We start from the raw sequence: 53874 nt of genomic DNA, 5'->3' as shown, positions 1-53874 counted from the left end.
AGTACGTTATCAAATGTATCACGCAATTGTTTTGTTAGCTGTTGGAATGTATTTTCAATTTAATAACGGATTAGAACGTTCTGCAGCTTGGTGTTTAATTGCCGGAACATTTGTTTTTTCTGTAAGTATCTATTTGTTGTCATTCGCAGAACATTGGAATGCAAACCTTAAATTTTTAGGACCAATTACGCCACTTGGAGGATTATTCATGATTATCGGTTGGGGTTTATTGGCTTGGATTTTTATGAAAGGAAAATAATTTTCTTTAAATTTATATAATTGTTAACCAGTTATATGAATTTGTGGAATAAATTATTGCTTGGATTATTATTTTTACTTGCAATTAATACAAAAGCGCAAGATAAATTAGTATTGACGACTCCTTTAATCTTTAAACATAGCAACTTTGAATTGAAATTGTTTAATAATCAACAATTCAAATACAAGTCTGTTTTTCTTAGCTGTATTGTAGAGTTAGACAGAAACGGTAAAGAAATTAATAATGCTAATTATGGTTTTGCTGAAGGAACTTATCAAGTAAAGGATAATAAATTAATTTTAACTGTAAAATCGTCAAGCAACTATTATTCGTTGCAAAAAGAATATTATTTTTTGATTCTTGATAAAAAGACTTTTTTGATATCTAACAAGGATCGAAAAACTCTCAAAGAAGCAAGAATGAGAAGACCAAATAAATCTTTTCCGAATTATATTATAGATACAGATAATCGTAAAGAATATACATTTTATAGTACTGATCAAAAAGTAACTATCGAAGGTTACGAAAAAGATAAAATATATCAAATGTTTAAATAAAAAGGACACTTTATAAAGTGTCTTTTTTATTTTTAATCTTTACCATTTATCATTTTCGAAACAATTCCAGAATTTTTATTGACTTCATCGATAATAACTCCTATGAGATGAATGAGAAAGAAGATAGGAAACCAATATATTGCAGTTTTATGCAGTTCTTCCATAGGGTCTTTGTAAGTTCCATTTCCCCACATTAAATAAAATCCTGTCACAATATTAATTAGCATTAACAAATAGAAAATCATATAAATTATTCCCTGAAATTTTTCGGATGTTGAATGACTTTTCAAAGGATTAGGAAATCGGATTCCCTTTACCAGCATATAAACAATTCGGACAGCAAAAAGACCTAAAGCGATATAAGCAAATATTTCGTGCCATTGCCACATTGGTTCTAAAGAACTTCTTCCAATTGTTTTTAAAGTAGCGTCAGAAATGTTTAAACCTTCTTTTGAAACTTCATTAGTAATCAAAGCAGAAAGATTTTTTTTACTCATCCATTCCATTCTCAAAAAACCAGTTAAGAAAAGCATTATCATCGATATTCCGATTGTCCAATGTAATAATCGATGAGTTAAAGTAAACTTTTTCATAATTTATAGTGATTAAAAAAACCTCTCAAAATTGAGAGGTTTTTGTCGTATTTTTTTATTCAAAATCGTCTTCTGTGAATTCGAATTCTTCAAATGTACATTCTATTTCGAAAGGAATATCTTTTTCAGATTCTTCTACAAAATCTTGCACTTCACCTTTCCAGTTCAAGGTCAAAATTCCTTTATCGTTTACACTAAAAGTTAATTCGTTGTTTACTGTTTCGTAATCTTCTTCCGAAACATTCAACGTTGTGTAATATACTTCCACAGTTTCACCTTCTTCGTCTTCTTCCTCGGCAAAACCGTAAGGAATAGAAACTTTTTTACCGTTTAATTCTTCTACAGATTCTACGTCCAAAGGAAAATCATCAATAAATAAAGAAAGTTGAGGAAAATCGTTTTGTAACGAATCGCCTTCTACGTGTTCTAAGTCATCAGTCGAATGTATTTCGACCAACAAACATTTTTTATTTCCTTGAAAAACGACTTTGCATAACGATTTTTCAATATTATAATTAAATGTTTCATCCGGATGGAAGAACTTAATTGTTTTCATTGTTTTGTTAATGTATGTTATTAATTATGAGTACGAATATAATTAAGTTCAATTAATTATCACAAAAAAAATGAGAGAAATTATATTTTTTCGCCTCTAAAACAAAAAAGCCATCTATCTAAGATAAATGGCTTCTATTATTTTTTGAATATTCAATTCGATTATTTTGCAGCTTCTTCAGTTGCAGCAGCTGGTTTAGCTGATAAATCTACTTGTAATAAAACTTCGTCTTTTATGATAGAACCTCCAGCACCTACGAATGCAATTCCGAAATCTTTACGGTTTATTCCGAATTCTTCAGATTTGATTGTTACACCATTCGTATTAACAGTTACATTAGCTTTGAAAGTAACATTTTTAGGAACTCCACGGAAATCTAAGTTTCCAGAAATTTCTGAATTGTAATCTCCACCTTCTAAAGCTTTAACTCCTGTAATTTCGAAAGTTGCAGTTGGGAATTTTTCAACGTCTAAGAAATCAGCAGATTTTAAGTGTCCGTCTAATTTTCCTTTGCTTTCTGCATCAGCATCTAAATCTTTAGATTCGAAAGAAGCAAAATCAGCAACAAATTTTCCTGATTCTAAAACTCCGTCGTGTACTTTTACAGAACCTTCTTTTAATTTTACAACTCCGTAGTGACCTTCTTCTGGTTTGTTAATATCGTCAAAAGTTTTTCCACCTTTCCAATTTACAACAGATGCAGTTGTATCAACAGCATATTCTGCAGCTCCTTCAGTTGATGTTGCTCCTTCTTGAGCTTCAGTTGCAGCTTTAGTTTCAGTTTTTCCTCCACAAGAAGTTAATGCAACAGCAGAAACAACAGCCAATCCTAAGAATAATTTTTTCATATTGCTTTTTTTAATTTTTTCTTTTACAAAACTATAATATAAATTAATAGTTGATATTGATTTATATCAATAAATGAAATAATTAAACAATTATTTCATATTGAATAAATCTAATACCTTAGCCAAACATAAGAAAAATTATTCAATCGTGCTAAACGTAAAACAACTCAGTTATAATTATCCAGATTTCGAAGAAAAAGTACTCGATAACATCAATTTTGCAGTTAACAAAGGCGAAGTGGTAAGTATTATCGGAGAAAGTGGAAGTGGAAAATCAACTTTACTGAAATTGATTTATGGATTGTTGGATTTTAAAGAAGGAGAAATTTACTATCATACCAAAAAATTACGCGGACCTGCTTATAACTTGATTCCAGGTCATAAGATGATGAAATACGTAGCGCAAGATTATGATTTGTTAGATTTTGTAACGGTTGGTGAGAATGTCGGGAAATTTTTAAGTAATTTTGATTTAGAGCTTAAACAACAACAAATTGACGAAGCGTTAACGGTTGTTGAAATGTTAGAGTATAAACATATTTTTCCGAATAAGTTGAGTGGTGGTCAGCGACAGCGTGTGTCTATTGCACGAGCTTTGGCACAACAACCCGAAATTTTGTTGTTGGATGAACCTTTTTCTAATTTAGATCAAATATTAAAATTAACCATTCGAGAAAAAATTATGGATTGGTGTAAAGCGCATCAAATTACAGTGATTTTTACAACACATGATTTGAGTGATGCTTTTTATACTTCGGATAAAATTTTAGTTTTGCAAAACGGAAAAATGATTCAGTATGATGAGGTCGAGAATGTGCGAAATTCTCCTGCGACAACTTATGTGGCCAAACTTTTTGGTTATGTAAATGTGTTGGATGATTCACAAGATTTAGGAATTTATTCTTCTAAAATTGTCATTTATCCAGAAGAAATTGCAATTTCTAAAAATGGAAAATTTGAAGGAAAAGTAATTTTATCAAAATTTCAGGGAAGAGATTATTTGGTAAGATTTACATTCAAAAACATTGAATTGTTGACTTATTCTTCTCAAAAATTAATGAAAGATGAGTTGATACATTTTGAAGTTATAAAATTTCATCAATTATGCATTTAGAAAGTTTACAAGTAACGGAATTGTGTAGCGAACGATTAATTTTGATGCCATTCACGATTTCCATTTGCGAAAATATATTACAAAATAATTATACCGATTTAGAGCAATTAAATTTGATTAGAGGAAAAGGTTGGCCAGATGCAGATGTAATCGAAACATTGCCTCGAATTATTGTGAACTTGTCTAAAGTTGATGCACCAACAGGTTTCGAATCGTGGATGATTATCAAGAAATCAACACGAGAAATAATTGGTGACATTGGTTTTAAAGGTTATAATTTTGTTGGAAGAAGTTGTGATATTGGTTATGGAATTATCGAAGCAGAAAGAAAGCAAGGTTTTGCCGTTGAAGCAGCTGCGGAATTGATAAATTGGGCATTTACAAAAGAAACTTTAGAAGAAGTAACCGCTTGTTGTTTGATAGAAAATATAAGTTCAACCAAGTTGTTGAAAAAACTAAATTTCTCTGAATTGAGTCGAGATTCAACTATGATTTATTGGTCGTTGTTGAGAGAAAATAAATTGAGTTAAAGAAAAGAATAGATTTTTCGATAAACTTGGAATGATAATCAGATATAAAAAAAGCGAAATTCAAATTATGAATTTCGCTTTTTTGTTTTTATTTATTCAACAAGAAATCTAAAACTTCTGCTGTAAAATCTTTCGGATTTTCGGCATGTAACCAATGTCCTGCATTTGCAATTTTCTTGATTTCCGCATTTGGAAAACGCTCCTTGATAATCATTTCATCTTCTGGCATAATGTAATTTGAATTTGCGCCACCCAAAAATAAAGTTGGACCATCAAATTCGCCTTTCAACAATTCAGAACCAATCATCTCTTGATAAAATTTATCCAAAATATCTAAATTGAATCGAAAAGCATATTTACCATTCTCGGCGTGGTAAACGTTTTTCAATAAAAATTGTCGCACACCAATTTCAGGAATATATTGTTCCAAAGTCGTTTCTACATCTTTTCGAGTTTCAACTTGATCAAAATTAACAGATTTCAACGCTTTGAAAATCGCATTATGATGAGGTTGATAAGCTTTTGGTGCCATATCAGCTACAATCAAATGATCTAATCTATTTTGATGAATCATCGCAAAATCAATCACAATTCTTCCGCCAAGTGAATGTCCCAACAAATGTGCTTTTTCGATAGAATTTGCATCCATATAATTCACGATATCTTGCGTCATCGCTGCCAAAGAAGAATCTTCGCTATGAAAACTACGTCCATGATTGCGTAAATCAATCAAATGTGTTGTAAAATATTCGCCAAAATGTTTTCCTAATGTGCTCCAATTATCCAATTGTCCAAACAATCCATGAAAAACCAATAAATGTTTTTCACCAGAGCCGACAATTTTGCTATGTAATATTTCTGCCATTTTCTACAAATTTGCTAATTCAATTTTACGTAAATACGCTTGTATCGTATTTTCTAAACCTAAATATAGAGCTTCAGAAATTAACGCGTGACCAATAGAAACTTCGGCAATTGTTGGAATTTCGCGAATAAAATATTCAATATTATCTAAACTCAAATCGTGTCCAGCATTTACAGCCAATCCATTTTCGATTGCTAATTTTGCTGTTTCTTTGTAAGGAAGAATTGCGTCAAGATTTCCTAAACCGTATTGCGTCGCAAATTCTTCTGTGTACAACTCGATTCGATCAGCACCAGTTTTCGCAGCACTTTCAATTAAAGCAGGATTTGGATCTAAGAAAATAGAAGTTCTGATTCCAGCATCTTTAAACGTTTTAATCACATCTGTTAAATAATCAAAATGTTTGATTGTATCCCAACCAGCATTTGATGTAATCGCATCTTCTGCATCAGGAACCAAGGTAACTTGTTCTGGTTTTGAGTTTAAAACCAATTCCATAAAACTATCAATCGGTTTTCCTTCAATATTAAATTCAGTTGTTACAACAGGTTTCAAATCGTAGACATCTTGGTAACGAATATGACGTTCGTCTGGACGCGGATGAATCGTAATTCCTTGTCCTCCGAATTCCTGAATTTTGATTGCCGCTTCTACAAGATTTGGCGTATTTCCACCACGCGCATTACGAATTGTAGCAATTTTATTTATATTAACACTTAATTTAGTCATGATTTTATATTATAATTTTTTTATATCAGAAAGCGAAATGCTTTGCATAATTTCTAAGTCAAATTTACGACAAGCTGTTAACAAATGATCGAAAATATCAGACTGAATTCTTTCAAACTCCAAATTGCTTGCCGAAGTTGTAAAACATCCAATTTCTATGGGCATTCCAAGTGGAGAAACAGGTAATTGTTTTACGATAATTGAATCATTTTGCGAAACAGTTTTCAAACTTTTTAAATAATGTTCAACATAAATTCTAAAAACACCAATATTGGTTAAATTTTTACCATTAATATCTAAATCAGAATTTTCAATGTTTTGATTATAGATAGAGATTTCGTGACGTTTTTGTTGAATATAATGATGAATTAAAGTAATATTTTCGAAACGATTTAACATTTCTTCGTTACAAAACTGAAACGAATTTACATTAAACGAAACAGAACGTTTTATTTGACGTGTTCCAGTTGCCAACATCGCCATATGATTGGTTACCTGAGACGATACCAAATCTACAGTTGGAACCGTTGCAATAGATTTATCAAACTTCTCAATTTTTACTAAATTGATGTTAATTTCTTTTACTGTTCCTTCAATATCGCCTTTGGAAACGGTAATCCAATCGCCAACTTTTACAATTTTAGAATAGGAGATTTGCAAACCAGAAACAAATCCGAAAATTGCATCACGAAAAATCAATAAAACAGCTGCGGTTAAAGCTCCGAGAACGGTAATAATTGTGTTTTTATCAACCGTAAACAAAATCATTATTCCAGAAATAATCGCAAAAAATGTGATAATAAACTTCAACATTTGTCCAAAAGTTCGCACTCCAATTGTTGTATAACTATTTTCTTCGTTGTACACATCAATAATTGTATTGATAACTCGGAAAATAAGTTGCGTAAAAACGATTAATGAAATAAGTTGTGTAATGCGTTGAACAACATGAAAAATATTTCCTTCATTCTTGAACAAAATAACATTCATGCTTAATGCAAAACTGATTGGAATAAGATGAATAGCTGAAAGAAAGACTTTGTTTTTGTACAAAAATTTCAACCAATCGTTTTCGGTGAAATTCTTTAATTTTTTTAGAAGCGGAAGAATAATAGCTCTTAGCACAAAATCTAACACAAAAAGAATAGCTATCCAAGTGACAATTTCTAAGAAATTAAAAAGATTTTCAGACAAATCAATTTTGAAATATTGATTGAAAAAAAATTTTACACCATCAGAAAATTCTTCATAAAAAGATTTATCTTGCATAAGCTGTTAATTGAGTTTAAATAGATTTGTTTGTGCAAAGTTACAGTTTTAAAAATACTAAAATAATGGATAACGATAGTATACTAAATCTTATTAGTGGAATTTTATTGGTTGTTGGTTTGGTCGGAACTGTTTTGCCAGTTTTACCAGGAGCACCTTTGGCATTGGTCGGATTATTAGTTTTTAAATTTAGTGGTGATTGTAGTTACAATTGGGGAACGATAATTATTGCAGGACTTTTTGTGTTATTAGGTGCGCTTTTAGATTATTTACTGCCTGCATATATGACCAAAAAATTAGGCGGAACCAAATACGGAATTTGGGGATCTATTATCGGATTAATTATCGGATTATTTTTTCCACCAATTGGTTTTATCGTAGGTCCTTTTTTGGGAGCATTATTAGGCGAATTAATTTTTACTGCGGCTTCGCCTAAAGTTGCATTAAAATCTGCTTTCGGATCTTTTGTAGGATTTATTTTAACAACAGGTTACGACATTATTTTAACGTTAATATTTATCGGAATATTTGTATATCAATTGATGAATTAATCAGATTAAATGGTTGAAATTAGGTCAATAAAAAAAAATGACCTATATTTGCAAAGAATTTAAAGGAATAAATGGAGGAGGGCTGGTTATAGCTCTCTTTTTCGTTGTATATGGATTCAAGTAAAGTAAAACAGCTGATAGACGAAGCAATTGCGGAAAATCCGTCATTGTTTCTTATCGATTGGAAAATCACTCCAGATGATAAAATTGTAATTTTAGCAGATGGAGACGAAGGTCTTTCAGTCGAAGAAATTGTAAGAATAAGCCGACATGTAGAGCATAATCTTGATAGAGAAGAATGTGACTTTGCATTAGAGGTTTCCTCTCCTGGTGTAGGAAGTAACCTAACCATGCCACGTCAATTTGCTAAAAATGTAGGAAGAACTTTAGAAGCTACATTAAATGACAAAGTGATGGAAGGCGAAATTGTAGAAGCCGATGAAGAAGGTGTTACAATTTTTTGGGAAGCACGCGAACCAAAACCTGTAGGAAAAGGAAAAATTACAGTAGAACACGAAGAAAAAATAAATTACGCTGACATTAAGAAAGCGATTATAAAAGTCACCTTTTAAAAAAATTAAAGTTTAATGGACAATCTTGCATTAATTGAATCTTTTGGAGATTTTAAAGACGATAAGAACATCGACCGTATTACGCTGATGGCAATCTTAGAAGAAACCCTGAAAAGTGTTTTGAAAAAGAAATATGGTACAGATGATAACTTTGATATTATTGTAAATCCTGATAAAGGAGACTTAGAGATTTGGCACAACCGTATCGTTGTAGAAGACGGTTTTTCAGAAGACGACGCAACAGATATCGAATTATCTGAAGCACGTAAAATTGAGCCAGATTTTGAAGTAGGTGAAGAAGTATCGGAAAAAATTCCGATCGAAGCATTAGGTCGTCGTGCGATTTTAACATTACGTCAAACATTGGTTTCTAAAGTAATGGAGCATGATAACTCTAATTTATACGAAAAATTTAAAGGTTTAATAGGAGAAGTAGTTTCGGGAGAAATCCACTATGTACGTCACAAACAAGTGATTATTATGGATGACGAACAAAACGAAATGATTTTACCAAAAGAAAATCAAATACCATCAGATTTTTTCAGAAAAGGAGATACATTACGTGCAGTTGTAGATGACGTAAAATTAAGAGGAGCAAAACCTCAAATTATTTTATCTAGAACATCACCAAAATTCTTAGAGAAATTATTTGAACAAGAAATTCCAGAAATTTTAGACGGATTAATTACAATCAAAAATGTAGTTCGTATCCCTGGAGATAAAGCAAAAGTTGCAGTAGAATCTTACGACGATCGTATCGATCCAGTAGGAGCTTGTGTCGGAATGAAAGGATCTCGAATCCATTCAATTGTACGCGAATTACGTAACGAGAATATCGACGTAATTAACTACACAAATAACATGAGTTTGTTTATTCAACGTGCTTTAAGCCCAGCTAAAATTTCGAATATCGAAATTAATGAAGAAGAAAACAAAGCCTTAGTTTACGTAAATGCAGACGAAGTTTCGAAAGCAATTGGTAAAGGAGGTTACAATGTTCGTTTAGCTTCTAAATTAGTTGGAATGGAAATTGATATTTTCAGAGAAGGAGCCCAAGACGAAGACGTAGAATTATCAGAATTCTCAGACGAAATCGATGCGTGGGTAATCGATGCATTTAGTGCTATCGGGTTAGATACTGCCAAAAGTATTTTAGAACAAGATGTTGATGATTTAATTAAACGTACGGATCTAGAAGAAGAGACGATCTTAGACGTTATCCGTGTGTTAAAAGAAGAGTTTGAAGATTAATTCATTCTCAAGTCATAAACAATTCATACATTTGCAAACATTAAAATAAGAGATTAGCTTCATATGTCGGAAACAATAAGATTAAGTAAAGTATTAAAAGAATTAAATATATCAATAGATAGAGCTGTTGATTTTTTAGAAGGGAAGGGTACAACAGTAGAAAAAAATCCGAACTCTAAAATCGATGTGCCAACTTACGATATTTTAGTTAATGAGTTCCGATCTGATGCTAAACAAAAGCAAGCTTCCGGTGAAGTAGTCATTAACAAAATTTCAGATATCAAAGCCGCTGAGAAAAAAGAAGCAGAAGCAAAAGCTGCAACTGAAAAACCAGTAGAAAAGAAACCTGAAATCATTGAAACGACGAAAGTTGAATTGGAAGGACCAAAGACTGTTGGAAAAATAGACTTAGATGCTTTGAAACCTAAAGCCAAAGTAGAAAAAACTGCGGTAAAAGAAGAGGTGAAGAAAGAAGAAATCAAGAAAGAGGAAGCACCAAAAGCTGAACCTAAAACTGAATCAAAAGAGGAACCGAAAGGACCAAAAGTGATTAAAGTGATTGATCTTGATAAAATAAATAATACAGGTAAACCTAAAAAGCAAGATTCTCCAGCTCCTAAAAAAGAGCAAGCAGAACCTAAAAAGGCGGAAGCACCGAAGGCGGAAGTTAAAAAAGAGGTGAAGAAAGAAGAACCTAAAAAGGTGGAAGAGGTTAAAAAGCCTGAAATAAAAACGGAAGCGAAGCCTGAAGTGAAGAAAGAAGAAATTGAAGAAGTAGCAGCAGTTGAACCTCAAAAAATTGAAACTGTCTACACAAAATTAGATGGACCTAATTTTACAGGTGCAAAGATTGACTTATCTAAATTTGATAAGAAAAAAACTGACGATAAAAAAGGGAATCAAAAAGGTGCTAATAACGCTGCTGACAAGAAAAAGCGCAAACGTATCCAGAAAAACGTTAAACCAGAAGATGTAACAAAAGCTGGAGAAAACGGAGGAAACAATAATAATCGTCAAGGTGGTAACAACAACCACGGAGGAAATAATAATAACCGCCAAGGTGGTAATAACAACCATGGAGGAGGAAATAATAACAACCGTCAAGGAGGTCAAGGACAAGGAGGAAATCGCCCAGGAGGTCAAGGTGGAAATCGTCAAGGTGGTGGAAACTTTAGAGGTGGAAACAACCGTGGACCAAGAGTTCCTCAAGTAGAACTTTCTGACGAAGATGTTAAAAAACAAATTAAAGACACTTTAGATAAACTTACTAACAAAGGAAAAGGATCTAAAGGGGCTAAACACAGAAGAGACAAACGTAAAGAACGTCGTGAGTTTGCTGAGCAAGAGCAAGAAGCAATAGACATGGACAAAACTTTACATGTAACAGAATTTGTAACGGTTAACGAATTAGCTTCGTTAATGGATGTTTCTGTTACAGAAGTTATCTCTGCATGTATGTCATTGGGAATCATGGTTACCATGAACCAACGTCTTGAAGCGGATACAATTCAATTAGTTGCAGATGATTTCGGATTCGAAGCAGTATTTGCTAATGCTGAAGAAGAAATCTCAACTGAAGAAGAAGAAATCGATAACGAAGAAGATTTAGTAACTCGTGCGCCAATTGTAACTGTAATGGGACACGTTGACCATGGTAAAACATCTTTATTAGATTATATTCGTAAAGCAAACGTAATTGCTGGTGAGTCTGGAGGTATTACACAACACATTGGTGCGTATAACGTAACATTGCCAAGTGGTAAGCGTGTAGCGTTCTTAGATACACCAGGTCACGAGGCCTTTACAGCGATGCGTGCTCGTGGTGCTCAAGTAACGGATATTGCAATTATTGTAATTGCGGCCGATGACCAAATCATGCCACAAACACGTGAAGCAATTTCTCACGCTCAAGCAGCTGGAGTACCAATGGTATTCGCTATCAATAAGGTTGATAAACCAGCAGCTAACCCAGAAAAAGTAAAAGAGCAATTAGCTCAAATGAACTTATTAGTTGAAGACTGGGGTGGTACTTACCAATCTCAAGAAATCTCGGCTAAATCTGGTTTAGGAGTAGAAGATTTATTAGAAAAAGTATTATTAGAAGCTGAGGTATTAGACCTTAAAGCGAATCCAAAACGTAAAGCATCTGGTACAGTTGTAGAAGCTGCATTAGATAAAGGACGTGGATATGTTTCGACAATTATTGTACAAACAGGTACATTACACATCGGAGATTATGTATTAGCAGGATCTCACCATGGTAAAGTTCGTGCAATGTTAGATGAGCGTGGTAACAATATCAAAGTTGCTGGACCATCAACACCAGTTACGATATTAGGATTAGCAGGCGCGCCAACTGCAGGTGATAAGTTCAAAGTTTACGAAGACGAACGCGAAGCGAAACAAATTGCAACTCGTAGAGATCAATTACAACGTGAGCAAACTATTCGTACACAAAAACACATCACACTTGATGAGATTGGACGTCGTATCGCTTTAGGAGATTTCAAAGAGTTGAATATTATCTTGAAAGGGGACGTGGATGGTTCTGTAGAAGCATTAACAGACTCTTTACAAAAACTTTCGACAGAAGAAATTATTGTTAACATCTTACACAAAGGAGTTGGACAAATTACAGAATCTGACGTATTATTAGCTTCTGCTTCAGATGCGATTATTATCGGATTTAATGTTCGTCCTGGTGGATCTGCTCGTGATATTGCAGAAAAAGAAGAAGTTGAAATTAGAACATACTCAATTATCTATGCTGCGATCGAAGAGATCAAAGAAGCGATGGAAGGAATGTTATCTCCAGAGTTGAAAGAGCAAGTAACAGGTAATATTGAGGTTCGTGAAACATTCAAAGTAACGAAAGTTGGTACTATTGCCGGATGTATGGTCTTAGACGGTAAAGTTTATAGAAACTCTAGTATTCGTATCATTCGTGATGGAGTTGTGATTCACGATGGTGAATTAGCTTCATTGAAACGTTTCAAAGATGATGTGAAAGAAGTTAGTAAAGGTTACGAATGTGGTCTTAACATCAAAAACTTCAACGATATTCAAGTAGGTGACATTATCGAAGCTTACGAAACTGTAGAGGTTAAAAAGAAATTGAAATAATCAATTCTCAACAAATATTTTAGAAAGGAGCTCAATTTGAGCTCCTTTTTTTATGAAATTTTATTTAATAAAAATCAATACTCTACTTATTATATAGAATTATATTCTATTATTAGTTTTATTTTTAGAATAGAATTTTTGTTTAACATTAATTTAAAGTTTTCTTTTATTTTATTTAAAAACGACTTGTTTTATATTCTATAAAGTCTATAAATTTGCTAGACTTTAAAATTGTAAATATGAACAAGAAATTATACTCACTCAAAAAAATATTTTTTCTCACTGCTCTTTTTGGTGGAACATTTTTATTTGCTCAAACCAAAGTTACAGGTACGGTTGAAGATGTAAATGGACCAATCGATCAAGCAACGGTTAATGTAAAAGGAACGAATATAACGACGACAACAGATGCAGATGGTTTATATCAATTAACGTTAGAGCCTGGGAAGTATGAAATTATTGTTTCAAAAATAGGTGAGCCAACAACGACGCAAACGATTAATGTACTTGATGAAAATGAAATTTCTTTAGATTTCTTTTTGCAATCAATTCGGATACTGATCTTAGCGAAGTCGTTTTGATTGGTTCACGTGCAGTTGGACGTACACAATTAGATTCTTCAACACCAGTTGATGTGATAGATATTAAAGAGGTGACAAAAGATGTAGGACAAGTTTCGTTGAATCAAATCTTAAATTATGTTGCGCCATCTTTTAGCTCGAATACGCAAGTTATTTCTGACGGAACAGATCATATAGATCCTGCTTCTTTGCGTGGTTTAGGACCAGATCAAGTATTGGTTTTGATTAACGGAAAGCGTCGTCATACAACATCATTGGTTAATATTAATGGTTCGTTTGGTAAAGGTTCTGTTGGTACAGATTTGAATGCAATTCCAACTTCTGCAATTAAAAGAATTGAAATTCTTCGAGATGGAGCAGCTGCTCAATATGGTTCTGATGCGATTGCAGGTGTGATTAATATTGTCTTGGAAGATTCGACAGATAAACTACGTGCGTCAATTTCGTATGGAGGAAATCTTTCGAAAAATGCAGAAGATAATTTTGATGGTGAAACTTTTCAAGCGAATGTAAATTATGGTGTAAAAGTGGGTGAAAAAGGAGGATTTGTAAATGTTGCAGGTTCTTACGACAAGCGTCAACCATTCAATCGTCAAAAAGAATTTACAGGAACAATTTTCTCAGATTATAATCGACCAGATTTATACCCAAATCCAACTGGAAAAGATATTACAGAGGAAGAATTAGCGCGTCGTGGAGAAACGCGTGCTGATTATGTTTCGCGCATTGGACAATCAAAAAATGAAGGAGGATCAATTTTTATTAATTCACTTTTTCCAGTTTCAGATAAAACCGAAATTTATGCATTTGGAGGATTAAATTATCGTTTAGGAGAATCAGCAGCCTTTCGTCGTCAGCCTGCTCAGTTGCATCAAACTGTTGCGTCAATTTATCCAAATGGATTTCTACCATTGATTCAAACCAATAATTACGATCGCTCTTTAGCAGCGGGAATTCGTAGTGAAATTAACGGTTGGAAAGTTGATTTTTCGAACACATACGGAAATAATACCATCGATTTTGGAGTAAAAAATACAGTTAACGCATCGATGAAAGAATCTTCACCAACATCTTTTGAAGCTGGTGGATATCGTTTTACGCAGAATACAACCAACCTGGATTTTACGCGTTTTTTTGATGATGTTTTAGCTGGAATTAATGTCGCTTTTGGTGCAGAATTTCGTTATGAAAATTATCAAATTGTAGGAGGTGAAGAGTCATCTTATGCGAATTATGGTAAAGTTCGTCAAATTGGTGTAGACGGAAATGGAAAGCCAATTTATGTACAAGATTTTAATGGAAATATCAATACATTATTCGCTGTAAATGGTACTGCTTTAGCAGGTGGAGCGCAAGCTTTTCCAGGATTTTTACCAGCGAATGAAGTCAATGCAAATCGTCATTCTGTTGCGGCGTATTTAGATACTGAATTTAATTTTACGAAAGATTTCTTAGTGGCTGCTGCGTTACGTTATGAAGATTATTCAGATTTTGGTTCAACATTAAATGGAAAAATTTCGACTCGATACAAATTAGGAAACTATGTGTTGAGAGCCGCAGCAAGTACAGGATTTAGAGCGCCATCTTTACATCAATTATATTTTAGTGCAACATCAAGTTTATTCTTAGATGGAGCAATTTCTAATTCAGGAACTTTTACAAATGATAGTCGTGCTGCAAAATTATTAGGAATTCCACAATTGAACGAAGAAAAATCGAAATCAGTTTCGGCTGGAGCTACGGCAAATTGGGGAAAATTCAAATTGAGTGTTGACGGATATTTCATTAGAATTGATGACCGAATCATTTACACAGGATCTTTCACAGGAAGTAATGCAGCAAATGCATCAGCTCAAGACAAAGAGATTTACGAATTATTGCAACAAGCAAATGCAACTTCGGCTCGTTTCTTCGCAAATGCAATTGATACCGAAACGAAAGGAATAGATGTTGTTTTGACGTATCAAGATCGTTTGGGAGCAGGAAAATTACGTGGAGATTTATCGGCGACTTTTAGCAAGACAAATGTTGTGGGTGATGTACATGCTTCCGATTTATTGAAAGGAAAAGAGTCTACTTATTTTGATCGTTCAAGTCGTATTTATTTAGAATCGGCTATACCTCGTACAAAAATTAATTTATCCTTGAATTATTCATTGGATAAATGGAATGTTTACTTAAGAAACGTGTATTTTGGAGAAGTTGATGCAGCGACAAATACGGTGGCAGATTCGCAAACATTTAGCGGAAAAGTTGTAACAGATTTGAGTTTTGGTTATGCTTTCAACAAAAATATTTCGTTAACAATAGGAGCAAATAATTTGTTTGATATCTATCCTGATGAAACGAAAATTGGAGGAAATAGAGGAGCAGGATATTTTGTGTATTCACGTACTGGACAACAATTCGGAACAGGAGGACGCTTTGCTTTCGCTCGTTTATCATTAAGTTTATAATTTAAATAGTTTATATGTTTTACCAAATCTTTGTCGTAATTGATGAAGGTTTGGTATTTTTGTTTAAATCGATTTTATGAAAAAAATATCATTTATTATAGTTTCATTCTTCGCGATTATTCAGTTGAATGCGCAAGAATCTTACAAAAATGGAGCTGTTGTAACAGCTCATCCCGAAGCTTCAAAAGTTGGAGTTGAAATTCTAAAAAAAGGTGGAAATGCGATTGACGCTTCTATTGCAGTTCAGTTTGCGTTGGCGGTTGTTTATCCAAATGCAGGAAATATTGGTGGCGGTGGATTTTTGGTTTATCGTGATTCAAAAGGAAAGACCGATGCGTTAGATTATCGTGAAAAAGCACCTTTGAAAGCGAGTGAAGATATGTATTGGGACAAAAATGGAAATGCAATTACTGATCTTAGTTTGTATGGACAATTTGCTGCAGGAGTACCCGGAACAGTCGATGGAATGGTGAAAGCGCATGAAAAATATGGGAAATTAAATTGGAAAGAATTAGTTCAGCCAGCTATTAATTTAGCTCAAAAAGGATTTAAAATAACAAAACAACAAGCGAGCGAACTGACAAATAAGCATAATGATTTTGTAAAATATAATTCAAAAACGAATGCTTTAACGTCTAAATCATCTTGGAAAGAAGGAGATTTGTTGGTTCAAAAAGATTTAGCAAATACATTAAAATTAATTCAACAAAAAGGTCGTGCTGGTTTTTATGAAGGAAAAACGGCTGATTTAATAGTGAAAGAAATGAAACGCGGAAACGGAATTATTTCGCACGAAGATTTAAAACAATATCAATCGGTTTGGAGAACGCCAGTTTCGGGAAATTATAAAGGTCTTAAAGTAATTTCGATGCCGCCGCCTTCAAGTGGAGGAATTGCATTGGTTTCGTTATTTCAATCAATCGAAGATTATCCAATCAACAAATGGGGATTTCAAGCAGATTCTACAATTCAAGTGATGGTAGAAGCAGAGCGTCGCGTTTATGCTGATCGCGCAGAGCATTTAGGTGATCCAGATTTTATAAAAGTTCCGCAAAAACAATTGTTGGATAAAAGTTATAATGTAAATCGAATGAAAGATTTTTCGTTTGATAAAGCAACACCAAGTTCAGCAATTAAAGCGGGAGAAATAATTGGTAAAGAGTCAATGGAAACAACGCATTATGTAATTGTTGACAAAGATGGAAATGCGGCTTCTGTAACGACTACTTTGAATAATTCCTATGGATCTTTGGTTGTAGTAGAAGGTGCAGGATTTTTGTTGAATGATGAAATGGATGATTTTTCTGTAAAACCAGGTACACCAAATTTATATGGTTTAGTTGGAGGAAAAGCTAATGCGATTGAACCTTCGAAAAGAATGTTAAGTTCGATGACGCCTTCTATTTTAGAGAAAGATGGTAAATTGTTTATGGTTGTGGGAACGCCAGGTGGCTCTACAATTATAACGTCAGTTTTTCAAGCCATCTTGAATGTTGTTGATTTCGGAATGACGATGCAAGAAGCTGTTGCAGCACCAAGATTTCATCATCAATGGTTGCCAGACCAAATCGATTATGAGCCAAATGCAATTTCAGAAAACGTTCGTGAATCGTTAAAACAAAAAGGTTATACATTGAAAGAACGTAAACCTTACGGGCGTGTGGAAGGAATTTTGGTCAACACTAACGGAACATATCAAGCTGGTGCAGATCCAAGAGGAGATGACAAAGCAGTAGGGTATTAAAAAAGTTAGATAAACAAAAAGGCTATTCAATTGAATAGCCTTTTTAATATTATAAATAATTATTTTACCAACCTTTTATAGCTCCACCTTTGAATACTTCGTCTGCTTTTTTAACAACTTGTTCAGATTGGTATGCTTGTACAAATTTCTTCACTTTTTCATCGTTTTTGTTGTCTTCACGACTCACAATGATATTGACATAAGGCGATTCTTTATCCTCTGTAAAAATTCCTTGTTTTTTAGCATCTAAACCAGCTTGTCCTGCAAAATTATTATTAATAACAGAAATCGCTACTTTTTCATCATCTAAAACACGAGGTAATTGGGGAGCTTCTAATTCTAAAATCTCTAATTTTTTAGGATTAGAAACAATATCAGTTAATTTAGGAAATAAACCCACACCATCTTTCAATTTAATTAAACCTATTTTTTGTAACAACAATAAAGATCGACCTCCATTAGCTGGATCATTCGGAATAGCAATTGTATTACCTTCTTTTAATTCATTTATAGATTTTATTTTTTTAGAATATCCAACGATTGGGTATAAAAATGTATTTCCAATAGGTTCTAATTTGTAACCACGTTGTTTTTCTTGTTCTTCTAAAAATGGAACTGTTTGGTAAGCATTAACATCTAAATCACCTTGATTCAACGCTTCATTCGGAATAATATAATCATTGAAAGTAATCAATTCTACTTCCAAATTGTATTTTTCTTTTGCAACTTGTTTTGCAATTTGAGCAACCTCAAATTCAGGTCCAGTCATTACACCAACATTTATTGTATTTGCATCAGTTTTAGATTCTCCACATGATGTTAAAGCAAGTGCTGATAGTGTTGTAAGAAGTATATTTTTAATTAACTTTTTCATTGTTTAAATTATTTATGATTGAATTTTTTTGATAAGAAATCACCAGTAAATTGGATGATAAAAACGATAATTATTAATAGAATTAAAACGGTATTCATTATAAAAGTATCATATCCAACATACCCATATTGATAACCGATTTGTCCTAATCCGCCAGCTCCTACAGCGCCACCCATTGCCGAATAGCCGACTAAAGTAATTAACGTAATTGTTGCGGCATTTATTAACGATGGTAATGCTTCTGGTAACAAAACTTTGAAAATGATTTGCGAAGGTTTTGCACCCATAGAACGTGCTGCTTCTATCAAACCTTCAGGAATCTCTAATAAACTATTTTCTACTAAACGCGCTATAAATGGTGCGGCTCCAATACTAAGAGGTACCAAGGCAGCAGAAACGCCGATTGATGTTCCAACTAAACTTCGTGTAAAAGGAATCATCCAAACGATTAGAATAATGAATGGAATTGATCTGAAAATATTGACAAAAAAGGCTAAAATTTGATTAACCAATTTGTTTTCTAATAATTGTCCTTTTCTCGTTAAAAACAAGAATATTCCGATTGGAAGACCAAGTACAAAACCAAAAAATCCGGAAACAAATGTCATTAAAACTGTTTCCCAAGTTCCCTTAAGTAATAGATTAATAACTGCTTCTGACATAACCGATTTTTTCTAAATTAAATTTATTTTGCTGTAAATATGTTTCGATTGCTGAGTTTTCTTTTGAATTAATTTTCAAGAAAAATGTTCCGTAATTGATTTCTCCAGCATATTCGATTCTTGAATTTACGATTTCTGCTTCAATATTATGCAACGAATTTATTTCTGCAATAAGTTGATTGAATTTTGGTTGATTCGTGAAATTGATTTTATAAATTATTGAGTTATTTTCTGAATAAGTATCAACCAAATTTTTCTGAAAACTTAGAGGTAAAGCTATGTCCAATGAATTTTTGATAAATTCTTGCGTGATATTCTCTTTCGGATTTGTGAAAATTTCTTCTACTGTACCATGTTCTACTAATTTTCCACTTTCAATCACTCCAACTTCATCACAAATAGAATTGATTACTTCCATTTCATGGGTGATTAAGAGAATCGTTAGATTTAATCGTTGATTGATTTCTTTCAACAATTTCAAAATAGATTTTGTAGTCGCAGGATCTAACGCACTTGTCGCTTCGTCACATAACAAAACTGTTGGATTATTAGCCAAAGCACGCGCTATTGCAACACGTTGTTTTTGTCCGCCTGATAAATTTGTAGGATATTCTTTTGCTTTTTCGTGAATATCAACAAGGTGTAAAAGTTCGTCAACCTTTGTTTTTATTTGGCTTTTTGAGATACCTTCCAATTCCATCGGAAAAGCAATATTTTCTTCTACAGTTCGAGAAGAAAGTAAATTGAAATGTTGAAAAATCATACCGATTTTTCTTCTTTCTAAAGTTAATTTTGAATTATTTAAGTTCAATAAATTTGTTCCATTTATCAAAACTTCTCCTGTATCAGGTCGTTCTAATAAATTAACACAGCGAATCAAGGTGCTTTTTCCGGCACCAGATTTACCAATGATTCCAAAAATTTTTCCTTCTTCTATCTGCAAAGAAACATCGCGCAAAGCATGAATTTCTCTTTTAGAAGTTCTGAAAGTTTTGGATATATTTTTTAGTTCAATCATTCTAAAAATCTTAATAAAAAAACCTCTCAATTATTATAAATAAATGCAGAGAGGTTGTGTTTTTTTTTGCTTTTATAAAGTCTATTAAAATTATGGACTTATAAAAAGTTATGCAAAAATAATTAGTTTTTTTTGAATGATTTTTTATTAAAAATGAAATTTATTCTACAAAATAACCATCTTGCAGGATAAATTTTCTAATTAATATTTAAGATTACGATTTATTATTGTATAATCGAAATTCATAGTAATTATTTCTTAAGATAAGATATCTCTAATTTCTGGATTTTTTTCAAACTGCGCTTTAGCAAAAGGACACAAAGGAATTACTTTGATATTATCTTTTCTCACCCAATCTACTAAGGCTAATAAAGCTTTTTTACCAACACCTTGTCCACCATATGCTTCGTCAACCTCTGTATGATCGATAATAATTTTATCATTACCAGCCCAAACGTAATCCATTTCTCCAGCTTTTTTATCACCATCTAAAACGACAAAAGCACCATTTTTCTTATCATCAATTTGTTTAATTTCCATGAGTTTTATTTTTTAAGTTGTTTATTAATCTTCTAAAGTACCAAACTTTCCGTTATTAAAATCCTCAAAAGCTTCGCGAATTTGCTCTTGTGTATTCATCACAAAAGGACCATAGGAAGCGATTGGCTCATTCAAAGGTTCTCCACTCAAAATTAATACCACACTATTTTTTGTTGCTTCAATTGAGAAATCTTCGCCTTCGTTTGTAAACAATAATAAGTGATCCGTTGGAACAATTTCTTGGTTGTTCACTTTTACTTCTCCATCAATAACTAATAAAACGGTATTGTAATTTGCAGGAAAATTAAAATTAGCTTTTCCATCTTCATTCAGTTTTGCATTCAGCATATTAACAGGAGAAAATGTTGATGCAGCACCTTTTGTTTGGTTATATTCACCAGAAATAACTTCGATAAAACCATTTTCAACTTCTACAGTTGGAATATCTTTATGTTCAATCGCTTGATATTTTGGAGTGCTCATTTTATCCTTTGCAGGAAGATTTACCCACAATTGAACCATTTGAAAAATTCCACCTTGTTTATAAAATTCTTCGGCATGATATTCTTTGTGTAGAACACCCGAAGCTGCTGTCATCCATTGTACATCGCCTTGATGAATTGTTCCTCCTCCACCAGAACTATCGTGATGAGAAACGCTTCCTTCATAAGAAATAGTTACAGTTTCGAAACCACGATGTGGATGCACGCCAACACCTTTTGGTTTGTCTGTTGCTGGAAAATTGAATTTAGAATTGTAATCTAACATAATAAATGGATCCATTCTTTTCATATCTAAATGATAACCACTTGGAATAAAATTGTGAACTCTAAACCCATCTCCAACGAAGTGAGGTTCTCTTGGAGCGATAACTATTTCTATATTTTTTGTATTCATAATGATTTTTTTATATGTTTTTATTTTTGTTATACAAATTTACGAAGCTAAATAGTTGATTATATTGATGTAGGTTAAGAAGTTTTAATTGAATAAGTTAACATATATCAATGGTTTGTATGATCTGTTAAATTTAAATAGTTCTAAAATATAGATGAACGATGTTTGTCTAATTATTGTTTTTTTTATATTTGGTTGTATCTATCTAACAAAATAAATAAAAATGAAAAAAAATTCAATAGTTTTAGGTGTATTTGCATTAGTTACATTAGGATCTTGTAAAAATGAAACACCTCAAGAAAAAGCGCAAAAAGAGTCACAGAAAGCTTTAGACAAAGCGTATGATGCAAACGAAGCAAATCAAGTTGCGACAAAGCTGTAGTAAAATCAGATATTGCAACAGTTATTTATACAGATATTGCTGCCGCAAATGCTGCTGTTGCTAAAATTCCGATGCCTGCATTGTTAAATGATAAAGCTAAAAAATTAGCAAGTGATTTGGGTAAAGCGTTGATTGATAGTATTAATGTAAAAGACGCAAAAGAAATAGAGAAATCTGAAAAGAAAATTACTGATTTGAAAAATGATGTTGAAAAAGCTTATCAAGACAGTAAAATAAATGTTGAGGATCGTGATGCAATCAAAACATATATCGAAGATTGTGTAAGAGCTGCAGTAGCTACTGTTGTAGCTATACATTCTTAATATTCTTTTTATAGAAGTATAAAGCCCACCTCAATTGAGGTGGGTTTAGTTATATATAATAAATTCTCATCAACCATATTAGGAAGTGTAACCTTTAGCAAAGGCTCTTCTTCCATGGCACGTTTTGTCGAAAAGATAGCTTCATCGTTTCATTCACATCCCAATGTATATTGATTTTAAACTGTTTTCAGCATCAGAATTTTATTCAACTGTTTATTTCAGGTCTATGAGATCACAATTAAACAAATAAATTAGTCAAGTAGTTTTTCTATAAATTCATTATTCTGAATTCTAATTTTTATAAAATTATCGCTATTAATTAAAAAATCTAAATATTTTTTAATAAGTATATCGCCGTATGATTTTTTAATTTTATTGATTAAATCAAGTTCCATATCTTTTTGAGAAGAATAACTGTAGAGATAAGCTAAACGTTTAAGTAAATTTATTAAGAAGGTATTTTTGTTAAATAAAAAGAGTTGATCAAAATAACATAAAATTATTTCAGCTGGAACATAATTACTTATTACATCGATCATTTTTTTATACTCCTTTTCAGCATCTAATATCTTAAAATATAAATCAATACAATCATCTGATTCGTAAAAATTTATTTTAAGATTAGTAAGTGTTTTCGTTCTGAATTTTTTAAACTTTTCTTCTTCATTTAAATGATTTTTTATAAAAAGAAAATCTTCTAATGATGGATTGTAAGGGAATTTTAAAAGTTTTATTTCTGTATATTTAGGCAAATCATTTGTCTGTTTATAAAGTTTTTCTAGAATATTGTAATAAGGGTAGTTGTATTTTTCTTTAGAATTGTTTGAAATAATATCTTTACAATAAGCTTCTACAGCAATATGGTCAGTTTTCATTAGTTCTTCTAAAATCATTAAATTATAGTCATTTTGATAAATTGATGGTTTGAAATAATCTTTTATTTCTGTAAACAACTCTGTCTCTATCATGATTTGTAGAAAGAATGTCTGAATCTCTATGTTATAATTTATATTTTCTTTATGCCATTTTTTTAGGTAATTTAGAAGGTGTTGTCCGATAATTTTTTTTCTCTCTGTAGTCGCTTGATAATATATTTCTTTATTTATTTCAAAATCATTTACAGTTATATTATCCATATTAAGGAAGTTGCTCCAATGATCAAGTACAACGTTTTTCCATTGTTCTTCTACTGCTATTTTATTGATCCTAAAAGCATATTTTTCTATAATAGCGTAAACATATTTTTCTAATCTTTTACTTGTTGTACCCGAGTTAAAATGAAAAGAAAGTAATAAATCACATATTCTTATAATTAGTGGTTTTACGATTTCTGTCGTCTTAATAATGCAATCTATATAAGCAAATACAGGTTCAAGAGCAATTTGTAGTAAATCGATTATCTTTTTTACTTCGGATATTTCTACTTTCCTTTTTTTACCTATTATTGAGGTTATTGTATCTTTTATTAATTGTTCTACTTCATCAAGAGAATACTCTTTTTGTTTTTGAGAAAATGATAACATGAAATATTGTTCAGCTTCTCTATTTGTATTAAAAAAATCAAGTAACCATTTTCTTAAATCTTCTTCTTCAATTAGTTTAAGTAAAGTTTCGCTCTCTTTTTCTTTTTTTATGCGAGTTTTTTTAACAGGTTTTAAAGAGGTAAGTTTTACGATTTCTTCTAGCATTTTTTTTTGATGAATACACCAAGATTCGTTACTTCCACAATCACAAGAATGGGAAGTAACTTCTTTATTTTTGATTACTATATTTACATCGTAACTATTCGACTGGTCATCTACAAAAGCAATAAAGTTCCCTTTTTTTTCTTCTTCTAATTCTCTAATTTCGAGTTTTTTAATATCTCTTTTGTTTTGAGAAGAAATTAATTTGAGTAAATTTTCAATAGTATTCATAAGCTTTTATAATAATTCTTCATCAACCATATTTGGTAAAGTAACTTTTAATAATGGCTCTTCTTCCATCGCACGTTTGATCGCAAAAATAGCTTCTTCGTTTCTTGCCCAAGAACGTCGAGCAATTCCATTATTTACATCCCAATGTAACATCGATTTTAGGCGTTGTTCTGCATCCGAAGATCCGTCTAATAACATTCCGAAACCTCCATTGATTACTTCTCCCCAACCAACGCCACCACCGTTGTGAATAGAAACCCAAGTTGCTCCACGGAAACTGTCACCAATCACATTGTGGATTGCCATATCAGCCGTGAATTTTGAACCATCATAAATATTAGATGTTTCACGGAAAGGAGAATCTGTTCCAGAAACATCATGATGATCACGACCTAAAACAACTGCTCCGATTTCTCCTTTCGCAATTGCATCGTTAAATGCTTTCGCAATTTTAATTCGTCCTTCTGCATCTGCATATAGAATACGTGCTTGCGATCCAACAACCAATTTGTTTTCTTGTGCTCCTTTTATCCACGTGATATTATCTTGCATTTGTTGCTGAATTTCTCTCGGAGAATGTTGCATGATTTCTTCTAAAACTTGGCAAGCAATTTCATCCGTTTTTTGTAAATCCTCAGGTTTTCCCGAAGTACAAACCCAACGGAAAGGTCCAAATCCAAAATCGAAACACATTGGTCCCATAATGTCTTGAACATAACTTGGATATTTAAAATCGATATTATTTTCTGCCATTACATCAGCACCAGCACGAGAAGCTTCTAACAAAAAGGCATTTCCATAATCGAAGAAATACGTTCCTTTTGCGGTATGTTTATTCACCGAATCTGCATGACGACGCAACGATTCTTGTACTTTCTCTTTGAATAATTCAGGATTATTTGCCATCATTTCATTGGCTTCATCAAAAGATAATCCAACAGGATAATAACCGCCAGCCCAAGGATTATGCAAAGATGTTTGATCTGAACCTAAATCGATGTATAGATCTTCTTGGTCAAATTTTTCCCATACATCCACTACATTTCCGTCATAAGCAATCGAAACAACTTCGTTATTTTCTTTGGCTTCGCGCACACGAGCAACCAATTCATCCAAATCAGTAATTACCTCGTCCACCCAACCTTGTTCGTGACGTTTGTATGTCGCAGCAGGGTTTACTTCGGCAGTTACAGAAACAACACCTGCGATATTTCCTGCTTTCGGTTGCGCACCAGACATTCCACCAAGTCCTGCCGTTACAAATAATTTACCAGCCGTACCTTCATTATCGATTTTGCGACAACCATTCAAAACGGTAATCGTTGTTCCATGAACAATTCCTTGCGGACCAATGTACATATAACTCCCTGCGGTCATTTGCCCGTATTGAGAAACGCCTAATGCATTCATCTTTTCCCAATCATCCGGTTTCGAATAATTAGGAATCACCATTCCATTCGTAACAACAACGCGCGGTGCATTTTTGTGTGAAGGAAATAATCCCATCGGATGTCCAGAATACATCACCAATGTTTGCTCTTCTGTCATTTCAGACAAATATTTCATTGTTAATAGATATTGCGCCCAGTTCTGGAAAACAGCACCATTTCCACCATAGGTAATCAATTCTTCTGGATGTTGCGCAACAGCGTGATCCAAATTATTTTGAATCATTAACTGAATTGCTTTTGCTTGTTCCGAATTTCCTGGATAATCTGTAATTGGACGTGCAAAAATTTTGTAATCAGGCATCAAACGATACATATAAATACGCCCGAAATCTTCTAATTCTTGCTTAAATTCAGGAATTAATTCAGCATGATCTTTTGGTTCGAAATAACGTAACGCATTTTTTAATGCTAATTTTTTTTCGTCTTCCGATAATATTTCTTTACGCTTTGGTGCGTGACTTACGTTAGGATTTCTGTCTTTTTTTTGAGGTAAAACAGAAGGAATACCTTGTTTTATTTGTTCTTGAAAAGTCATTTTTTTTGTGTTTTTATGTTTTATGCTGAACGTTTTTTAATGTCATTCTGAGCCTGTCGAAGAATTTACAGGATTATAGTTTATTTTTCTTCAAATCTTTATCTATCAAAAATAATAGTATAAATCCGATGAAATAACAAAGTAAATCGATCCACGAAAAAGATGTTCCGATGATAATTCTTGCTGCTTTGTTATGTCCTAAGCCAATCATTTCTACAAAATTGAAATATTGTAAAATCTCTACAATAAAAGAAAAAAACAATGTAAAAATTGCAATGTTAATCGCTTTTGTGTTGATAAATGCTTTGATAAAATAGTAAATGAAAATCACGACTAAAATATCGCCAACAAAAGGACGAATGATTTTGTCTTTGATGTATAACGCAATAATTACTTCAATCAAAAAGATAATAATTGCTATGGTGAATGATTTTTTATCGAATTTTAGCATATTACATTTTAATTTGATGCGAAGTTGAAATGAATTCAACTTGACTAATCGTTAAGTCATCCTGAACTTGTTTCAGGAACACATTATATTTTTTTTAATTGGAATGACATTTACTTGATTGTCGTTGTTGTAATTGTCACTCTGAGCTTGTCGAAGAGTCTTCTATATATAGTAGTTTTCTATATTATTAATAGTTTATCCTTCGACAAATTCTGGATGAAAAGGATAACTTAAAAACTTAATATTAATTTTTTGAAATCATCTGTTTGCAACAAATCAATAATATTGTTGATGTCATCTCCAATCAAACGATCGTCTTCTAATTTAGGACATACCGAACGAACTTTTACAAAAACTTCTTCTAAGAATGCACTTGTTTTACGTGGTCTTCTAAATTCTAAACCTTGACAAGCGTACATTAATTCGATTGCTAAAATACGTTCTACATTATCTAAAACTTGGTTGAATTTTCGTCCAGAAATACTTCCCATCGAAACATGATCTTCTTGTCCCAAAGAAGTCGGAATACTATCTGCCGATGCAGGGAAACACAAGGTTTTGTTTTCTGTACAAAGTGCGGCTGAAGTATATTGAGGAATCATGAAACCAGAATTTAAACCAGAACTTTCTGTTAATAATTTTGGTAAACCATATTTTCCTTCGATTAATAAATATTGACGACGATCCGAAATATTTCCTAATTCAGATGCAGCAATTGTAGCGTAATCTAATACCATAGCTAATGGTTGTCCGTGGAAGTTTCCGCCAGAAATGGCTTCTTCGTCCGAAACAACGATTGGATTATCGGTAACAGAATTTAATTCGATTTCAGCTAATTCTTGTAAATGAAAAAATGCATTTCGTGATGCACCATGAACTTGAGGCATACAACGCAATGAATATGGATCTTGTACACGACCACATTCTGCATGAGAGAAAGCAATTTCAGAACCTTTCAATAAATTTCGCATACGTTCTGCAACCAATAAAGTTCCTTTGAATGGACGGACTTGATGCAATTCTTCTTCGAATGGACGAGGCGAACCTTCGTATGCTTCCAGTGATAAAGCACCCGCAACGTCAGCTAAATTCAATAAATATTCGAATTTTTCTAATCCGTTTAAGGCATGAGATAAAATGAATTGTGTTCCATTGATTAATCCTAAACCTTCTTTTGCAGAAAGATGTAAAGGTTGTAAATTATGTTTAGCCAAAGCTTCTTTTGTCGAAACAATTGTATCGCCATCCCAAACTTTTCCTTCACCAATTAATGGTAAAAATAAATGTGATAATGGCGCTAAATCTCCAGATGCTCCAACAGATCCTTTTTCAGGAACGACCGGAATAATATCTTTTTCGACCATTAATAAAATTCGTTCCACAACATCTAAAGTCACACCAGAATATCCTTTTGATAAAGCATGTGCTTTTGCAATTAACATGGTTTTAGAAATTTCTTTCTTGATTGGATTTCCAACACCAACCGCATGACTGATTAATAAATTATGTTGAAGTTGACGCGTTTCTTCTTCCGAGATTTTAGTGTCGCAAAGTGGTCCAAAACCAGTGTTAATTCCATAAACTGTTTGACCAGAAGCAACTATTTTAGCAACGTTTTGTTGCGATTTTAAGATTTGTTGTTTACTCGCTTCATTAAGTTCAATTTCGATGTTTCCTTCTTTGATTCCTTTGTAATCCTCGAACGAAAGAAAATCGATGCCGTAAGTTTTCTTGATCATTTTTTCGAATTTGTGATACTTCAAAGATAATCTTTTCATCGGTTCAATAAATAATAGAAATCATTTCAGTTGGAATAATTGAGTTTTGATAAGGTTTTATAACACTATCTTTTATAAATTTGCAGAAATTTTTATGTAATGTGTGATAAACATCTTCATGACGAAATGGGGGACGACCATATGTCAGCAAACTTAGAAACGCCTTTGAGAGCTGATGCATTTGAGTTGTCTGCTGAAGAAAAAGTGGAAAAGATAGAAGCGGATTTCCGTAACATCATGGAAACTTTAGGCTTAGATTTAACAGATGATAGTTTGAAAGGAACGCCAAAACGTGTTGCGAAAATGTTCGTAAAAGAGATTTTTGGTGGTTTATTGCCAGAGCGTAAGCCTGGAATGTCAACTTTCGAAAATAAATATAACTACAATCAAATGTTGGTTGAAAAGGATATCGTGGTTTATTCGACTTGCGAGCATCACTTTTTACCAATCGTTGGACGTGCACATGTTGGTTACATCTCGAAAGGGAAAGTAATCGGTTTGTCTAAAATGAATCGTATTGTAGAATATTATGCAAAACGTCCGCAGGTACAAGAGCGTTTGACAATGCAAATTGTGAAAGCAATGCAAGAAGCTTTGGGAACTGATGATGTTGCATGTATTATTGATGCGAAACATTTGTGTGTAAATTCGCGCGGAATTAAAGACATCGAATCAAGTACTGTAACAGCTGAATTTGGTGGAGCTTTTAAAGAAAGTGAGCAATTAAGAAAAGAGTTTATTTCGTACATCGGAATGAAAACTCCTTTCAATGTTTAAATTATAAATCCTATAAAATGGTAAAAGAAAATCAATTAAAATTACATAATTCCTTAACGGGACAGAAAGAAACGTTCGAACCAATTAATCAAGATAATGTTGGAATGTATGTTTGTGGACCTACCGTTTACAGTAATGTGCATCTTGGAAATGTACGTACGTTTATGTCGTTTGATATGATTTATCGTTACCTAAAATTTTTGGGTTACAAAGTTCGTTACGTTCGTAATATTACTGATGCTGGACATTTAACGGATGATGGAAATGTAGAAAATGATCGTTTTGTAAAACAATCTAAATTAGAGAAATTAGAACCAATGGAAATCGTACAGAAGTATACAGTTGATTTTCATAAAGTTTTAGAAAAATTTAATTTACTACCTCCAACAATCGAGCCTACAGCGACAGGTCATATTTTAGAACAAATTGCTTTAGCAGAAAAATTAATTGATTTAGGATTTGCTTATGAAGTAAACGGATCAGTTTATTTTGATGTGGAAGCTTACAACAAAAAAGGACTTGATTATGGTGAATTGAGTAATCGTAACATCGAAGAATTAATCAATAATACAAGAGATTTAGACGGGCAAGGAGAGAAGAAAAATCCAGTTGATTTTGCACTTTGGAAAAACGCTTCGCCTGCTCACATTATGCGTTGGGCTTCACCTTGGGGAGATGGTTTTCCTGGTTGGCACTTAGAATGTACAGTGATGAGTACAAAATATCTTGGAGATTATTTCGATATTCATGGAGGTGGAATGGATCTTAAATTTCCTCACCACGAATGTGAAATTGCGCAAGCAAAAGGTTCTAACGGTCACGAACCAGTAAAATATTGGATGCATGCAAATATGTTGACGATGAATGGTCAGCGTATGAGTAAATCGACAGGAAATTATATTTTGCCAATGCAATTAGTGAATGGTGAAAATGATTTCTTCGAAAAACCATTTCATCCTGCTGTTGTACGTTTTTGTTTCTTACAAGCGCATTATCGCAGTGTTTTAGATATTTCGAATGATGCAATGTTAGCTTCCGAAAAAGGATATAATCGTTTGGTTGAAGCATTGAAAACATTAGAAACAATTACACCAAAGAAAACTTCTACCGTTAATATTGATGAATTAGAAGCGAAATTATACACAGCAATGGATGATGATTTCAATACTCCAATATTGATCGCACATTTATTCGATGCAGTGAAAATGATTAATTCAATCAAAGATAGTTTCGAGAATATTACAGCAGAAGATTTAGAACGTTTAAAAGCAATTATGAATGGTTTTGTTCATGATGTTTTAGGTTTGGATACAGAAGCTGCAAACGAAAGTTCAGATAAATTAGATGGTGTTGTAAAAATGCTAATCGAAATGCGTAATCAGGCACGTGTAGATAAAAATTGGGCATTATCAGATCAAATTCGTGATCAATTAAGTGCATTAGGTATCCAACTAAAAGACGGCGCTGACGGAACAACTTTCACTTTTTAAGAAAGATTTATAAAATATTTAACCCACTTAGAAATAAGTGGGTTTTTTTGTATCTCTCAATTTTAGATTACTTTTGTAAGGATTTATTCAACAGGATGAAAAAAACAATCATTGGTTTATTTTTATTAGGAGCTGTTGTAGCGCAAGCTCAGGAGGATTCAATAAAAGTTTTAAAACCATTAAAAGGATCATCAACAAATGATTCGGTTACATATTATAAAACCAAAATAGACGATTATAAGTTTTGGACAAATGGCAGAAAACCAGAGGTTTTGGATACGACATTAAGTATCAAAAACTATTATAATCAAAATTTTATTCGCAATGATGCGTTCGGAAAATTATTTTTTCCGAATGTTGGTGGTGTAGTGGTGGATTTGGAGTATCAAAATACGCCATTCAATCCGTCGATGTTACCAACTGGTAAAAAATACAATTATTATTATGCAAATGATATCAAATATTATGATGTCAAAACGCCATATACCGAGTTTATTTACGAGAATGGTGTTAAAGAAGGTAACTTTTTGTCTTCAACATTTTCGCATAATTTCAACAAGCAATTCAATTATACGTTTCATTATCGTGGATTAATTTCTGAAGGTCGTTATCGTCATGAAAAAGCGCAGAATAATACCTTTGTTTTTTCATCAAATTATAAAACAAAATCGGAACGTTTCAAATTGTGGTGGAACTATGCAGCACAAAATCTGAAAAATAATGAGAACGGTGGAATAGAAGATATCAACGATTTTATTTTGCAAGATGATCGCAGAATGACAAATGTTCGTAATATTCCCGTGAATTCGCAGACAGCAAAATCTGAATTTGATGCACGTCGAATTGAATTGAATGCTTCGTACGGAATCTTAAAAAAAATGAATGAAAAAGATTCGACTTTTTATAATCCAATTGAATTGAAGAATAAATTTTCGTATGAAAAACAAAAATATCGCTACGAGGATACGTCACCAAACGGAACTTTATATTCTACACCGATTATTACAGGAATGGATTATAGAAGTAAAAAGAGTTTTACAGATTTATCCAATACGACAACTGCTGGTTTTCAGTGGACAGATCGTGTGAAGATAGAGGCTGGTGTTAAATTCCAGAATTTGCGCGTTTTTGCTGATCAAGCCATGACGATTGTTGCAGTTCCAAAGCAAATAGAGGAAAATCTTTTTGGAGTTGTTGGAAAAGTGGATTTTGATTGGAATGAAAAATTGAAACTTTACGGAAATGTTGAATATCTGCAATCTGATAATTACAAAAGTGTTTACAATGTAGATGCGGTTTTAGATGTGACGCCGATAGAAGGTTATACATTGAGTGCTGGAGCGGTTATTCAGTCAAAACTTCCTTCGTTGAATGCAGTTTACAATCAAAGTTTCTTTAATAATTTTAATTACGTTAATAAATTTGAAACAGAAAATGTTCAAAATATTTTTGCAAAGTTAAAGTTAGATAAAGTTAATACAACCTTAGAAGCCTCAATTTATAATATTGACAATAAAGTATATTTAAACGAATTGTTGGTTTATAAACAATTGACGGATAATATTAATTATTTCAAGATAAAAGGTGAAAATCATTTACGTTTCGGAAAGATTAATTTGGTTTCGACAGCGCAATATCAAAAAGTAACGAAAAACGAAGAATATATGCCTTTGCCAGATTTCTTAATTCGTGAAACATTGTATTGGCAAGGAGAATTATTCAACAAGAATGCTCAATTACAAGCTGGTATTAATGCAACATATTTTACGAAATACAATGGTTTGCGTTACATCCCAATTTTGAACGAATTTGCATTGCAAGATCCAGCAAGTATACAAGAGATTGGTGGTTATCCTATTTTGGATGTTTTTATCAATTTCAAGGTTCGTAATATGCGTTTTTACATTCGTGGTGAGCATATCAATGCATCGTTTACAAAACAACCTGATTATTTTGCAGCGCCAAATGTTCCGTACCGAGATTTCAAGTTTCAACTTGGCTTGAAATGGAATATTTTCAGTTAAAATAATTACAAATTATATAGAAAAACGACTTCAAGATGAGGTCGTTTTTTTTTGTCTAAAATCATTTGTGTAGAATAATTCTAAATAGTTATTTTTAGAAAAATTTTATACATGAAAAAATTCCTACTTTTATTTTGTTTGATTTTCTCTCAAATCGGTTTTTCTCAAGAGAAATTATCAATTGCTGAAATCCAAAAAATAAATTCCAAAATCTTAAATACTGAACGAGAAATTTGGGTGAATCTTCCCGAATCGTATTATAATAATAAACTTCAAAAAGTAAATTATCCTGTGATTTATGTGTTAGATGCCGAATCTAATTTTACGTTTTTAACAGGCGTAGTTTCTAAGTTTCAATCGGGATTTTATCCAGAAATGTCTGAATCGATCATTGTCGGAATTACGAATAAAAATGGTGATCGAACAAAAGATTTTACACATGTAAATGATGTTAATTTTCTGAATTTTATTCAAAATGAATTGTTTCCTTTTATGCAGAAAAATTATCGTGTGAATGATTTTCGTTTGTTAATTGGACATTCTTTAGGTGGATATTTTGCGTTGAAAACCTTGTACAACCATCCCAAAACTTTCAATGGATATGTTGCGCACGATCCAAGTGTTTGGTTTAATGACAAAGAATTATTGAATCTATATCAAAATTTAGAAAATCATTCTTTCGAGAATCGATTCTTGATGATAACACAAGTTGGTGAAAGTCAAAATGCAGATCATTTACGAGACCATTATCAAAGTATAAAAAAGGTGGACGAACGTTTGAAATCATCAAAGAATAAATCATTGAATTATCATTACAAACAATATATTGACGAAGAACATGGTTCGGTTCCGATGATTGGCTCGATTGATTATTTGCGTTGGCAGTTTGATGGTTATCGTGTGAATATTAAAGAGATTCCGAATCAACCAAATTTGGTAAAAGATTCGTTTGAATCGATTTCTAGAAAGTTGAATTATTCTTTTCAACCAACAGAAACGTATATCAACAATGTTGCAAATTATCTGGTAAAACAAAAGAAAACGGATTTAGCAAAACAGTTTTTTGAACAAAATCTGAAAAATTTTCCTGAAAGTTTACAAACAAAAGAAGAGTTAGAAAAATTCTTAAATCTATAATAATTTGTTTTTTTGGTTATTTATTTATAGTTTTAGAATATTGATCAATACTAATTATTAAAAAATGATAATTCTGAAATTACATCATTAATTGATGATTGTTATTACTATGAGTATGAGGAAGAGTCATTTACTCTTTATTCTGATGGTAGTTGGGAATATGAATACTACTTTGAATCAGGTATATACTGTGATTAATTAGTTTAATCTACTAATAGTTTTAAGGGCCTTTAATAAAAAACAATGAAAATGTATACAGTATTAGTTATTTTAACGTTAATGAACGGATGTTCAGATAAGAAAGCTTTAACAGAAAATGAATTAAATTCAAATAGTATTTCTACTAATGAAATTAAAATGAAAAATGATAAACAAAATATTGGGATTATCAAAAATTCTTATACAATAGAATATGTAGAAACAGTAAAAATAGATGAGGCCAAGGTTGCACAATTACCAGTGCATGCACAGCAAATGATAAAAGATAGACTGTCTAAGCCAAGATACAGTGTTTTGGAAACAAATGGAAATGAATCTATTTATAAGACTTTAGCAACTGAAGATGATAAAAACAATAACCAAGTAGAAAATACGAACGGAAACAAAAGAATTGTAAAAAACACGACCATTTCATTTGTAAGTGATGTATTTTATAAAAATTTGGAAACATCAACTATCTATAAAACAACTGAAATAAAAGGCGAAAAACTTACAGTAATGCAAAAGAGTGATTTGCAAAATTTATGGAAAATTACCAATGAAACAAAATCAGTTGGAGGATATACTGCCCAAAAAGCGACTTTGGATGACCCTAAATTAGGACAAGTTACGGCATGGTATCTTTCTGAGATAGCAATAACAGATGGGCCTGAAATTTTTAATGGTTTACCAGGATTAATAGTAGAAGTAGAAACAGATAAGAAATACATTACTTTAAAATCTATTAATAAAGCAGAAAAAGAAATACAGCTTCCATCATTTTCTAATGTCTTAACGACGCAAGAGTATTCAAAGAAAATGGAAGAACTGAAGCAGTCTTCTATTTCATCAAAAATAGAAAATTCGTCAGGTGTAAAAACAAATAGAATCGTTATTAAAAGTGAATAAAAATAGATGAAAAAAATAGTTTATTTTAAGTTCTTTTTTTTCATCAGTTCGTTACTATTTGCTCAAAATTTGTCTATAAATGGTTATGTAAAAGATAATAACTCCGAACCACTACATAATGCAGTGGTTCAGTTATTTTTAGACGATACGTTTAAAGGTTTTAAAAAAACAAATAGTCAAGGTTTTTTTAATTTTATCAATTTAGAAAAAGGAGTATATACACTAAAAGTTAATGTGCTTAATTATTCTCAATATCAAGAAAATATCGAACTAAATGAAGGTAAATCTATCGAAATATTTTTATCAGAAGAACTTGTTAAATTAGAAGAAGTAATTATTAACAACAAAAGCTTTGGTAAAGTAAAAGAAGATACTATACAATATAATTTAGCAGCAATAAGAACTGGTAATGAAAGAACTTTAGGCGACTTAATAGAAAAGTTGCCTGGATTGCAAATTGATGAAAATGGCGTAGTATATTATCAAGGTAAAAAAATGGATAATATTTTGATTGATGGTGCAGAATTTTTTGGAAACAAACATCAATTAGCAACAAAGAATATTACCGATGAAATGATAGAAGGTATTGATTTGATTTCTAATTACCAACCTAATGATATATTAAAAAGCTTTAGTTCTGGAGGAAAAAAAGTATTAAATATTAAACTAAAAGAAAATTATCAAAATACAATATCTGGGAACGCTTCTTTTGCGTTAGGTAATGATTTTAATACAAATAATAGAATAAACTTATTCAATTTCAATAAAAAAGGCAATATCGCTTTTATCAATCATTACAATACAATAGGAGAAGTCGCTATGACGATGGAAGATTATTTTGAGTTGAACCAAACCATTAAAAGAAATGGTAATGGTGTGTCTAAAATAGATGAAAAGGATATTCCCAGTTTTCTTAGAGAACAACGGAATTTTTATGATCGTAAAAACTTCTTTTCATCACTAAATTATAATCAGAAAATTAACGACAAATTATTAATTAAAAATTATACTTTATTTGATTTTAATACTTCGATTAAAAGACAAGATACATACAAAAATTATGGGATTTTCAAATTAAATGAAATTCAGCAAATTGATGAAAAACCCTATTTTGTTCAAAATGTATTCAATTTGGATTGGAAAATTAACAAAAATAATTACGTAGTATTAGATTCAAAATTTGGTTATACTCAAAACACAATAGATTCTGATATTAATCAAAATTTATATTCTGAAAATAGTAAAGAACAAAATTTTATTCAGAAATTAAATTGGTTTAATGTTTTAAATGATAATTTATTGGGAGAATTGACATTAGATTTTAATTCTCAAACAAAAAATTATCTAATAACAGAACAAGAAGAAATTAATACGAACCAATCAAAATTTAATCTTTATAAAATCGGGTACTCAGTAAAATCTTCAAAAAATAAATTTACATATAATTATTATACCAATACATCATTACAAAATTATAATTTATCAACCTTAATAAATCAAAAAAATAAAGAAGAAAATAGATTGTTTAATGCAGTAATAGGAGGTGTGTTTAGTTATTTATACAATAAAAATCTTTTAATATCTTCAAGTTTAATTGTTAATTACTATAATTCTAATCAAAAATCATTAGAACAAAATTTTAGTATTTCTCCAGTAGTATCTCTTGCATATACATTAAATAAAGGAGGAAAATTAACCTTAAAGTATTCCTATTTAGATGCCGGAATTCCAACTTTAGATTTTCTAAATACCTACGAAAGAAGAGTAGATTATTTAACAATATTAGACCAATCATCAATAGACGAACTATTTATAAAAAGAACAAACAGTGTGTCGATAAATTATTTAAAACTAAATCTAAGTAAAGGAAGAACATTTTTTGTAAATGTAAGTTATGATCAAAATAAAAATGATATAGCTGAAGATATACGTTATCAAAATAATTTAATTTACAAAGCGTTTTTTAAGGCAGAACAAACAGATAATTTGTTACTTTTTATTAATTATGATTATATTTTTAATAAAATTCCCATAGCTTTTAAAGCGAATGGAATTCTTAATTATACAGAAAATGTTCAGAAAATTAATAATGAATTAAATAATCTTTATTCAACTAATTTTAATCTAAAAACTAATTTTACATCAAGATTTAAGTCAAATTTACAAGTTTATTATAAAAACACATTCCAAGTGTTTGTTAATGATAATAAGAAAATTGATAGACAAAATATATTTACTATAAAAAATGATTTTGGAGTTACTTACAATTACAAGAATGCTAAAATTAAAGTAGGAGTTTTAAATGATAATCAAATTATTAAAAATATAGAAGTAATAAAAAATACAAACTGGAACTTTTACACTGAAATTGATTATAAATTAAAAAATTTTGATCTATTTATTCAAGGATTTAATTTTATTAATCTTAATCAAAATTCTATGTTAAAAAATATTTCTACAACAGATTATCAAGGTTACGTAAATCTTAAAACTTTATCTGGATATTTAATGGGAGGTATAAGATTTAATTTATAAAAGACTATTTTTAGTAGAATTATCATCAACTTGGTATAAGCAAAGAATAATTTCTATCTTAGTAAAAACAATCTTCATGAAACGATTTATTATCTTATCAACCTTTATATCATCTACAGTTTTTGCGCAAGAATTACAATTAGATCAAGCCAAAAAAATATTTGAATTACCAACGCATTGTATCAAGACTGAGTATCCGAATAAACTAGGAAATGTTTTGGGAAGTGATCAGGATTTGAAAACGCCAAAGCAATTGCGTCCAATTTTTTATGGATGTTTTGATTGGCATTCGTCTGTGCATGGATTTTGGTCGATTGTGAAATTGATGAAAGATTTTCCTGAATTGGATCAAAATAATCAGGTTAGAAATGAGTTAAATCAATTGATTACAGCAGAAAATGTTGCGGTCGAAATGGCCTTTTTCAATGATAAAAATAACAAGAATTTCGAACGTACTTATGGTTGGGCATGGTTGTTACAATTGCAAATGGAATTGAATAATTGGCAAGATAAAGATGCACAAGTTTGGGCAAAAAATCTGAAACCTTTGAGTGATTTGATTATTGTTCGATACAAAGAATATTTGCCGAAATTGGTTTATCCAATTCGTACAGGAACGCATGACAATACGGCGTTTGGTTTGAGTTTAGCGATAGATTATGCACGTTCTGTGAATGATAAAACATTCGAAAAAGTGATTATTGATAATGCTAATCGTCTTTATTTAAAAGATAAAAGTTGCAATATTGCTTTCGAACCAAGTGGGTCAGATTTTCTTTCGGCTTGTTTGGAAGAAGCGTTAATTATGTCTAAAATTCAACAAAATGATGAGTATAAAAAATGGTTAAAAGGATTTTTGCCTCAGTTACAAAAAAAGAATTTTGACTTGAAACCTGGTGTAGTTTCGGATCGTACAGATGGACATTTGGTGCATTTGGATGGATTGAATTTTAGTCGTGCAACGGCTTTGTATCAAATCGAACATAAATTGCCAGAGTTAAATTATTTGAATGATTGGGCAAATCATCACTTCAATTATTCGTTCAATAATATTTCGAACGATGATTATATGGGGAGTCATTGGTTGGGAACTTTTGCACTTTATGCACTGAAAACCAAACACGAAACTAAAAATTAGCTAATAATAGGGATTTTATAACGATAGAATTGAATCTAAATTTGTTTCAAACAAAACTAATACGAAACATTAAATTTTAATTCTATGAAAAAATATTTTTATATCGTCATTGCAGTTTTAGGTCTTGCAGCATTCGGATTTAGTCAATATTCGAAAAGTCAATTAGAAGATCAATTAGCTAAAACAGGGAAATGTGTAGAAGGTGTTGTTGTGGAAACTAGCGGAACATTTAAACGTCCGAAAGCAACTATACAATATCCTGTGAATGATGAAGTTTATGAAGTTACTTTACGATCTAGAGCAGACGTGGACGAAGTTGTATTGATGAAATATGATATGCTGAATCCAGAAGAAGTGTTGCTTGTAGATAATTGTAATTAATTATAGTCTCAAGTTTAAATGAAAAATCCACCAAGTAATTGGTGGATTTTTTTATATTAATGAATTATTTCTAACGATTAAATTTCTTCTAATGTTGGAATAAATTCTTTTTCGATTTCTTCGAAAGTTTGCATCAAATCAACAAGATTATCTTGTGTGACTAATTTTGTACGATAAGGTTTGAAATTTGGAATTCCTTTGAAATAATTGGTATAATGCATACGCGTTTCCAAAATTCCAGTACGTTCACCTTTCCAGTCAATCGCCCAATTTAAATGGTTTTTAGCCGCTTCCATTCGTTCTACGATTGTTGGTTCTGGTAACAATTCACCTGTTTCTCGATAATGTTTAATTTGCTCGAAAATCCAAGGATAACCAATCGCTGCACGACCAATCATCACACCATCTACACCGTATTTTTCTTTGTATTCAATCGCTTTTTGCGGCGAATCAATATCTCCATTTCCAAAAATCGGAATCTCAATATTTGGGTTCGCTTTCACTTTTGCAATCGGTTCCCAATTTGCTTGTCCTTTATACATCTGCGTACGCGTACGTCCATGAATTGACAATGCTTTGATACCTGTTTCTTGCAAACGTTCTGCAACTTCATAAATGTTGATCGAGTCAGAATCCCAACCCAAACGCGTTTTTACAGTAACTGGTAAATGTGTACTTTCAACAACAGATTTTGTTAAACGTACCATTAAATCTATATCTTTTAATACACCAGCTCCAGCGCCTTTACAAACAACCTTTTTTACAGGACATCCAAAGTTGATGTCAACAATATCAGGTTGAACTGTCTCTACAATTTTAGCTGACATTGCCATGGCTTCTTCGTCTCCACCAAAAATTTGAATACCAATAGGACGTTCGTAATCAAAAATATCTAATTTTTGACGACTTTTTATTGCATCACGAATCAATCCTTCAGAAGAAATAAATTCTGTATACATCAAGTCTGCTCCATGCATTTTGCATAGGCGACGAAATGGCGGATCACTCACATCTTCCATCGGTGCAAGCAATAAAGGGAAGTCTGGTAATTCTATGTTTCCTATCTTTACCACGAAATAATTTTTTGCAAAATTACATAAAACTTATGAAAGAAGAACGAAAGTCCGAAGGTGTAAATCAATATTTAAAGTTTTCTGCGACGGGAATACAGATGGCGGTAACGATTGCGTTATTTGCTTGGTTAGGAACTTTTTTGGATAAAAAAATGGAAACAGACAAGCCATTATGGACGGCTGGCTTATCTTTGCTGGGAGTTTTTGCAGGATTATATTTGATGTTGAAGCAATTACCAAAAAAATAATTTTAATGATTAAGAAATTTATTCTTTTAGCACTTTCTTTTATTGCAATGGTTGCAATTTTTTGTGGTATTCATTACGCAATTGTTGAGCATTATAATTTTAGCGAAAATCCGCTAATTGTTCCAAAAATGTATTTAATAATTGGATTAATTACATTAATGATTTTGCAAGTTGGTTGTTTTGTGAAGATAAAATTTCCAGAATATGTTGGTTTTGCCTTTATGGGAGGGATGATTGCGAAGATGGCAATTGTATTAGCATTGATTGTTGTGAATGAACAAATTAAATCAAATGTTGTACAATTAATTATAAGTTATTTTGTAATTTTGCTAGCCGAAGTTTTAGTGTTTATTCGCTTAATTAATTTAAAGTTAAAAAAAGTTTAATGATTTTTAGCATTTGACTTTGGTAAGTGGTTAATTTACTATAATTTTGCACGCAATTTAGAAACAAAGGAATTATACATGAAATTTTCAGCGTTATTAGCGTTTTTATTACTTTTTAATATTGGATTTGCTTCAGCAGAAGTTCATCATGAAGGGTTACCAAAGACGTTTGAAGAGTTAGTTAAAAGTGAGGAAACAAAAAACCATGAGGAAGCTGCTAAAGTTAAGTCTGGTGAATCTACATTTAACCCGGTGCCAGTAATTATGCACCATATAGCAGATGCACACGATTGGCATTTTTGGGGAGAAGGAGAAAAAAGTGTTTCAATTCCATTACCAGTTATCTTATGGGATAACAATGGATTGAATGTATTTATGTCTTCTAAATTCCATCACAACGAAAATGTTGTAGAAAGTAATGGGAATTATTATCTTAATTTTCATGAAAAGATATACAAAACTGATGCTGAAGGTTCTATAGAGCCTCATGTTGATGAGAAAGGTGCTATTCATTTACAGAATGAAAAACCCTTAGATTTTTCTATTACAAAAAATGTAGCTTCAATGCTTTTATCTTTTGTTTTATTAATTCTAGTTTTCTCTGCAGTTGCATCTAACTACAAAAAAGGAAATATGGTACCAAAAGGTATTGCAGGATTCATCGAGCCAATTATTATTTTTGTTCGTGATGAAGTAGCAATTCCAAATATCGGTGAGAAAAAATATGCGAAATTTATGCCTTATTTATTAACGTTATTTTTCTTCATTTGGATCAACAATTTATTAGGATTGTTACCAGGTGCAGCTAACGTTACAGGTAATATCGCAGTTACATTTGTATTAGCATTAATCGCATTAATCGTAATTAATTTCTCAGGAAACAAAGGTTACTGGGGACATATGTTATGGATGCCAGGTGTACCGGTTCCAGTAAAATTAATTTTAGCTCCAATTGAGTTAATCGGGATTATTACAAAACCTTTCGCTTTAATGATTCGTTTATTTGCGAATATTACAGCAGGTCACATTATTATTATGTCTTTAATCTCGTTAATTTTTATATTTCAAACAGAAGCAATGTCTGCTGGATCTATTCCTTTAGCATTATTTATCTACTGTTTAGAATTATTAGTAGCGGCATTACAAGCATTTGTGTTTACTATGTTAGTTTCATTGTTCATAGGAACAGCAGTAGCAGAACACGATCATCATTAAGAACAAAGAAATATAAAAATAATTTTTTAATAATTAAATACAATTATCATGACAGGAAGTATTGCAGCAATCGGAGCTGGTTTAGCAGTTTTAGGAGTTGGTTTAGGTATCGGTAAAATCGGTGGATCAGCTATGGAAGGAATCGCTAGACAACCAGAAGCGGCTTCAAAAATTCAAACAGCTATGATTATCGCAGCAGCCTTAATCGAGGGTGCAGGTTTATTTGGTATCGTAGTTGCGTTATTAGGTAACGGATAATATTTGAATTTAAATTAGCTTCAGTAACGGTTGGTTGTTGAAGCTAATTCATTAAAAAATTAATTAGAAAATAAAATTTAATACATACACACAATGGATTTAATTACACCTTCAGTTGGTCTTATTTTTTGGACTGCGGTAGTTTTTATCATCTTATTAGTATTGTTAAGATCATTAGCATGGAAACCAATTTTATCTGCTGTTAAAGATAGAGAACAATCTATTCAAGATGCATTAGACGCAGCTAAAAAAGCGAAAGAAGAGATGGCTTTACTTAATGCTCAAAACGAGAAAATCTTAAAAGAAGCTCGTGCAGAACGTGATGCAATCTTAAAAGAAGCGCGTGAAATGAAAGAAAATATCATCAACGAGGCGAAAAATTCTGCATCTGTAGAAGCTAACAAATTAATTGAGAACGCAAAAGCAGCTATCCAAAATGAAAAAGTATCAGCTATGGCAGATATCAAAAATCAAGTTGGACAGTTATCTATTGAAATTGCTGAAAAAATATTAACGAAAGAATTAGCAGATAAAACTGCTCAAGAAGACTTAGTTAATAATGTTATTGATCAAGTTAAATTTAACTAAACATGGCAGGATTCAGAGCAGCACAAAGATACGCTAAGAGTTTGATGCAATTTGCTAATGAAACTAATCAAGCAGATGTTGTATATGCTGAAATGAATGATGTGTGCAAAATAATTAAAGAGAGTGATGATCTAAAATCATTTTTAAATTCTCCAATTATTGAAGCGAGTAAAAAAGAAGTTGTTTTAAAAGAAATTTTTAAATCTTTTTCTAAAACAACGAACACATTTATTTCATTAGTTGTAAAACAAGGACGAGAAAATATCTTGTCTAAAATAGCAGATCAGTTCATTGCAAATTATAATCTTGCAAATAATATTGTAACAGCAGAAATTACTTCAGCTGTTCAGTTAGATCAAAAAACAATAGATAACATTGTTGCAAAAGCAAAACAAACTTTAGCAGCAGGTAGTCAAGTAAATGTAGTAAATAAAATTGATGTATCTTTAATCGGTGGTTTTATCTTGAAAATAGGTAATACTCAAATTGATTCATCAATCAAAACAAAATTAGCTACATTAAAAAAAGATTTTTCAAAATAAAAATACATTCCTAAATTTTAAATATTTCAGAAATGCCAGAAATAAATCCAGCTGAAGTTTCAGCTATATTAAAACAACAACTATCTAGCTTTGATTCAGCAGTTGAATTAGCAGAAGTTGGAACCGTTCTAACTGTTGGGGATGGTATTGCTCGCGTTTACGGGTTAGACAATGCTCAATACGGAGAATTAGTAGAATTCTCAAACGGATTAGAAGGAATGGTACAAAACCTTGAAGAAGATAACGTAGGTATTGTACTTTTCGGACCTTCAAAAGGAATTAAAGAAGGGGACTCAGTAAAACGTACAAACAGAATTGCTTCTATTAACGTAGGAGAAGGAATGTTAGGACGTGTTGTAGATATGTTAGGAAATCCTATCGATGGTAAAGGACCAATCGAAGGACAATTATATGAAATGCCTATCGAGCGTAAAGCTCCTGGAGTTTTATACCGTCAACCAGTAAACGAACCATTACAAACAGGTATCGTTTCTATTGACTCTATGATTCCAATTGGACGTGGACAACGTGAGTTAATCATCGGTGACCGTCAAACAGGTAAAACTTCTGTTGCTTTAGATGCAATCTTAAATCAAAAAGAATTTTACGATAGAGGTGAAACAGTTTTCTGTATTTATGTTGCAGTAGGACAAAAAGGTTCTACAGTAGCTGGTATTATGAAAACATTACAAGACCATGGTGCTGATAAATATACAGTAGTAGTTGCTGCAAATGCATCTGATCCTGCTCCAATGCAAGTTTATGCTCCAATGTCTGGTGCTGCTATTGGTGAATTTTTCCGTGACTCTGGTCGTCCAGCATTAATTGTTTATGATGATTTATCTAAACAAGCCGTTGCATACCGTGAGGTGTCTTTATTATTACGTCGCCCACCAGGACGTGAAGCATATCCTGGAGACGTTTTCTACTTACACTCTCGTTTATTAGAGCGTGCTGCAAAAGTAATCAAAGATGATGCAATTGCATCTCAAATGAATGATTTACCAGAATCTATGAAAGGTATCGTAAAAGGTGGTGGTTCTTTAACTGCTTTACCAATTATCGAAACTCAAGCTGGTGACGTTTCTGCATATATCCCAACAAACGTAATTTCGATTACAGATGGACAAATCTTCTTAGAGTCTGATTTATTCAACTCAGGTGTTCGTCCAGCGATCAACGTAGGTATCTCTGTATCTCGTGTTGGTGGTTCTGCACAAACAAAACCAATGAAAAAAGTATCTGGTACATTAAAATTAGACCAAGCACAATACCGTGAGTTAGAAGCTTTCGCGAAATTTGGTTCTGATTTAGATGCAGCTACAATGAACGTAATTGGTAAAGGTGAACGTAACGTTGAGTTATTAAAACAAGGTGTTAACGCTCCAATTCCAGTAGAAGAACAAGTAGCAGTTATTTATGCGGGTACTAACGGTATGTTGAAAAACGTTCCAGTTAACCAAGTGAAAGAGTGGCAAGCTGACTTTGTTGAGTTAATGCGCAACAAATATGCAGACACTTTAACATCTATCCGTTTAGGTAAATGGACTGATGAAATTATGGATGTATTGAAGAAAGTTATCACAGAAACTACTTCTAAATACTAATAAAATATAAATGAAACTTAGAGGTTTCCGAATCTCTAAGTTCCTTTTAATCCTTCATCTCAAATAGAATTATGCCAAATTTAAAAGATATACGTAACCGTATTACTTCTGTAGGTTCTACAATGCAGATTACAAGTGCTATGAAATTAGTTTCTGCTGCAAAACTAAAACGTGCTACAGATTCTATCGTACAGTTACGTCCTTATGCAGATAAATTACGTGAACTTTTACAAAATGTAAGTTCTACTTTAGAAGCTGAAGTAGGAGGTGCATTAACAGAAGAGCGCGAAGTTAATAAAGTACTTTTAGTCGTTATTAACTCAAATAGAGGTTTATGTGGAGGATACAACTCAAGCATCATCAAAAAAGTAAATGCGTTATTAGCTGGCGAATTAGCAAGTAAACACGTAGAGATTTTAGCAATTGGTAAAAAAGCTAATGATACTTTTAGTAAAACACAAACTATCTATAAAAATGCATCAAGCATTTGGGATAATTTAAATTTTGCAGATGTAGCTGAAATTGCAGACGATTTAGTAGAGAAATTTACTGCAGGTAACTTTGATCAAATCAGAATTATCTACAATCAATTTCAAAATGCAGCTGTTCAAATTGTACAAGACGAACAATTTTTACCAGTCGTTTTAGAGAAAACTGAAGAAGAAGCAAACAATTCAGCAGAGTTAGATTATATCTTCAACCCTTCGAAAGAAGAAATTTTAAGAGACTTAATCCCTCAAACGTTGAAAACGCAATTATTCAAAGCCGTATTAGATGCTAACGCTTCTGAGCACGGAGCACGTATGACTGCAATGCATAAAGCAACAGACAACGCAAGCGAGTTACAAAAAGGATTGAAAATTCAATACAATAAAGCTCGTCAAGCTGCTATTACAAACGAGATCTTAGAGATCGTTGGTGGTGCAGAAGCATTGAATGCGTAAGAACAAAGACTTATATTATTTTAAATAGAAAAGCAACTTCATCTCGAAGTTGCTTTTTTTATAATGTTTACTTTAGATTATAAAGAAGTAATAAAACTTTTAATAGATTCTAACAATTATATTTATCATTCAGAATAAAAATCTATAAAACACTTTTGAATAATTATTCTTTAACATATGTATTGAAGAAATACTTCTACTTAGTTATTACTTTATTCAGGATGATAATTTGTGTAATCATATATCTAATTAGAATTCTTATTAGTTCAATCTTATTATAAGTTAGAATGAAATAAATTATTTCCTCAAGACATTTCAATAAAAACGTCAAGTGATTTTACCTAAAACCTAAGGAGGTTTTAGGTAAAATGTCTCGACGTTTTATATCAAACAAAAAGTCCTAAGCAATGCTCAGGACTTTTCTATTGTTATAATCGAAACTTAGTTTCTACTTATTTCATTTGAAATAATGGGCGAGAAGACATAAACTCATTTACACGATCTGCAACTCCATCAATGATTTCTTCGTTATCAATGTTCATTAATACTTCGTCAATCAAGTCAGCAACAGTTTGCATATCTGCTTCAACTAACCCACGAGTTGTTACAGCAGCCGTTCCCAAACGAATCCCCGATGTAACGAAAGGAGATTTATCATCGAAAGGAACCATGTTTTTGTTACAAGTGATTTCTGCTAAAACTAAAGCGTTTTCTGCTTGTTTCCCAGAAATACCTTTGTTACGTAAGTCGATCAACATACAGTGATTATCTGTACCTCCAGAAACAATGTCATAACCTTTTGCAACCAATGCCGCAGCCAAAGCCTTCGCATTCTTCACAACTTGTACAATATAGTCCATATAACCATCAGATAATGCCTCTTCAAAAGCAACAGCTTTAGACGCGATTACATGCTCTAAAGGTCCACCTTGTGTACCAGGGAACACTGCTCCGTTCAAGATTTGAGACATCATTTTCACTTCACCTTTAGGAGTTTTTGCTCCCCAAGGGTTCTCAAAATCTTTCCCCATCATAATGACTCCACCACGAGGACCACGTAAAGTTTTGTGAGTTGTCGTCGTTACGATATGACAATGAGGCATAGGATCGTTCAAGATTCCGCGGGCAATTAATCCAGCAGGATGCGAGATATCAGCCAATAACAAAGCACCAACTTCATCAGCTACCTCACGAAATTTAGCATAATCTATGTCTCTTGAGTAAGCCGAAGCACCACAAATTATCATTTGAGGCTTCTCTTTACGAGCAGTTTCTGCCATAGCTTCGTAGTCAATTCTCCCCGTCTCTTTGTCCACTCCATAAAAAGAAGTTTGGTAAGTTAACCCAGAAAAGTTAACAGGAGAACCGTGTGTTAAGTGACCTCCGTGAGATAAATCGAATCCTAAGATCTTGTCTCCTGGTTTCAAACACGCTAAGTAAACAGCTGCATTTGCCTGAGATCCTGAGTGAGGTTGCACGTTTGCATACTCCGCATTAAACAACGCTTTCAAACGATCAATTGCAATAGTTTCCACTTCGTCTACAACTTCGCAACCACCGTAGTAGCGCTTTCCAGGGTAACCTTCTGCATATTTATTTGTTAAAACAGAACCCATCGCGCGCATTACGTTGTCCGAAACAAAGTTTTCTGACGCGATTAATTCAATTCCATTCAGTTGTCTTTCTTTTTCTTCTTCAATCAAATCGAAGATTACATCTTGTGCCATGTTTTGTTTGTATTAATTGTGTTTCAAATATAAGCTTTTATCATTAGAATTTCTAACTGATATATTCGCAATAACCTAAGAATTATGAAAACAATTTTTCTTATCATTTGGGCGTTCCCTTCGGGCGGGCTATTCGTTGCAATCTTTGCTTTGCAACTCCGCTATCGCTTCGTTTCACGCAAAGGATTTCTACTACTATCACTAACGCATCTAGAGTTATAAGTAATAAGTACTAAGTTTTTCAGTTTTTGTCATGCTGAATTTATATAAACTTTTGTATTTCTTAACCATAATCATAATATCCTGCTGAACTTTTTTCAGCATTACATCCAAATAAGAACTAAAGATTTATTATTTTAATCAAGGAAAAAATGAAGATAATTTTCTTAGTTATTGAAAATTTCTAATTTCTAAATTTACGAACTATCAAATTCTCTCATTAAATTTACAGCATGAAAAACCCTACTTTTTGCATTGGTTTAATGTCTGGAACTTCGTTAGATGGTTTGGATATTTGCTATGTCCGATTTGATGATAACCAACATTTCGAAATTTTACTTGCCGAAACTATAGATTATTCATCTGATTGGCGAAAAAAACTAACAGAAGCTTTTCAATATTCGGCAATAGATTTATGTCAATTAGATGTAGAGTTTGGTTATTTTCTTGGGGAGAAAGTAAAAGAATTTATTCATAAAAATAAGATTGGAAAAGTAGATTTTGTTGCATCTCACGGGCAAACTATTTTTCATCAACCGCAGAAATCATTCACTTTGCAAATAGGAAACGGTGCAGCAATAGCGTCGCGTTGTCAACAAAAAGTGGTGTGTGATTTCAGAACACAAGACGTTATTTTAGGAGGACAAGGAGCCCCTTTGGTTCCGATTGGAGACGAATTATTATTTTCTAACTATGATGCATGTTTAAACCTTGGAGGTTTTTCGAATATTTCGATGAATAGAAATGGAAAACGAATTGCGTTTGATATTTGTCCGATTAATATTGTTTTGAATCATTATGCCAAACAACTCGGGTTTGAATATGATAAAAATGGAGAATTAGCAGAACAAGGATATATTAATACTACATTAGTTGGAGAATTGAACCTTCTGAATTTTTATCATCAACCTTTCCCAAAATCATTAGGTTTTGAATGGGTAACGAATGAGTTTTTAACAATTGTTGATAAGTACGATATTCCTACCGAAGATAAACTGAGAAGTTGTGTGGAGCATTTCGTAATTCAAATTAAAAATACCTTTGCTTTATACGATATCAACAATGTGTTGATAACTGGAGGAGGAGTTCGAAATTCATTTTTTATCAATCGTTTACGAGAATTATCAACTGTTGAAATCATCATTCCAACTGATAATTTAATTGATTTTAAAGAAGCTTTAATTTTTGCATTCCTTGGATATCGACGTGTTCATAACGAAATAAATTGTTTGGCATCTGTAACAGGAGCGAGCAAAGACCATTCGTCTGGAATTATATATAATCTATAAAATCTATATAATTAATAGAGTTTAAAAATATTTTATTTACATTTGTTCGGTAACAAAGAATAAATGCGATATGAAATATTCGAAAAATAAAGATGTTATTTTACTTCATGGCTTATTTGGAAGCCTTAGTAATTGGGGAAATGTTATCAAGAATCTTGAAGAAAATTACAATGTTTATACACCAACTTTTCCTTTATTTTCTACTCATTTCAAAAGAAATTCACTTCAAAATTTAGTTCAATTTCTAGAAAATTATATTAAATCCAATAAAATTGAAAATCCAATATTAATTGGAAATTCTTTGGGTGGACATATTGCGTTGTTATATGCGTTGGCGCATCCAAATTTGGTTGATAAATTGATTTTAGCTGGAAGTTCTGGTTTATATGAAAACAATTTACAAGCTTCTTTTGTACGTGTGCGAGATTATGAGTATATCAAAAATAAGGTAGAAGAAGTTTTTGAAACAAAAAATGTTGTTACAAAAGAATTGGTAGATGATGTTTTTTCGACCGCTAATACGCCTACAAAAGCTTTGTCTATAATTTCGATTGCGCGAGATGCAAAGCGACAAAATTTGAAACATCTTTTACATAAAATAGATCAGCCAGTTTTGTTAGTTTGGGGAAAACAAGATATTGTGACACCGCCAGATGTTGCTGAAGAGTTTTTTGCACATTTACCTAATGCAAAATTAGCTTATATCGATCATTGTGGTCATGTGCCGATGATGGAGCAGCCGATACTTTTTAATCAACATATTAATCAATTTTTAAGTGCTTAAAAATGAATCATCCCGAGTATTTAGCTTTTGCTTTATCAGCTTTTTTTCTTTTTTTATGGCTTGAATATGTAGTTGTTAAAAAGAAGAAATTAAAGAATATCTATAAATATGAAAGTTCAGTTTCTAATATTTCAATAGGAATTGCAGAACGATTATTGAATCTTTTTATTACGGCAAGTTTTTACAATTTGTATGTTTGGATTTACGAAAGTTATCGTCTATTAGATATTTCAAATGCTTGGTGGATTTGGGTTGTGATGCTTCTAGCGACAGATTTTGTCTGGTATTGGTATCATCGTTTGGGACATGAAGTCAATATTTTTTGGGGAGCCCATATTGTGCATCATCAATCCGAAGAATTTAATTTCACGGTTGCGGCACGTATAACGACTTTACAAGCAATTGTTCGCAATGTATTCTGGTGTATTTTGCCTTTTATTGGTTTTCATCCAAATTTAGTAATGACGATTTTGGTGGTTCATGGCGTGTATTCTTTTTTTACACATACGCAGATTTTGGAGAAACAAAAATGGCTCGAATATATTTTTATAACGCCTTCTCTTCATGGTGTTCATCATGCTTCTGACGAAAAATATTTGGACAAAAATTATGGAGATGTATTTGTTTTTTGGGACAAATTATTTGGTACTTTTCAGAAAGAAGAAGAAAAACCCAAATATGGATTAACTCATCCTATCAATAGTTACAGTTTTTTGTGGCAACATTTTCATTATTATTTAGAGTTGTACGAGGCTGCTCGAAGAAAATCATCTATTAAAGAAAAATTGACAATATATTTTGGTAGTCCAGCGGTTATGGATCAGGAAATAAGACCAATTATTGAAAAGAAATGGATGTCTAAGAATAAAGTGAATAGTTATCATTTCAAATACAAAGGTTATATTAATTTACAATTGATTTTATCGTTTTTTGCGATGAGTATTCTAACATATTACTTTGATCAATTTGATAATTTAACCAAAGGTTTCTTCGTTGTATTTGTCTTGATTACATTAATAAATATTGGTGCACAATTAGAACAAAAAAGATGGGTACCGTATTTAGAACATATTAGATTTTTAGTGTTTTGTAGTTTTTTTATCATTCAATCTCATAATTATTTCTTGCTGATTTTACCTTTCATATTTGTTTTTATCATCGAAAAGATGTTTAATTTTAGCAATTGGTATCAAAAAAGTATTTTAAAGATTATATAAATGATAATTTAGGTCTTATTGTTTCGTTTAGATTAGGCGGTTAAAAACGAGTTCATTATTTTTACCAAATTAAAAAAAATAAAATGATTGTTTCTAAACTATTTCAAAAATTTATTCATAGCCAAACTTCTGGCGGAATTACTTTAATTTTCTGTACACTATTTTCGTTAATTGTTGCCAATTCAATGTTTGCTGATTCTTACCAAAGCCTTTGGCATTTGGATCTATTCGGGCATTCTTTTGCACATTGGATCAACGATGGATTAATGGCTATTTTCTTTTTCTTAATTGGATTAGAATTAAAACGTGAAATGCTAATTGGAGAACTTTCCAATGTAAAGAAAGCAATTTTACCCATTTTTGCTGCAGTTGGAGGTATGTTACTTCCTGCTGGAATTTTTGCTGCTTTGAATTACGGAACTGATACCATTAATGGATTTGGAATTCCAATGGCTACTGATATTGCATTTGCCGTTGCAGTGATTACAATGTTAGGTAAAAGAGTACCAATGTCTTTAAAAGTGTTTTTAACGGCACTTGCAGTAATTGATGATTTAGGTGCTATTTTGGTGATTGCATTATTTTATCCTAATCCTGAGTTACCTTTTGATATTACTCAATTTGGGATTGCAATGGGTGTTTTAGCTTTATTATTTGGTTTAAATCGAATGAAGGTGAATACAATCATACCTTATATAATTGGTGGAATTATTGTATGGTGGTTTATGTTACACTCAGGAATACACGCAACAATTGCAGGTGTTTTAGTGGCTTTTACAATTCCTTTTAATAAAGATCAATCCAAATCTCTTTGTGCAAAAGCAGAACACTTTTTACATTTACCAGTTGCCTTCATCATTTTACCATTATTCGCTTTAGCAAATACAGCAATTACTATTGATGGTGGAGGATTCTCACATTTTAGTTTCCCGTTAGCAGCTGGAATTTTCTTAGGTTTAGTAGTAGGTAAACCAATTGGTGTAACCTTAGCGACTTTTATAGCTGTAAAATTGGGATTAAGTGAATTGCCAACAGCTGTAAACTTTAAACGTGTTTTTGGTGCAGGAATGTTAGCAGGAATTGGTTTTACAATGTCTATTTTCGTATCGATTTTGGCGTTTAAAGATCCTGATTATGTGAATGAAGCTAAATTAATGATTCTTGTAGCTTCGGTAGCTGCAGCAGTTTTTGGATTCTTTTATTTAAAAAGAACTTTAACGACTCGTCAGGATTATTCAGATTAATTGAACAAAATATTCATCATATCAAGTCGAATTTTTCTTCGGAGGAATTCGATTTTTTTTTGAAGATGATTCCGTAACTTCGTGTAAAATTTTTGAATAAATGAGAACGTATCAAGAAACAATCGATTGGTTGTTTACAAATTTACCAATGTTTCAACGTGTTGGAGCATCAGCAATGAAAGCAGATTTAACAAATATTACAGCGTTATGCGAGTATTTGGGAAATCCTCAAACTAAGTTTAAAACGGTTCATATTGCAGGGACAAATGGTAAAGGAAGTACGTCTCATATGTTGGCCTCTATTTTTCAGGAAGCAGGTTATAAAACAGGTTTGACAACTTCTCCACATCTCAAAGATTTCCGTGAACGAATTCGTGTAAATGGCGCAATGGCTGATGAAGAATTTGTGATTGACTTTGTAAGTAAACATGAAAAAAAAATCATCGATCAAAAAGCGTCTTTTTTCGAAATAGCAATTGCGATGGCTTTCGAATATTTTGCACAACAAAATGTAGATATCGCAATTATAGAAACTGGTTTGGGCGGACGATTAGATTCAACTAATATTATTTTACCAGAACTTTCTGTGATTACGAACATTGGTTTAGACCATACACAATTTTTGGGTGATACGTTGGATAAAATTGCATTTGAAAAAGCTGGAATAATCAAACCAAATACTGCGGTTGTAATTGGTGAAACAACAGCCGAGACAAAACCAGTTTTTGAGCAAGTTGCAAAAGATAGAAATGCTGAAATCATTTTTGCAGAAGAAAAACATTTTCAAGATTTACCTTCAGATTTGAAAGGATCTTATCAAATTAAAAATAAACGTACTGTTTTAACCGCTATTGAGCAATTGCAAAAACAAAATTGGGCGATCTCCCCTGAAAATATTGCGAATGGCTTATTGAATGTTGTAAAGAATACAAATTTGCGTGGACGTTGGGATATTTTAGGACAACATCCATTAATTGTTGCTGATACTGCGCATAATCCACATGGTTTAGCAGAAGTTTCAAAACAAATAAATGAGCAAGCTTATAATCAATTGCATTTGGTTTTAGGATTTGTGAATGATAAAGATGTTTTATCTATTTTAAATTTTTTTCCAAAAAAAGCAACCTATTATTTCTGTCAACCAGATGTTCCTCGAAAATATGATATCGATGAATTGTATAAAATAATTCCAGAAGATATTACCGATAAACACTTTTTTGATACAGTAGAAAAGGCATTAATTGCAGCAAAATCAAATGCAACAGAAAATGACATGATTTACATTGGGGGTAGTACTTTTGTTGTAGCTGAGGTTATTTAATTCTAGAGTATAATAAACATTGATTAGCATAACAACGATAACAATAATTACTATCAACTAAAAAAGGAGAACCTCATGTTCTCCTTTTTTTTGATTCTGTCACTCCTATTTTATAAAAGAGCTTCTTTATAGAAACTTAATTATGATGTCATCAGCATCGTATCCATTATATTATTAACTATACTGAATAAATTATTC

Annotated in this window: 51 protein-coding genes; 34 read left to right on the top strand and 17 right to left on the bottom strand. The window is 31.9% G+C overall.

Annotated features, from left to right (window positions below; translation table 11 throughout):
- On the top strand, nucleotides 1-259 hold a 259-nt coding region (locus N5E64_RS09515), incomplete at its 5' end, for a DUF423 domain-containing protein (protein ID WP_280037291.1).
- A 35-nt stretch (nucleotides 260-294) separates the two neighbouring features.
- Nucleotides 295-816, top strand: coding sequence for a hypothetical protein (locus tag N5E64_RS09510; protein ID WP_038335037.1), 522 nt, complete (start codon nucleotides 295-297; stop codon nucleotides 814-816).
- Nucleotides 817-848: 32 nt separating this feature from the next.
- On the opposite strand, the gene N5E64_RS09505 is transcribed toward N5E64_RS09510, so the two are convergent.
- The 3 genes from N5E64_RS09505 to N5E64_RS09495 all read right to left on the bottom strand — a co-directional run bounded on the left by N5E64_RS09505 (nucleotide 849) and on the right by N5E64_RS09495 (nucleotide 2813).
- Nucleotides 849-1409 carry a cytochrome b/b6 domain-containing protein gene (locus N5E64_RS09505; RefSeq protein ID WP_280037289.1) on the bottom strand — a complete coding sequence of 187 codons (561 nt, stop codon included), beginning with the start codon at nucleotides 1407-1409 and terminating at the stop codon, nucleotides 849-851.
- A 55-nt stretch (nucleotides 1410-1464) separates the two neighbouring features.
- Nucleotides 1465-1965, bottom strand: a complete 501-nt coding sequence (locus N5E64_RS09500; RefSeq protein ID WP_038335039.1) for a hypothetical protein — start codon at nucleotides 1963-1965, stop codon at nucleotides 1465-1467.
- Between the two features lie 161 nt (nucleotides 1966-2126).
- Nucleotides 2127-2813, bottom strand: a complete 687-nt coding sequence (locus N5E64_RS09495; RefSeq protein WP_280037287.1) for a YceI family protein — start codon at nucleotides 2811-2813, stop codon at nucleotides 2127-2129.
- Between the two features lie 100 nt (nucleotides 2814-2913).
- On the opposite strand from N5E64_RS09495, the gene N5E64_RS09490 reads away from it, so the two are divergent.
- Together N5E64_RS09490 and N5E64_RS09485 are read left to right on the top strand one after the other, a co-directional pair.
- Complete coding sequence (locus N5E64_RS09490; protein ID WP_280037285.1) at nucleotides 2914-3927, top strand: ABC transporter ATP-binding protein; 1014 nt, start codon at nucleotides 2914-2916, stop codon at nucleotides 3925-3927.
- A complete protein-coding gene (locus N5E64_RS09485; RefSeq protein WP_280037284.1) occupies nucleotides 3918-4457 on the top strand; it encodes a GNAT family N-acetyltransferase in 540 nt (179 codons plus the stop codon). The genes N5E64_RS09490 and N5E64_RS09485 overlap by 10 nt, the downstream gene beginning before the upstream one ends.
- A gap of 88 nt (nucleotides 4458-4545) precedes the next feature.
- Here N5E64_RS09485 and N5E64_RS09480 read toward each other — a convergent pair whose 3' ends face one another.
- From N5E64_RS09480 to N5E64_RS09470, 3 genes are read right to left on the bottom strand one after another with little or no spacing between them, the layout of a single operon-like run.
- Nucleotides 4546-5322, bottom strand: a complete 777-nt coding sequence (locus N5E64_RS09480) for an alpha/beta fold hydrolase (protein WP_125350501.1) — start codon at nucleotides 5320-5322, stop codon at nucleotides 4546-4548.
- Nucleotides 5323-5325: 3 nt separating this feature from the next.
- Nucleotides 5326-6051 carry a pyridoxine 5'-phosphate synthase gene (locus tag N5E64_RS09475; RefSeq protein ID WP_125350500.1) on the bottom strand — a complete coding sequence of 242 codons (726 nt, stop codon included), beginning with the start codon at nucleotides 6049-6051 and terminating at the stop codon, nucleotides 5326-5328.
- A 9-nt stretch (nucleotides 6052-6060) separates the two neighbouring features.
- Complete coding sequence (locus N5E64_RS09470) at nucleotides 6061-7320, bottom strand: mechanosensitive ion channel family protein (protein WP_280037282.1); 1260 nt, start codon at nucleotides 7318-7320, stop codon at nucleotides 6061-6063.
- Between the two features lie 65 nt (nucleotides 7321-7385).
- Here N5E64_RS09470 and N5E64_RS09465 point away from each other — a divergent pair, with 65 nt between their 5' ends.
- From N5E64_RS09465 to ggt, 7 genes are all read left to right on the top strand, one after another.
- Nucleotides 7386-7871 carry a DUF456 domain-containing protein gene (locus tag N5E64_RS09465; protein WP_125350498.1) on the top strand — a complete coding sequence of 162 codons (486 nt, stop codon included), beginning with the start codon at nucleotides 7386-7388 and terminating at the stop codon, nucleotides 7869-7871.
- A gap of 110 nt (nucleotides 7872-7981) precedes the next feature.
- The gene (gene rimP, locus N5E64_RS09460; RefSeq protein WP_125350497.1) at nucleotides 7982-8443 is read left to right on the top strand and encodes a ribosome assembly cofactor RimP; all 462 of its coding nucleotides are present in this window, start codon (nucleotides 7982-7984) and stop codon (nucleotides 8441-8443) included.
- A gap of 15 nt (nucleotides 8444-8458) precedes the next feature.
- Nucleotides 8459-9694: a transcription termination factor NusA gene (gene nusA / locus N5E64_RS09455; RefSeq protein WP_280037281.1), complete on the top strand. Its 1236-nt coding sequence runs from the start codon at nucleotides 8459-8461 to the stop codon at nucleotides 9692-9694.
- 63 nt (nucleotides 9695-9757) lie between these two features.
- Complete coding sequence (gene infB, locus N5E64_RS09450) at nucleotides 9758-12817, top strand: translation initiation factor IF-2 (protein WP_280037279.1); 3060 nt, start codon at nucleotides 9758-9760, stop codon at nucleotides 12815-12817.
- A 239-nt stretch (nucleotides 12818-13056) separates the two neighbouring features.
- The gene (locus N5E64_RS09445; protein ID WP_280037278.1) at nucleotides 13057-13398 is read left to right on the top strand and encodes a carboxypeptidase regulatory-like domain-containing protein; all 342 of its coding nucleotides are present in this window, start codon (nucleotides 13057-13059) and stop codon (nucleotides 13396-13398) included.
- Nucleotides 13395-15854 (top strand): TonB-dependent siderophore receptor, encoded by a 2460-nt coding sequence (locus N5E64_RS09440; protein WP_280037277.1) that lies wholly within the window; start codon nucleotides 13395-13397, stop codon nucleotides 15852-15854. Before N5E64_RS09445 ends, N5E64_RS09440 begins: the two co-directional genes overlap by 4 nt.
- A 76-nt stretch (nucleotides 15855-15930) precedes the next feature.
- Nucleotides 15931-17598 carry a gamma-glutamyltransferase gene (gene ggt / locus N5E64_RS09435; RefSeq protein WP_280037276.1) on the top strand — a complete coding sequence of 556 codons (1668 nt, stop codon included), beginning with the start codon at nucleotides 15931-15933 and terminating at the stop codon, nucleotides 17596-17598.
- 64 nt (nucleotides 17599-17662) lie between these two features.
- On the opposite strand, the gene metQ is transcribed toward ggt, so the two are convergent.
- The 5 genes from metQ to N5E64_RS09410 all read right to left on the bottom strand — a co-directional run bounded on the left by metQ (nucleotide 17663) and on the right by N5E64_RS09410 (nucleotide 21589).
- A complete protein-coding gene (gene metQ / locus N5E64_RS09430; protein ID WP_280037274.1) occupies nucleotides 17663-18472 on the bottom strand; it encodes a methionine ABC transporter substrate-binding lipoprotein MetQ in 810 nt (269 codons plus the stop codon).
- A gap of 8 nt (nucleotides 18473-18480) precedes the next feature.
- Nucleotides 18481-19134, bottom strand: coding sequence for a methionine ABC transporter permease MetI (gene metI, locus N5E64_RS09425; RefSeq protein WP_280037273.1), 654 nt, complete (start codon nucleotides 19132-19134; stop codon nucleotides 18481-18483).
- Nucleotides 19115-20152 (bottom strand): methionine ABC transporter ATP-binding protein, encoded by a 1038-nt coding sequence (locus N5E64_RS09420; RefSeq protein ID WP_280037271.1) that lies wholly within the window; start codon nucleotides 20150-20152, stop codon nucleotides 19115-19117. Before N5E64_RS09420 ends, metI begins: the two co-directional genes overlap by 20 nt.
- Nucleotides 20153-20410: 258 nt before the next feature.
- The gene (locus N5E64_RS09415) at nucleotides 20411-20692 is read right to left on the bottom strand and encodes a GNAT family N-acetyltransferase (protein ID WP_280037269.1); all 282 of its coding nucleotides are present in this window, start codon (nucleotides 20690-20692) and stop codon (nucleotides 20411-20413) included.
- A gap of 24 nt (nucleotides 20693-20716) precedes the next feature.
- Nucleotides 20717-21589 (bottom strand): pirin family protein, encoded by an 873-nt coding sequence (locus N5E64_RS09410; RefSeq protein ID WP_280037268.1) that lies wholly within the window; start codon nucleotides 21587-21589, stop codon nucleotides 20717-20719.
- A gap of 223 nt (nucleotides 21590-21812) precedes the next feature.
- Here N5E64_RS09410 and N5E64_RS09405 point away from each other — a divergent pair, with 223 nt between their 5' ends.
- Complete coding sequence (locus N5E64_RS09405) at nucleotides 21813-21971, top strand: hypothetical protein (RefSeq protein ID WP_185144212.1); 159 nt, start codon at nucleotides 21813-21815, stop codon at nucleotides 21969-21971.
- A 71-nt stretch (nucleotides 21972-22042) separates the two neighbouring features.
- Nucleotides 22043-22294, top strand: coding sequence for a hypothetical protein (locus N5E64_RS09400; RefSeq protein ID WP_125350491.1), 252 nt, complete (start codon nucleotides 22043-22045; stop codon nucleotides 22292-22294).
- Nucleotides 22295-22545: 251 nt separating this feature from the next.
- Here the strand turns inward: N5E64_RS09400 and N5E64_RS09395 are convergent, their stop codons facing one another.
- The 4 genes from N5E64_RS09395 to hutH all read right to left on the bottom strand — a co-directional run bounded on the left by N5E64_RS09395 (nucleotide 22546) and on the right by hutH (nucleotide 28386).
- Nucleotides 22546-24210, bottom strand: a complete 1665-nt coding sequence (locus N5E64_RS09395; RefSeq protein WP_125350490.1) for a hypothetical protein — start codon at nucleotides 24208-24210, stop codon at nucleotides 22546-22548.
- Between the two features lie 6 nt (nucleotides 24211-24216).
- On the bottom strand, nucleotides 24217-26196 hold the full coding sequence (locus N5E64_RS09390; protein WP_280037263.1) for a urocanate hydratase: 1980 nt from the start codon (nucleotides 26194-26196) through the stop codon (nucleotides 24217-24219).
- A 73-nt stretch (nucleotides 26197-26269) separates the two neighbouring features.
- Entirely contained in the window at nucleotides 26270-26647 is a 378-nt protein-coding gene (locus N5E64_RS09385) for a DUF2809 domain-containing protein (RefSeq protein ID WP_280037261.1), read from the bottom strand.
- Between the two features lie 230 nt (nucleotides 26648-26877).
- Complete coding sequence (gene hutH / locus N5E64_RS09380; protein WP_280037260.1) at nucleotides 26878-28386, bottom strand: histidine ammonia-lyase; 1509 nt, start codon at nucleotides 28384-28386, stop codon at nucleotides 26878-26880.
- A 138-nt stretch (nucleotides 28387-28524) separates the two neighbouring features.
- Here hutH and folE point away from each other — a divergent pair, with 138 nt between their 5' ends.
- The 8 genes from folE (at nucleotide 28525) to N5E64_RS09340 (ending at nucleotide 39014) form a co-directional block, all read left to right on the top strand.
- The gene (gene folE / locus N5E64_RS09375) at nucleotides 28525-29202 is read left to right on the top strand and encodes a GTP cyclohydrolase I FolE (RefSeq protein ID WP_219033828.1); all 678 of its coding nucleotides are present in this window, start codon (nucleotides 28525-28527) and stop codon (nucleotides 29200-29202) included.
- Between the two features lie 17 nt (nucleotides 29203-29219).
- Nucleotides 29220-30692 (top strand): cysteine--tRNA ligase, encoded by a 1473-nt coding sequence (gene cysS / locus N5E64_RS09370; protein WP_280037258.1) that lies wholly within the window; start codon nucleotides 29220-29222, stop codon nucleotides 30690-30692.
- 95 nt (nucleotides 30693-30787) lie between these two features.
- A complete protein-coding gene (locus N5E64_RS09365; RefSeq protein ID WP_280037256.1) occupies nucleotides 30788-32716 on the top strand; it encodes a putative porin in 1929 nt (642 codons plus the stop codon).
- A gap of 111 nt (nucleotides 32717-32827) precedes the next feature.
- Nucleotides 32828-33853 (top strand): alpha/beta hydrolase, encoded by a 1026-nt coding sequence (locus N5E64_RS09360; protein WP_280037255.1) that lies wholly within the window; start codon nucleotides 32828-32830, stop codon nucleotides 33851-33853.
- Nucleotides 33854-34102: 249 nt separating this feature from the next.
- Nucleotides 34103-34960, top strand: a complete 858-nt coding sequence (locus tag N5E64_RS09355; RefSeq protein ID WP_185144215.1) for a GLPGLI family protein — start codon at nucleotides 34103-34105, stop codon at nucleotides 34958-34960.
- 6 nt (nucleotides 34961-34966) lie between these two features.
- Nucleotides 34967-37495, top strand: a complete 2529-nt coding sequence (locus N5E64_RS09350; protein ID WP_280037251.1) for a carboxypeptidase-like regulatory domain-containing protein — start codon at nucleotides 34967-34969, stop codon at nucleotides 37493-37495.
- Nucleotides 37496-37571: 76 nt separating this feature from the next.
- A complete protein-coding gene (locus N5E64_RS09345) occupies nucleotides 37572-38633 on the top strand; it encodes a DUF2891 domain-containing protein (RefSeq protein ID WP_280037249.1) in 1062 nt (353 codons plus the stop codon).
- 84 nt (nucleotides 38634-38717) lie between these two features.
- A complete protein-coding gene (locus tag N5E64_RS09340) occupies nucleotides 38718-39014 on the top strand; it encodes a hypothetical protein (RefSeq protein ID WP_114997882.1) in 297 nt (98 codons plus the stop codon).
- 77 nt (nucleotides 39015-39091) lie between these two features.
- Here the strand turns inward: N5E64_RS09340 and dusB are convergent, their stop codons facing one another.
- Nucleotides 39092-40087, bottom strand: a complete 996-nt coding sequence (gene dusB, locus N5E64_RS09335) for a tRNA dihydrouridine synthase DusB (RefSeq protein WP_280037247.1) — start codon at nucleotides 40085-40087, stop codon at nucleotides 39092-39094.
- A gap of 32 nt (nucleotides 40088-40119) precedes the next feature.
- On the opposite strand from dusB, the gene N5E64_RS09330 reads away from it, so the two are divergent.
- The 8 genes from N5E64_RS09330 (at nucleotide 40120) to atpG (ending at nucleotide 45875) form a co-directional block, all read left to right on the top strand.
- Nucleotides 40120-40335 (top strand): AtpZ/AtpI family protein, encoded by a 216-nt coding sequence (locus N5E64_RS09330; RefSeq protein ID WP_114997876.1) that lies wholly within the window; start codon nucleotides 40120-40122, stop codon nucleotides 40333-40335.
- Between the two features lie 5 nt (nucleotides 40336-40340).
- On the top strand, nucleotides 40341-40721 hold the full coding sequence (locus N5E64_RS09325; RefSeq protein ID WP_114997874.1) for a hypothetical protein: 381 nt from the start codon (nucleotides 40341-40343) through the stop codon (nucleotides 40719-40721).
- A gap of 78 nt (nucleotides 40722-40799) precedes the next feature.
- On the top strand, nucleotides 40800-41936 hold the full coding sequence (atpB, locus tag N5E64_RS09320; protein WP_280037242.1) for a F0F1 ATP synthase subunit A: 1137 nt from the start codon (nucleotides 40800-40802) through the stop codon (nucleotides 41934-41936).
- Between the two features lie 48 nt (nucleotides 41937-41984).
- The gene (atpE, locus tag N5E64_RS09315; RefSeq protein WP_013598300.1) at nucleotides 41985-42194 is read left to right on the top strand and encodes an ATP synthase F0 subunit C; all 210 of its coding nucleotides are present in this window, start codon (nucleotides 41985-41987) and stop codon (nucleotides 42192-42194) included.
- 93 nt (nucleotides 42195-42287) lie between these two features.
- Nucleotides 42288-42782: a F0F1 ATP synthase subunit B gene (locus tag N5E64_RS09310; protein WP_280037235.1), complete on the top strand. Its 495-nt coding sequence runs from the start codon at nucleotides 42288-42290 to the stop codon at nucleotides 42780-42782.
- Between the two features lie 2 nt (nucleotides 42783-42784).
- Nucleotides 42785-43324: an ATP synthase F1 subunit delta gene (gene atpH, locus N5E64_RS09305; RefSeq protein ID WP_125350590.1), complete on the top strand. Its 540-nt coding sequence runs from the start codon at nucleotides 42785-42787 to the stop codon at nucleotides 43322-43324.
- Between the two features lie 32 nt (nucleotides 43325-43356).
- Nucleotides 43357-44931, top strand: a complete 1575-nt coding sequence (atpA, locus tag N5E64_RS09300) for a F0F1 ATP synthase subunit alpha (RefSeq protein ID WP_280037232.1) — start codon at nucleotides 43357-43359, stop codon at nucleotides 44929-44931.
- Nucleotides 44932-45002: 71 nt separating this feature from the next.
- Nucleotides 45003-45875 (top strand): ATP synthase F1 subunit gamma, encoded by an 873-nt coding sequence (gene atpG / locus N5E64_RS09295; protein WP_219035388.1) that lies wholly within the window; start codon nucleotides 45003-45005, stop codon nucleotides 45873-45875.
- A gap of 452 nt (nucleotides 45876-46327) precedes the next feature.
- Here the strand turns inward: atpG and glyA are convergent, their stop codons facing one another.
- Nucleotides 46328-47602 carry a serine hydroxymethyltransferase gene (glyA, locus tag N5E64_RS09290; protein ID WP_135834919.1) on the bottom strand — a complete coding sequence of 425 codons (1275 nt, stop codon included), beginning with the start codon at nucleotides 47600-47602 and terminating at the stop codon, nucleotides 46328-46330.
- A 452-nt stretch (nucleotides 47603-48054) separates the two neighbouring features.
- On the opposite strand from glyA, the gene N5E64_RS09285 reads away from it, so the two are divergent.
- The 5 genes from N5E64_RS09285 (at nucleotide 48055) to N5E64_RS09265 (ending at nucleotide 53676) form a co-directional block, all read left to right on the top strand.
- A complete protein-coding gene (locus tag N5E64_RS09285) occupies nucleotides 48055-49110 on the top strand; it encodes an anhydro-N-acetylmuramic acid kinase (RefSeq protein WP_114997862.1) in 1056 nt (351 codons plus the stop codon).
- A 70-nt stretch (nucleotides 49111-49180) separates the two neighbouring features.
- The gene (locus N5E64_RS09280) at nucleotides 49181-49894 is read left to right on the top strand and encodes an alpha/beta fold hydrolase (protein ID WP_038335162.1); all 714 of its coding nucleotides are present in this window, start codon (nucleotides 49181-49183) and stop codon (nucleotides 49892-49894) included.
- 2 nt (nucleotides 49895-49896) lie between these two features.
- On the top strand, nucleotides 49897-51111 hold the full coding sequence (locus N5E64_RS09275; RefSeq protein WP_038335169.1) for a sterol desaturase family protein: 1215 nt from the start codon (nucleotides 49897-49899) through the stop codon (nucleotides 51109-51111).
- 83 nt (nucleotides 51112-51194) lie between these two features.
- Entirely contained in the window at nucleotides 51195-52355 is a 1161-nt protein-coding gene (gene nhaA / locus N5E64_RS09270; protein WP_114997858.1) for a Na+/H+ antiporter NhaA, read from the top strand.
- A 100-nt stretch (nucleotides 52356-52455) separates the two neighbouring features.
- A complete protein-coding gene (locus N5E64_RS09265) occupies nucleotides 52456-53676 on the top strand; it encodes a bifunctional folylpolyglutamate synthase/dihydrofolate synthase (protein WP_280037226.1) in 1221 nt (406 codons plus the stop codon).
- Nucleotides 53677-53874 lie beyond the last annotated feature (198 nt).

This window comes from Empedobacter sp. GD03739 (assembly GCF_029843245.1).
GTDB lineage: Bacteria > Bacteroidota > Bacteroidia > Flavobacteriales > Weeksellaceae > Empedobacter > Empedobacter falsenii_B.
The sequence above is the reverse complement of the archived record's forward strand: the minus strand, read 5'-3'. Positions and strand labels throughout refer to the sequence as shown.

Excerpts from the sequence above, each read along its gene's own strand:
- N5E64_RS09495 (WP_280037287.1), bottom strand. The coding sequence starts at position 2,813 with ATGAAAAAATTATTCTTAGGATTGGCTGTTGTTTCTGCTGTTGCATTA.
- atpB (WP_280037242.1), top strand. The coding sequence starts at position 40,800 with ATGAAATTTTCAGCGTTATTAGCGTTTTTATTACTTTTTAATATTGGA.
- N5E64_RS09505 (WP_280037289.1), bottom strand. The coding sequence starts at position 1,409 with ATGAAAAAGTTTACTTTAACTCATCGATTATTACATTGGACAATCGGA.
- N5E64_RS09310 (WP_280037235.1), top strand. The coding sequence starts at position 42,288 with ATGGATTTAATTACACCTTCAGTTGGTCTTATTTTTTGGACTGCGGTA.
- nhaA (WP_114997858.1), top strand. The coding sequence starts at position 51,195 with ATGATTGTTTCTAAACTATTTCAAAAATTTATTCATAGCCAAACTTCT.
- N5E64_RS09365 (WP_280037256.1), top strand. The coding sequence starts at position 30,788 with ATGAAAAAAACAATCATTGGTTTATTTTTATTAGGAGCTGTTGTAGCG.
- N5E64_RS09355 (WP_185144215.1), top strand. The coding sequence starts at position 34,103 with ATGTATACAGTATTAGTTATTTTAACGTTAATGAACGGATGTTCAGAT.
- N5E64_RS09485 (WP_280037284.1), top strand. The coding sequence starts at position 3,918 with ATGCATTTAGAAAGTTTACAAGTAACGGAATTGTGTAGCGAACGATTA.
- N5E64_RS09420 (WP_280037271.1), bottom strand. The coding sequence starts at position 20,152 with ATGATTGAACTAAAAAATATATCCAAAACTTTCAGAACTTCTAAAAGA.
- N5E64_RS09480 (WP_125350501.1), bottom strand. The coding sequence starts at position 5,322 with ATGGCAGAAATATTACATAGCAAAATTGTCGGCTCTGGTGAAAAACAT.
- ggt (WP_280037276.1), top strand. The coding sequence starts at position 15,931 with ATGAAAAAAATATCATTTATTATAGTTTCATTCTTCGCGATTATTCAG.
- infB (WP_280037279.1), top strand. The coding sequence starts at position 9,758 with ATGTCGGAAACAATAAGATTAAGTAAAGTATTAAAAGAATTAAATATA.
- N5E64_RS09390 (WP_280037263.1), bottom strand. The coding sequence starts at position 26,196 with ATGACTTTTCAAGAACAAATAAAACAAGGTATTCCTTCTGTTTTACCT.
- folE (WP_219033828.1), top strand. The coding sequence starts at position 28,525 with ATGTGTGATAAACATCTTCATGACGAAATGGGGGACGACCATATGTCA.
- N5E64_RS09415 (WP_280037269.1), bottom strand. The coding sequence starts at position 20,692 with ATGGAAATTAAACAAATTGATGATAAGAAAAATGGTGCTTTTGTCGTT.
- N5E64_RS09280 (WP_038335162.1), top strand. The coding sequence starts at position 49,181 with ATGAAATATTCGAAAAATAAAGATGTTATTTTACTTCATGGCTTATTT.
- N5E64_RS09340 (WP_114997882.1), top strand. The coding sequence starts at position 38,718 with ATGAAAAAATATTTTTATATCGTCATTGCAGTTTTAGGTCTTGCAGCA.
- N5E64_RS09360 (WP_280037255.1), top strand. The coding sequence starts at position 32,828 with ATGAAAAAATTCCTACTTTTATTTTGTTTGATTTTCTCTCAAATCGGT.
- atpH (WP_125350590.1), top strand. The coding sequence starts at position 42,785 with ATGGCAGGATTCAGAGCAGCACAAAGATACGCTAAGAGTTTGATGCAA.
- cysS (WP_280037258.1), top strand. The coding sequence starts at position 29,220 with ATGGTAAAAGAAAATCAATTAAAATTACATAATTCCTTAACGGGACAG.
- nusA (WP_280037281.1), top strand. The coding sequence starts at position 8,459 with ATGGACAATCTTGCATTAATTGAATCTTTTGGAGATTTTAAAGACGAT.
- N5E64_RS09400 (WP_125350491.1), top strand. The coding sequence starts at position 22,043 with ATGCCTGCATTGTTAAATGATAAAGCTAAAAAATTAGCAAGTGATTTG.
- N5E64_RS09285 (WP_114997862.1), top strand. The coding sequence starts at position 48,055 with ATGAAAAACCCTACTTTTTGCATTGGTTTAATGTCTGGAACTTCGTTA.
- N5E64_RS09265 (WP_280037226.1), top strand. The coding sequence starts at position 52,456 with ATGAGAACGTATCAAGAAACAATCGATTGGTTGTTTACAAATTTACCA.
- N5E64_RS09405 (WP_185144212.1), top strand. The coding sequence starts at position 21,813 with ATGAAAAAAAATTCAATAGTTTTAGGTGTATTTGCATTAGTTACATTA.
- N5E64_RS09385 (WP_280037261.1), bottom strand. The coding sequence starts at position 26,647 with ATGCTAAAATTCGATAAAAAATCATTCACCATAGCAATTATTATCTTT.
- metI (WP_280037273.1), bottom strand. The coding sequence starts at position 19,134 with ATGTCAGAAGCAGTTATTAATCTATTACTTAAGGGAACTTGGGAAACA.
- N5E64_RS09445 (WP_280037278.1), top strand. The coding sequence starts at position 13,057 with ATGAACAAGAAATTATACTCACTCAAAAAAATATTTTTTCTCACTGCT.
- atpA (WP_280037232.1), top strand. The coding sequence starts at position 43,357 with ATGCCAGAAATAAATCCAGCTGAAGTTTCAGCTATATTAAAACAACAA.
- N5E64_RS09325 (WP_114997874.1), top strand. The coding sequence starts at position 40,341 with ATGATTAAGAAATTTATTCTTTTAGCACTTTCTTTTATTGCAATGGTT.
- N5E64_RS09330 (WP_114997876.1), top strand. The coding sequence starts at position 40,120 with ATGAAAGAAGAACGAAAGTCCGAAGGTGTAAATCAATATTTAAAGTTT.
- N5E64_RS09510 (WP_038335037.1), top strand. The coding sequence starts at position 295 with ATGAATTTGTGGAATAAATTATTGCTTGGATTATTATTTTTACTTGCA.
- atpE (WP_013598300.1), top strand. The coding sequence starts at position 41,985 with ATGACAGGAAGTATTGCAGCAATCGGAGCTGGTTTAGCAGTTTTAGGA.
- glyA (WP_135834919.1), bottom strand. The coding sequence starts at position 47,602 with ATGGCACAAGATGTAATCTTCGATTTGATTGAAGAAGAAAAAGAAAGA.
- N5E64_RS09410 (WP_280037268.1), bottom strand. The coding sequence starts at position 21,589 with ATGAATACAAAAAATATAGAAATAGTTATCGCTCCAAGAGAACCTCAC.
- N5E64_RS09465 (WP_125350498.1), top strand. The coding sequence starts at position 7,386 with ATGGATAACGATAGTATACTAAATCTTATTAGTGGAATTTTATTGGTT.
- hutH (WP_280037260.1), bottom strand. The coding sequence starts at position 28,386 with ATGATCAAGAAAACTTACGGCATCGATTTTCTTTCGTTCGAGGATTAC.
- N5E64_RS09470 (WP_280037282.1), bottom strand. The coding sequence starts at position 7,320 with ATGCAAGATAAATCTTTTTATGAAGAATTTTCTGATGGTGTAAAATTT.
- atpG (WP_219035388.1), top strand. The coding sequence starts at position 45,003 with ATGCCAAATTTAAAAGATATACGTAACCGTATTACTTCTGTAGGTTCT.
- N5E64_RS09500 (WP_038335039.1), bottom strand. The coding sequence starts at position 1,965 with ATGAAAACAATTAAGTTCTTCCATCCGGATGAAACATTTAATTATAAT.
- N5E64_RS09275 (WP_038335169.1), top strand. The coding sequence starts at position 49,897 with ATGAATCATCCCGAGTATTTAGCTTTTGCTTTATCAGCTTTTTTTCTT.
- metQ (WP_280037274.1), bottom strand. The coding sequence starts at position 18,472 with ATGAAAAAGTTAATTAAAAATATACTTCTTACAACACTATCAGCACTT.
- N5E64_RS09350 (WP_280037251.1), top strand. The coding sequence starts at position 34,967 with ATGAAAAAAATAGTTTATTTTAAGTTCTTTTTTTTCATCAGTTCGTTA.
- N5E64_RS09395 (WP_125350490.1), bottom strand. The coding sequence starts at position 24,210 with ATGAATACTATTGAAAATTTACTCAAATTAATTTCTTCTCAAAACAAA.
- N5E64_RS09345 (WP_280037249.1), top strand. The coding sequence starts at position 37,572 with ATGAAACGATTTATTATCTTATCAACCTTTATATCATCTACAGTTTTT.
- N5E64_RS09475 (WP_125350500.1), bottom strand. The coding sequence starts at position 6,051 with ATGACTAAATTAAGTGTTAATATAAATAAAATTGCTACAATTCGTAAT.
- rimP (WP_125350497.1), top strand. The coding sequence starts at position 7,982 with ATGGATTCAAGTAAAGTAAAACAGCTGATAGACGAAGCAATTGCGGAA.